General features: G+C 69.3%; 46 protein-coding genes, 2 tRNA genes, 1 pseudogene and 1 riboswitch (1 of these 50 running past the window's edge). Of the genes and pseudogenes, 19 read left to right on the plus strand and 30 right to left on the minus strand.

Annotated elements, in window-relative coordinates:
- The 5 genes from mutM to AB0H49_RS21450 form a co-directional block, all read right to left on the minus strand.
- Positions 1-499: the 5' portion of a bifunctional DNA-formamidopyrimidine glycosylase/DNA-(apurinic or apyrimidinic site) lyase gene (mutM, locus tag AB0H49_RS21430; RefSeq protein WP_357253785.1), read on the minus strand. It extends 362 nt beyond the left edge of the window; 499 of the gene's 861 nt are visible here — the first part of the coding sequence; its start codon is at positions 497-499; its stop codon lies beyond the left edge, outside the window.
- A gap of 1 nt (position 500) precedes the next feature.
- Positions 501-1,223 (minus strand): ribonuclease III, encoded by a 723-nt coding sequence (gene rnc / locus AB0H49_RS21435; protein ID WP_067782039.1) that lies wholly within the window; start codon positions 1,221-1,223, stop codon positions 501-503.
- A gap of 22 nt (positions 1,224-1,245) precedes the next feature.
- The gene (gene rpmF, locus AB0H49_RS21440; protein WP_014987105.1) at positions 1,246-1,428 is read right to left on the minus strand and encodes a 50S ribosomal protein L32; all 183 of its coding nucleotides are present in this window, start codon (positions 1,426-1,428) and stop codon (positions 1,246-1,248) included.
- 54 nt (positions 1,429-1,482) lie between these two features.
- Positions 1,483-2,109, minus strand: a complete 627-nt coding sequence (locus AB0H49_RS21445) for a DUF177 domain-containing protein (RefSeq protein WP_354999839.1) — start codon at positions 2,107-2,109, stop codon at positions 1,483-1,485.
- Positions 2,110-2,258: 149 nt separating this feature from the next.
- The gene (locus AB0H49_RS21450) at positions 2,259-3,005 is read right to left on the minus strand and encodes a DivIVA domain-containing protein (RefSeq protein ID WP_354999838.1); all 747 of its coding nucleotides are present in this window, start codon (positions 3,003-3,005) and stop codon (positions 2,259-2,261) included.
- Between the two features lie 382 nt (positions 3,006-3,387).
- Between AB0H49_RS21450 and AB0H49_RS21455 the strand changes: the two genes are divergently transcribed.
- Positions 3,388-3,900, plus strand: coding sequence for a GtrA family protein (locus tag AB0H49_RS21455; RefSeq protein ID WP_357253787.1), 513 nt, complete (start codon positions 3,388-3,390; stop codon positions 3,898-3,900).
- 72 nt (positions 3,901-3,972) lie between these two features.
- On the opposite strand, the gene coaD is transcribed toward AB0H49_RS21455, so the two are convergent.
- The 3 genes from coaD to AB0H49_RS21470 are packed head-to-tail and all read right to left on the minus strand — an operon-like array spanning position 3,973 to position 8,437.
- Positions 3,973-4,458 carry a pantetheine-phosphate adenylyltransferase gene (gene coaD, locus AB0H49_RS21460; protein ID WP_354999287.1) on the minus strand — a complete coding sequence of 162 codons (486 nt, stop codon included), beginning with the start codon at positions 4,456-4,458 and terminating at the stop codon, positions 3,973-3,975.
- Between the two features lie 20 nt (positions 4,459-4,478).
- Positions 4,479-5,036, minus strand: coding sequence for a 16S rRNA (guanine(966)-N(2))-methyltransferase RsmD (rsmD, locus tag AB0H49_RS21465; RefSeq protein ID WP_354999286.1), 558 nt, complete (start codon positions 5,034-5,036; stop codon positions 4,479-4,481).
- A complete protein-coding gene (locus AB0H49_RS21470) occupies positions 5,033-8,437 on the minus strand; it encodes a pyruvate carboxylase (protein ID WP_354999285.1) in 3,405 nt (1,134 codons plus the stop codon). Before AB0H49_RS21470 ends, rsmD begins: the two co-directional genes overlap by 4 nt.
- 248 nt (positions 8,438-8,685) lie before the next feature.
- Positions 8,686-8,896: riboswitch (cobalamin riboswitch) on the plus strand.
- Positions 8,897-9,049: 153 nt separating this feature from the next.
- Between AB0H49_RS21470 and metE the strand changes: the two genes are divergently transcribed.
- Positions 9,050-11,317 carry a 5-methyltetrahydropteroyltriglutamate--homocysteine S-methyltransferase gene (metE, locus tag AB0H49_RS21475; RefSeq protein WP_354999284.1) on the plus strand — a complete coding sequence of 756 codons (2,268 nt, stop codon included), beginning with the start codon at positions 9,050-9,052 and terminating at the stop codon, positions 11,315-11,317.
- A 538-nt stretch (positions 11,318-11,855) separates the two neighbouring features.
- On the opposite strand, the gene AB0H49_RS21480 is transcribed toward metE, so the two are convergent.
- A complete protein-coding gene (locus AB0H49_RS21480; RefSeq protein ID WP_357253791.1) occupies positions 11,856-14,102 on the minus strand; it encodes a WD40 repeat domain-containing protein in 2,247 nt (748 codons plus the stop codon).
- Positions 14,103-14,199: 97 nt separating this feature from the next.
- Positions 14,200-14,577, minus strand: a complete 378-nt coding sequence (locus tag AB0H49_RS21485) for a limonene-1,2-epoxide hydrolase family protein (RefSeq protein WP_354999282.1) — start codon at positions 14,575-14,577, stop codon at positions 14,200-14,202.
- A gap of 185 nt (positions 14,578-14,762) precedes the next feature.
- On the opposite strand from AB0H49_RS21485, the gene aat reads away from it, so the two are divergent.
- Positions 14,763-15,500: a leucyl/phenylalanyl-tRNA--protein transferase gene (aat, locus tag AB0H49_RS21490; RefSeq protein WP_357253793.1), complete on the plus strand. Its 738-nt coding sequence runs from the start codon at positions 14,763-14,765 to the stop codon at positions 15,498-15,500.
- A gap of 111 nt (positions 15,501-15,611) precedes the next feature.
- The gene (locus tag AB0H49_RS21495) at positions 15,612-16,010 is read left to right on the plus strand and encodes a DUF4870 domain-containing protein (protein ID WP_357253795.1); all 399 of its coding nucleotides are present in this window, start codon (positions 15,612-15,614) and stop codon (positions 16,008-16,010) included.
- Between the two features lie 205 nt (positions 16,011-16,215).
- On the opposite strand, the gene AB0H49_RS21500 is transcribed toward AB0H49_RS21495, so the two are convergent.
- Positions 16,216-16,521: a hypothetical protein gene (locus tag AB0H49_RS21500; RefSeq protein ID WP_357253797.1), complete on the minus strand. Its 306-nt coding sequence runs from the start codon at positions 16,519-16,521 to the stop codon at positions 16,216-16,218.
- A 98-nt stretch (positions 16,522-16,619) separates the two neighbouring features.
- Entirely contained in the window at positions 16,620-17,192 is a 573-nt protein-coding gene (locus AB0H49_RS21505) for a hypothetical protein (protein WP_357253799.1), read from the minus strand.
- Positions 17,193-17,571: 379 nt separating this feature from the next.
- On the opposite strand from AB0H49_RS21505, the gene AB0H49_RS21510 reads away from it, so the two are divergent.
- Entirely contained in the window at positions 17,572-18,252 is a 681-nt protein-coding gene (locus AB0H49_RS21510) for a TetR/AcrR family transcriptional regulator (protein ID WP_357253801.1), read from the plus strand.
- A 622-nt stretch (positions 18,253-18,874) separates the two neighbouring features.
- Positions 18,875-20,296, plus strand: a complete 1,422-nt coding sequence (locus AB0H49_RS21515) for a short-chain fatty acyl-CoA regulator family protein (RefSeq protein ID WP_354999276.1) — start codon at positions 18,875-18,877, stop codon at positions 20,294-20,296.
- Between the two features lie 3 nt (positions 20,297-20,299).
- Here the strand turns inward: AB0H49_RS21515 and sigJ are convergent, their stop codons facing one another.
- Positions 20,300-21,214, minus strand: coding sequence for an RNA polymerase sigma factor SigJ (gene sigJ, locus AB0H49_RS21520; RefSeq protein WP_354999275.1), 915 nt, complete (start codon positions 21,212-21,214; stop codon positions 20,300-20,302).
- Positions 21,215-21,397: 183 nt separating this feature from the next.
- Here sigJ and AB0H49_RS21525 point away from each other — a divergent pair, with 183 nt between their 5' ends.
- Positions 21,398-22,867, plus strand: a complete 1,470-nt coding sequence (locus AB0H49_RS21525) for an MFS transporter (RefSeq protein ID WP_357253803.1) — start codon at positions 21,398-21,400, stop codon at positions 22,865-22,867.
- A gap of 144 nt (positions 22,868-23,011) precedes the next feature.
- On the opposite strand, the gene recG is transcribed toward AB0H49_RS21525, so the two are convergent.
- Entirely contained in the window at positions 23,012-25,288 is a 2,277-nt protein-coding gene (gene recG, locus AB0H49_RS21530; RefSeq protein ID WP_354999273.1) for an ATP-dependent DNA helicase RecG, read from the minus strand.
- A 25-nt stretch (positions 25,289-25,313) separates the two neighbouring features.
- Complete coding sequence (locus tag AB0H49_RS21535; RefSeq protein WP_357253805.1) at positions 25,314-26,996, minus strand: DAK2 domain-containing protein; 1,683 nt, start codon at positions 26,994-26,996, stop codon at positions 25,314-25,316.
- A gap of 304 nt (positions 26,997-27,300) precedes the next feature.
- Here AB0H49_RS21535 and rpmB point away from each other — a divergent pair, with 304 nt between their 5' ends.
- The 3 genes from rpmB (at position 27,301) to AB0H49_RS21550 (ending at position 28,963) form a co-directional block, all read left to right on the plus strand.
- Positions 27,301-27,492: a 50S ribosomal protein L28 gene (rpmB, locus tag AB0H49_RS21540; RefSeq protein ID WP_011210730.1), complete on the plus strand. Its 192-nt coding sequence runs from the start codon at positions 27,301-27,303 to the stop codon at positions 27,490-27,492.
- A gap of 109 nt (positions 27,493-27,601) precedes the next feature.
- The gene (locus tag AB0H49_RS21545; RefSeq protein ID WP_357253807.1) at positions 27,602-28,126 is read left to right on the plus strand and encodes a GNAT family N-acetyltransferase; all 525 of its coding nucleotides are present in this window, start codon (positions 27,602-27,604) and stop codon (positions 28,124-28,126) included.
- A gap of 48 nt (positions 28,127-28,174) precedes the next feature.
- Positions 28,175-28,963 carry an enoyl-CoA hydratase-related protein gene (locus tag AB0H49_RS21550; RefSeq protein ID WP_357253809.1) on the plus strand — a complete coding sequence of 263 codons (789 nt, stop codon included), beginning with the start codon at positions 28,175-28,177 and terminating at the stop codon, positions 28,961-28,963.
- 1 nt (position 28,964) lies between these two features.
- Here AB0H49_RS21550 and AB0H49_RS21555 read toward each other — a convergent pair whose 3' ends face one another.
- The 4 genes from AB0H49_RS21555 to AB0H49_RS21570 form a co-directional block, all read right to left on the minus strand.
- The gene (locus tag AB0H49_RS21555; protein ID WP_357253811.1) at positions 28,965-29,846 is read right to left on the minus strand and encodes an alpha/beta hydrolase; all 882 of its coding nucleotides are present in this window, start codon (positions 29,844-29,846) and stop codon (positions 28,965-28,967) included.
- Between the two features lie 58 nt (positions 29,847-29,904).
- Positions 29,905-30,159, minus strand: coding sequence for a hypothetical protein (locus AB0H49_RS21560; protein ID WP_067781970.1), 255 nt, complete (start codon positions 30,157-30,159; stop codon positions 29,905-29,907).
- A 76-nt stretch (positions 30,160-30,235) separates the two neighbouring features.
- Positions 30,236-30,919 carry a uracil-DNA glycosylase gene (locus AB0H49_RS21565; protein ID WP_357253813.1) on the minus strand — a complete coding sequence of 228 codons (684 nt, stop codon included), beginning with the start codon at positions 30,917-30,919 and terminating at the stop codon, positions 30,236-30,238.
- Positions 30,920-30,930: 11 nt separating this feature from the next.
- The gene (locus AB0H49_RS21570) at positions 30,931-31,926 is read right to left on the minus strand and encodes a thiamine-phosphate kinase (RefSeq protein ID WP_357253852.1); all 996 of its coding nucleotides are present in this window, start codon (positions 31,924-31,926) and stop codon (positions 30,931-30,933) included.
- Between the two features lie 162 nt (positions 31,927-32,088).
- Here AB0H49_RS21570 and AB0H49_RS21575 point away from each other — a divergent pair, with 162 nt between their 5' ends.
- Positions 32,089-32,862: a DUF3515 domain-containing protein gene (locus AB0H49_RS21575; protein ID WP_357253815.1), complete on the plus strand. Its 774-nt coding sequence runs from the start codon at positions 32,089-32,091 to the stop codon at positions 32,860-32,862.
- Positions 32,863-33,175: 313 nt separating this feature from the next.
- Here AB0H49_RS21575 and AB0H49_RS21580 read toward each other — a convergent pair whose 3' ends face one another.
- Both AB0H49_RS21580 and AB0H49_RS21585 read right to left on the minus strand, forming a co-directional pair.
- Positions 33,176-34,267 (minus strand): D-alanine--D-alanine ligase family protein, encoded by a 1,092-nt coding sequence (locus AB0H49_RS21580; protein WP_354999266.1) that lies wholly within the window; start codon positions 34,265-34,267, stop codon positions 33,176-33,178.
- An 87-nt stretch (positions 34,268-34,354) separates the two neighbouring features.
- Positions 34,355-35,365: an NAD(P)H-dependent glycerol-3-phosphate dehydrogenase gene (locus tag AB0H49_RS21585; RefSeq protein WP_357253817.1), complete on the minus strand. Its 1,011-nt coding sequence runs from the start codon at positions 35,363-35,365 to the stop codon at positions 34,355-34,357.
- A gap of 31 nt (positions 35,366-35,396) precedes the next feature.
- Between AB0H49_RS21585 and cofC the strand changes: the two genes are divergently transcribed.
- From cofC to AB0H49_RS21600, 3 genes are all read left to right on the plus strand, one after another.
- Positions 35,397-36,080: a 2-phospho-L-lactate guanylyltransferase gene (gene cofC, locus AB0H49_RS21590; protein WP_354999264.1), complete on the plus strand. Its 684-nt coding sequence runs from the start codon at positions 35,397-35,399 to the stop codon at positions 36,078-36,080.
- 71 nt (positions 36,081-36,151) lie between these two features.
- Complete coding sequence (locus tag AB0H49_RS21595; RefSeq protein WP_354999263.1) at positions 36,152-38,326, plus strand: RNA degradosome polyphosphate kinase; 2,175 nt, start codon at positions 36,152-36,154, stop codon at positions 38,324-38,326.
- 20 nt (positions 38,327-38,346) lie between these two features.
- The gene (locus AB0H49_RS21600; protein WP_357253854.1) at positions 38,347-39,291 is read left to right on the plus strand and encodes a bifunctional NUDIX hydrolase/histidine phosphatase family protein; all 945 of its coding nucleotides are present in this window, start codon (positions 38,347-38,349) and stop codon (positions 39,289-39,291) included.
- Between the two features lie 121 nt (positions 39,292-39,412).
- On the opposite strand, the gene AB0H49_RS21605 is transcribed toward AB0H49_RS21600, so the two are convergent.
- From AB0H49_RS21605 to leuC, 3 genes are all read right to left on the minus strand, one after another.
- Positions 39,413-40,066 carry an HU family DNA-binding protein gene (locus tag AB0H49_RS21605; protein WP_354999262.1) on the minus strand — a complete coding sequence of 218 codons (654 nt, stop codon included), beginning with the start codon at positions 40,064-40,066 and terminating at the stop codon, positions 39,413-39,415.
- Between the two features lie 157 nt (positions 40,067-40,223).
- Positions 40,224-40,832 carry a 3-isopropylmalate dehydratase small subunit gene (gene leuD / locus AB0H49_RS21610; RefSeq protein ID WP_354999261.1) on the minus strand — a complete coding sequence of 203 codons (609 nt, stop codon included), beginning with the start codon at positions 40,830-40,832 and terminating at the stop codon, positions 40,224-40,226.
- Between the two features lie 37 nt (positions 40,833-40,869).
- Entirely contained in the window at positions 40,870-42,294 is a 1,425-nt protein-coding gene (gene leuC / locus AB0H49_RS21615; RefSeq protein ID WP_354999260.1) for a 3-isopropylmalate dehydratase large subunit, read from the minus strand.
- A 191-nt stretch (positions 42,295-42,485) separates the two neighbouring features.
- On the opposite strand from leuC, the gene AB0H49_RS21620 reads away from it, so the two are divergent.
- The 4 genes and pseudogenes from AB0H49_RS21620 to AB0H49_RS21635 form a co-directional block, all read left to right on the plus strand.
- On the plus strand, positions 42,486-43,187 hold the full coding sequence (locus AB0H49_RS21620; protein ID WP_067781941.1) for an IclR family transcriptional regulator: 702 nt from the start codon (positions 42,486-42,488) through the stop codon (positions 43,185-43,187).
- A 32-nt stretch (positions 43,188-43,219) separates the two neighbouring features.
- Positions 43,220-43,720 carry a PPOX class F420-dependent oxidoreductase gene (locus tag AB0H49_RS21625; RefSeq protein ID WP_357253821.1) on the plus strand — a complete coding sequence of 167 codons (501 nt, stop codon included), beginning with the start codon at positions 43,220-43,222 and terminating at the stop codon, positions 43,718-43,720.
- A 207-nt stretch (positions 43,721-43,927) separates the two neighbouring features.
- Positions 43,928-44,110, plus strand: a complete 183-nt coding sequence (locus AB0H49_RS21630; RefSeq protein ID WP_354999258.1) for a DUF5302 domain-containing protein — start codon at positions 43,928-43,930, stop codon at positions 44,108-44,110.
- A 794-nt stretch (positions 44,111-44,904) separates the two neighbouring features.
- Positions 44,905-45,012 (plus strand): annotated as a pseudogene (locus AB0H49_RS21635) (4-hydroxy-tetrahydrodipicolinate reductase); the annotation flags it as partial.
- Positions 45,013-45,342: 330 nt separating this feature from the next.
- Here AB0H49_RS21635 and AB0H49_RS21640 read toward each other — a convergent pair.
- The 4 genes from AB0H49_RS21640 to AB0H49_RS21655 form a co-directional block, all read right to left on the minus strand.
- Positions 45,343-45,415 (minus strand) — tRNA-Glu (locus AB0H49_RS21640).
- A 148-nt stretch (positions 45,416-45,563) separates the two neighbouring features.
- Positions 45,564-45,635 (minus strand) — tRNA-Gln (locus tag AB0H49_RS21645).
- Positions 45,636-45,887: 252 nt separating this feature from the next.
- The gene (gene gltX / locus AB0H49_RS21650; RefSeq protein WP_357253823.1) at positions 45,888-47,363 is read right to left on the minus strand and encodes a glutamate--tRNA ligase; all 1,476 of its coding nucleotides are present in this window, start codon (positions 47,361-47,363) and stop codon (positions 45,888-45,890) included.
- Positions 47,364-47,376: 13 nt separating this feature from the next.
- Positions 47,377-48,150, minus strand: a complete 774-nt coding sequence (locus AB0H49_RS21655; RefSeq protein WP_357253825.1) for a fumarylacetoacetate hydrolase family protein — start codon at positions 48,148-48,150, stop codon at positions 47,377-47,379.
- Positions 48,151-48,335: 185 nt separating this feature from the next.
- On the opposite strand from AB0H49_RS21655, the gene AB0H49_RS21660 reads away from it, so the two are divergent.
- Positions 48,336-49,517: an MFS transporter gene (locus AB0H49_RS21660; protein WP_357253827.1), complete on the plus strand. Its 1,182-nt coding sequence runs from the start codon at positions 48,336-48,338 to the stop codon at positions 49,515-49,517.
- A 357-nt stretch (positions 49,518-49,874) separates the two neighbouring features.
- Here AB0H49_RS21660 and AB0H49_RS21665 read toward each other — a convergent pair whose 3' ends face one another.
- A complete protein-coding gene (locus tag AB0H49_RS21665) occupies positions 49,875-50,471 on the minus strand; it encodes a Uma2 family endonuclease (protein WP_357253829.1) in 597 nt (198 codons plus the stop codon).
- 96 nt (positions 50,472-50,567) lie between these two features.
- On the minus strand, positions 50,568-51,575 hold the full coding sequence (locus AB0H49_RS21670; protein WP_354999253.1) for a 3-isopropylmalate dehydrogenase: 1,008 nt from the start codon (positions 51,573-51,575) through the stop codon (positions 50,568-50,570).
- Between the last annotated feature and the right edge of the window lie 180 nt (positions 51,576-51,755).

Consider the following 51,755-nt stretch of genomic DNA (forward strand, 5'->3'; position numbering starts at 1 on the left):
GCTTGATCTCGGACTGCTTGGCCCGGATCGCCGCCACCGCCGCCTCGCGATCGAAGCGCGGGTCCAGCGGATCCCTGGCGATATGGGCGACCGGCTCGGGCACCAGCGTCCCGTCGACCTCGACGAGCGGCGCGAGCGCCCAGCCGCCGAAGGTGCGCTGGTCGATGAAACGCAGCTGGGTGCCGTCGTGCAGGGTCGCCTGGATGTGCGCGTGCTTCTCCAGCGGCGCGTCGGCGGGCTGCACCAGCATCTGGCCGCTCATGCCGAGATGCACGACCAGCGCGTCGTCGCCGTCGTCGAAGGTGAGCCAGAGGTACTTGCCGCGGCGTTCAGCCGACGCCACCCGCTGCCCGGCCATGCGGGCGGCGAGATCGGCCGCGCCCTCGAGGTGGCGGCGCACCGAACGCGGGTGCGTGACGGTCACCGATTCGATGGTGCGGCCGACGACGTGCTCGGCGAGTCCGAGCCGGACCGTCTCGACCTCGGGGAGTTCGGGCACGTCAGGCTTCGGCGGTCAGCGCCTGGTAGGCGGCGCCCGCGGCCTTCTGCTCCGCTTCCTTCTTGGACCGGCCGATGCCCTGCCCGTAGGCACGGCCGCCGATCACCGTGGTCGCGGTGAACTCCTTGTCGTGGTCGGGCCCCGTCGAGGTGATCTCGTAGCTGGGCACGCCGAGTCCGCGTTCGGCCGTGAGTTCCTGCAGGCTGGTCTTCCAGTCGAGACCGGCGCCCATGCGGGGACCGCGCTCGAGCAATTCGGCGAACAGCCGCAGCACAACGCCGCGCGCCACGTCGATGCCGTGCTGCAGATGCACCGCGCCGAGCAGCGACTCCATGCCGTCGGCGAGGATGCTCGGCTTGTCCCGGCCGCCGGTGAGCTCTTCGCCCTTGCCCAAGAGCAGGTGGACGCCGAGCCCGCCCTCGCCGAGCCCGCGCGCCACCTCGGCGAGCGCGTGCATGTTGACCACGCTCGCCCGCAGCTTGGCCAGTTCGCCCTCGGACTTGTCCGGGTGCTCGTGGTACAGCCGCTCGGTGATGCTGAGGCCGAGGACGGAGTCGCCCAGGAATTCCAGGCGCTCGTTGGTCGGCAGCCCGCCGTTCTCGTAGGCGTACGACCGGTGCGTCAGCGCGAGGCGTAGCAGATCCGGTCGCACGTCGACGCCGAGAGCTTCGAGCAGGCTGGCATGTTCACCGGACGAGCCGGCTTCGTCCTTGCTGACGGTCACGTCGATACGACAGGTCGAACTGTCAGACGGCGGCGGTGACCTGGCGGCCCTTGTAGGTGCCGCAGGACGGGCACGCGATGTGCGGCAGGGTCTTCTCGCCGCAGGCGCGGTTCGGGCAGGTGATCAGGGTCGGCGCGGTGGCCTTCCACTGGCTGCGCCGCGACCTGGTGTTGGAACGGGACATCCGGCGCTTGGGAACGGCCACGACTAACTCTCCTCTGTGCTAATTGCTCTGCCGGTTCGGCTGACGGTCTTGCGTTTATCGGTCTGGGTCGGCGTCCGCGTCGGGACTGCCGTTGCCGGGCGATTCGGTGGCGAACTTCGCCAGCCCGGCCCAGCGAGGGTCAAGTATCTCATGCCCATGATCGGAACCCGCAATCGCCATCCGCACGCCACATTCCGGGCACAACCCGGCGCAGTCCGGCGTGCACAGCGGCTGCAGCGGCAGCTCGAGGCCGATGGCGTCGACGATCACCGGTTCCAGGTCGATGAGGTCGTCGTCCATCCGGTAGACCTCGTCGTCCTCGGTGGTCTGCTCGGTGGTGCTGTCGGGGTAGGCGAACAGCTCCGTGACCTGAAGGCGGACCTCGTCGGTGAACGGCTCGAGGCAGCGCGAGCACTCCCCCGCCGTCGGCGCCGTCACCGTCCCGGTGACCAGCACACCTTCGGACACCGCCTGCAGCTGCAGGTCGAGCTCGACCTCCGACCCCTCCGGGATGTAGATCAGGTCCAACCCGATCCGCGCGGCGGTGGTGACCGTGCGCTGCTGCTCCCGCATGGTGCCGGGGCGGCGCCCCAGGCTGCGGGTGTCCAGCACGAAACCCGCGTCCACCTTGCGGTGCGAGGCCGCACGGTGACGCGACGCGGAACCGGAACCGGCGGGCATCACGAACTCACTCACGATCGAAGGGAAATGGGCAACCACTCAACAATACGCGAGGGGTCGGCCGAACCTCAAAACGCCGACGGCCCTGGGGCGTCGGTTCCGCGGGCCATCCGCGGTGGCGTCGGCGCGGCGACGGGCCGCGGCCGGGGTCAGCGGCGGAATTCCGCCGCGTAGTCGGGCACGCCCGCACCGCTGCGCAGCTGCTGCCGTCCGCGACCGACGACGCGCAAGGTGCCGTTGAGCGTCTCCTCGAACTGCGCGAGCGTCGAGTCCACGTAGTGGTCGCACTCGTCGCGCATCCGGTCGACCTCCTCGTGCGCGCTGTCGATGAGCCGCGCCGATTCGGCGTGCGCGGCCCGCACCACCTCGGTCTGGGTCACCAGGCGTTCCTGTTCGGCGAGGCCCTCGGCCACCGAGCGCTCGTAGGACGCCTTGCCCGCCTCGATCATGCGCTCCGACTCGGTGCGCGCCCGGCCCGTCACCGCCTCGTACTCGGCATTGCCGTCGGCCACGATGCGCTCGGCCTCGGCCTGCGCGGTGGCGACCAGGTGATCGGCGTGCGCGCTCGCCTCGGCGACCATGCGGTCGGCGTGCGCCTTGGCGTCGGCGAGAATGCGATCGGCCTCCTCACGGGACGCGCCGATGGTCTGCTCGGCCTGTTCGTTGGCGGTGGTCACGGTGAACTCGGCGGCCGCGCGGGCGTCCGAGACGATCTTGTCGCGGTGGTCGAGCACGTCCTGGGCGTCGTCGAGTTCGCCGGGCAGCGCGTCGCGCACGTCGTCGAGCAGTTCGAGCACGTCACCGCGGGGCACGATGCAGCTGCGGGTCGGCGGGATCCCGCGCGCCTCTTCGACGATGGCCACCAGCTCGTCGAGTGCCTCGAATACGCGATACATGCTCACTACCCCGCTCTCCTGCTGACTCAGGCGAAACTCTCCGCCGACGCCCAGTGTGCCCCTCATCACGGCGGATGCCGAGTCCTCTTTCGGTGTGTCGTGACAGTGTCTCGCACACCACAAAATCAAGTGGAGGAAGACCCTCCACTTCGTGCTACATTTTTTCAGAAGAGGGTCGCGACAAGATCTTCTTAAGCAGACCGCAGGCCCGACGCCGGACTGTGGGAGCACAGGAGGCCAACGGAACGGACTCCTACCCGAGATGTTGACCAGTTTCAGTTGTTCAGCACATACTGAACATAAGGAACAGAGGCAGTCGGGAAGGAAGGCGGCGACCGCCGCGGTTGTCCATACCGAAGGCTCAGGTTGGATCGGAAGAACAATGACGGTTCTGGAAGTACCGCACTCGGCAGGAGTGCCGATCGGCATCTACTCGCCGTGGGCCTTCCCGTACCCCACGGTGCGCACGGTGTCGGCCGCCCGGTTCGGGCAGCTGCTGCAGTACCTGCGTGGTGATCGCGCCTTCGCCCAGCTCGTGCGTTTCGCGCTCGTCGGCGGTTCCAGCAATGTCGCCTACGTCCTGCTCTTCTTCGCCATGCACGGCGTCGGCCCGATCATGGCCAACATCGCCGGATCGGTCGTCAGCACGATCATCGCCAACGAGCTGCACCGCCAGCTCACCTTCCACGCCGCGGGCCGGGTCGGCTGGTTCACCGCGCAGTGGGAGGGCGGCGGACTCGCTCTCGTCGGCCTCGGCATCACCACCGCGGCGCTGGCGGGGCTGGAGATCTGGGCACCCGGCCTCGGCGACACCGCTCAGGCGGCGGCCGTCCTCGCCATCACCGCCGCAGTCGGCGGCATGCGCTTCCTCGCGCTGCGCGGCCTGGTCTTCTGACTTCGGGCCCCGAACGACATCCGCCCCGGTTCCGAAGGATTCGGAACCGGGGCGGCTTCTTTGTCCGTGGGCTCAGCCGCGCCGTTCGGCGAGGCGGTCGAGCAGGCGCTTGTGCACCGATGGCGGGAGCATGTCGCTGACGTCGCCGCCGTAGGTCGCCACCTCCTTGACCAGCGAGCTGGACAGGAAGCTGAAGGTCGGGTTGGTGGCGATGAAGAAGGTGTCGACGCCGGAGAGCTTCTTGTTCATCTGGGCCATCTGCAGCTCGTAGCCGAAGTCGGTGGCGTCGCGCAGGCCCTTGACGATGGCGGTGATGCCCTGCTCCTTGGCGAAGTCCACGGTCAGGCCCTGCCAGGAGGCGACCCGCAGGTTCGGCAGGTGCGCCGTCGCCTCGCGCAGCATCTCCATCCGCTCCTCGACGGTGAACATGCCCTGCTTCTTCGGGTTCACCATGACGGTCACCACGACCTCGTCGAATTGCGCCGCGGCGCGGGCGAATACGTCGAGATGCCCGTTGGTGACCGGATCGAACGACCCGGGACACAGTGCTCCAGCCATGAGGCGACGCTACCACCCGGTCACGGCCGGTAGTCGGCCAGTTCCAGACGGGTTTCGCCGTAGCGGCGCGGCTTGGCCGGGACGAAGGCTGCGGGCCAAGCGATTTCGGGGGAACGACTGGACCGCTCCACGACGATCAGCGCGTCGGGGTGCAGCCAGCCACCGTCGGCCAACGCGGTCAGGTCGGCGGTCACCGCCGCCGTGTCCACGTCGTAGGGCGGGTCGGAGAGCACCAGATCGAACCGGCCCGCGCCGCCTTGGGCGAGCACCGCGGCGACCGACCCGACGCGCAGTTCCGCGCCGGGCAGGCCCAAGTCGGCGATATTGCCGCGCACCACGGCCGCAGCCTTGCGATCCGACTCGACCAGCAGCGCGTAGGACGCGCCGCGGGACAGCGCCTCCAACCCGAGCGCGCCGGATCCCGCGTACAGGTCGAGCACCCGGACGCCGTCCAGATCCATCCTGGCGTCGAGCGCGCTGAACAGCGCCTCGCGCACCCGGTCGGAGGTCGGCCGGGTGCCCGCGGGCGGCACCCGAAGGCGCCGCCCGCCCGCCGCACCGGCGACGATCCGGGTCATTCCGCGGTGGACTCGCGCACGGCGAGTTCGACCAGCAGGTCACCGCCCTCGACCTGCTGCACCTTGCCGATCGCGACACGGGCGACGGTGCCCGCGCGCGGCGCGGTGATGGCGGCCTCCATCTTCATGGCCTCGATGGTGCCGATGGTGTCGCCGGTCTCGACGGTGTCGCCCTCGGCGACCGCCAGGGTGACGACACCGGCGAACGGCGCGGCGAGATGGCCGGGGTTGGTCTTGTCCGCCTTCTCCGCGACCGGGATCTCCGTGGCGATGGACCGGTCCCGCACCGCGATCGGCCGCAGCTGGCCGTTGAGGATGCACATCACCGTGCGCATACCGCGCTCGTCGGGCTCGGAGATGGCCTCCAGACCGATCAGCAGGGTGACGCCCTTCTCCAGCTGCACGCGGTGTTCCTCGCCGCGGCGCAAACCGTAGAAGAACTGGTTGGCGCTCAGACCCGAAGTGTCACCGTACTTTTCGCGATGGGTGAGGAATTCCGCCGTCGGGCCGGGGAACAGCAGCCGGTTCAGCGTCGCGCGCCGCTCCAGCGAATCGCCTTCCAGCCCGGCCTGATCCGTCGCCGAAAGCGGGGTCTCCGGCTTGGCCGCGCCGCGTCCGGCCAGCGCCTTGCTGCGGAACGGTTCGGGCCAGCCGCCCGCCGGGGTGCCGAGTTCGCCGCGCAGGAAGCCGATCACCGAGTCGGGGATGTCGTAGCGGCCGGGATCGGCGGCGAAGTCCTCGATGTCGACGCCGGTGCCGACCAGCGCGAGCGCGAGGTCGCCGACGACCTTCGACGACGGCGTCACCTTCACCAGGCGGCCGAGCAGCCGGTCGGCCGCCGCGTACTTGGCCTCGACCTCCTCGAAGCGATCGCCGAGGCCGAGCGCGATGGCCTGCTGGCGCAGGTTCGACAGCTGACCACCGGGGATCTCGTGGGTGTAGACGCGTCCGGTCGGCGCGGGCAGCCCGGATTCGAAGGGCGCGTACACCTTTCGCAGCGCCTCCCAGTACGGCTCCAGATCGCAGACGTTCTGCAGATCGAGTCCGGTGTCGTGCTCGCTGTTGGCCGCGGCCGCGACGATCGCCGAGAGCGCGGGCTGGCTGGTGGTGCCCGCCATCGCGGCGCTCGCGCCGTCCACCGCGTCGGCGCCCGCCTGCCAGGCCGCCAGGTAGGTGGCCAGCTGACCGCCGGGGGTGTCGTGGGTGTGCACGTGCACGGGCAGGTCGAAGTTGCTGCGCAGCGCGGTGACCAGGGTCGCGGCCGCCGGGGCGCGCAACAGACCCGCCATGTCCTTGATCGCGAGCACGTGCGCGCCCGCGTCCACGATCTGCTCGGCCAGCTTGAGGTAGTAGTCGAGCGTGTAGAGCGTCTCGTTCGGGTTCGACAGGTCGCCGGTGTAGCTCATCGCGACTTCGGCGATGGCGGTACCGGTTTCGCGCACCGCGTCGATGGCCGGACGCATCTGGTCGACGTTGTTGAGCGCGTCGAAGATACGGAAGATATCGATGCCGGTGGCCGTCGCCTCGGAGACGAAGGACCTGGTCACCTGCTCCGGGTACGGGGTGTAGCCGACGGTGTTGCGTCCGCGCAGCAGCATCTGCAAGCAGATGTTCGGAATCGCCTCACGCAGCGCGGCGAGCCGCTCCCAGGGGTCCTCGTAGAGGAAGCGCAGCGCCACGTCGTAGGTCGCGCCGCCCCAGCATTCGACCGAGAGCAGCTCGGGGGTCATCCGCGCGACGTGCCCGGCGACCTGCAACAGGCCGTTGGACCGCACGCGAGTGGCCAGCAGCGACTGGTGCGCGTCACGGAAGGTGGTGTCGGTGACGCCGACCGCCTTCTGCTCGCGCAGCGCCTGCGCGAAACCCTCCGGGCCCAGGCGCAGCAGCCGCTGGCGCGAACCGTCCGGCGGCGGCACGCTCAGGTCGATGGCGGGCAGCTTGTCGTGCGGATACACCGTGGTCGGGCGGTCACCGTGCGGCTTGTTGACGGTGACGTCGGCCAGGTACTCGAGGATCTTGGTACCGCGGTCGGCGGACTGGCGCAGCGTCAGCAGCTGCGGACGCTCATCGATGAACGAGGTGGTGACCCGGCCCGCCTTGAAGTCGGGGTCGTCTAGCACCGCCTGCAGGAACGGGATGTTCGTGGTGACGCCGCGGATGCGGAACTCGGCCAGCGCGCGCCGCGCACGGGCCGCCGCCGCGGGCAGGTCCCGGCCGCGGCAGGTCAGCTTCACCAGCATGGAGTCGAAGTAGGCGCCGATCTCCGCGCCGAGGTTCGCGCCGCCGTCCAGGCGGATGCCCGCGCCGCCGGGGGTGCGGTAGGCGGTGATGCGACCGGTGTCGGGACGGAAGCCGTTGGCCGGGTCCTCGGTGGTGATGCGGCACTGCAGCGCCGCGCCGCGAATGGCGACGGAGTCCTGGCTCAGGCCGAGGTCGGCGAGGGTCTCGCCCGCCGCGATGCGCAGCTGCGACTGCACGAGGTCGACGTCGGTGATCTCCTCGGTCACCGTGTGCTCGACCTGGATGCGCGGGTTCATCTCGATGAAGACGTGGTTGCCGCGCTCGTCGAGCAGGAACTCCACGGTGCCCGCGCAGCTGTAGCCGATCTGGCGGGCGAAGGCCACCGCGTCGGCGCAGATGCGTTCGCGCAGTTCGGGATCCAGGTTCGGTGCGGGCGCGAGCTCGATCACCTTCTGGTGGCGGCGCTGCACCGAACAGTCCCGCTCGAACAGGTGCATGACGTTGCCGTGCTGGTCGGCCAGGATCTGCACCTCGATGTGGCGCGGGTTCACCACCGCCTGCTCGAGGAACACCGTCGGGTCGCCGAACGCGGACTCGGCCTCACGCGAGGCCGCTTCGATGGATTCGCGCAGCTGCTCCGGCGCGGCGACCCGGCGCATGCCGCGCCCACCGCCGCCCGCGACCGCCTTGACGAAGATCGGGTATTCGAGTTCGTTTGCGGCGGTGAGCAATTCGTCCACGTCCGCCGACGGCGCGCTGGACTTCAGCACCGGAAGGCCCGCCGCCCTGGCGGCCTCGATGGCGCGTGCCTTGTTGCCCGCCAGCTCCAGCACCTCGGCCGAGGGGCCGATGAAGGTGATGCCCTCGCGCGCACAGGCCGCCGCCAGGTCCGGATTCTCGGAGAGGAATCCGTAACCCGGGTAGATGGCGTCGGCGCCCGCGGTCTTGGCCGCGTCGATGATCGCCTCGATGGAGAGGTAAGCCCGGACCGGGTGGCCCTGCTCCCCGATCTGATAGGACTCCGCGGCCTTCAACCGATGGACCGAGTTGCGATCCTCGTGCGGAAAGACGGCGACCGTCCCGATGCCGAGTTCGTAGGCCGCGCGGAAGGCGCGGATAGCGATCTCGCCGCGATTGGCAACCAAGACTTTCGAGAACATTGCCCCAAGGTACCCGGCTCTCGGTACAGCACCGACAGGGAAGTCCCCTTCGCAGCAATCTTCACAACCAGACCTAGCAGGCTTGCGAAGTTGCGTTCATCAGGGCGTCACATCTCACCACCTGCCCAGCGGGTCTGTGCGGGGCTTGCCGGGGGCGCGCACGGAATATCCCGTCGTCCGTTTATGCTGGACAACGCAGCTGGTTCTCCAGTGCGCCCGACGAGATGGAGCCCCGACGTCGAGCGCCGGAGTCGAAGTCCGCTCCCGGTTTGCCGGGCGGCGGGCGAGAGGGAACCCGGTGGGAATCCGGGACTGTCCCGCAGCGGTATGCAGGAACGAACACCGTCATCACGCACTGGGTGCAGACCTGGGAAGCGACGGTCAGTAGGTCGGCGGGAGGAAATTCTCCCCAGCCGGTGCCCGCGAGTCCGAAGACCTGCCAGCCGTGCCGGATACGCCGTATCCGGCGGCCACCGCCTCGTGGATTGGGCGCGCGGACCATCAGCGCCGACTTTTTGGGCTCCGTGTCTCTTCGGTTGCCCAACGACGTCCGCTGGTCGCCGCGTGCTCGCATGGCGATGGCTCACGTCCTGAAAAGCACTGGAGCACACCGTGACTGTTTCCGAACACACACCATTCACCGCGACGGTTCTCGGGCTACCGCGCGTGGGGCCGCGACGCGAGCTCAAGCGCGCCACCGAGTCGTACTGGGCCGGGCGCATCGACGCCGAGCAGCTGCACACCGTTGCCCGCGACCTGCGCCGCGCCCAGCTGACCGAGCTGCAGGCGGCCGGACTGGACTCGATCCCGGTCGGCACCTTCTCCTACTACGACCAGGTGCTCGACACCGCCGTGCTGCTCGGCGCGCTGCCCGAGCGGGTGGCCGGGATCGCCGATCCGCTGGACCGGTACTTCGCCGCCGCCCGCGGCACCGACTCCGTGGAACCGCTGGAGATGACCAAGTGGTTCGACACCAACTATCACTACCTGGTTCCCGAGATCGGCTCGGAGACGACCTTCGCGCTGCACCCGGAGAAGCTGCTCGCCGAACTCGCCGAGGCGATCGAGCTCGGCGTGCCCGCGCGTCCGGTGGTGGTCGGGCCGGTCACCTTCCTGAAGCTGGCCAAGGCCACCGGCGGCGCGGCGCTCGACCGGCTCGGCGAGCTGGTGCCGCTCTACCGCGAACTGCTGCGGCAGCTGGCCGCCGCGGGTGCGGCGTGGGTGCAGATCGATGAGCCGGTGCTGGTCACCGACCTCACCGAGGACGAGATCGAGCTGGTCCGGCGCACCTACACCGAGCTGACCGAGGCGAGCGAGCGGCCCGCGATCCTGGTCGCCACCTACTTCGGCACGCCGGGCGACGCGCTTCCGGCTTTGGCGGGCACCGCCGTCGAAGGCATCGCACTGGACTTCACCTCGGCGCTGGAGCTGTCCGCGGTGGCCTCGCTGCCGTCGCTGGCGAACAAGCTGCTGGTGGCGGGCGTGGTCGACGGGCGCAACGTGTGGCGCACCGACCTGGATCGCGCGCTGACCACCCTCGGGACGCTGCTCGGCAGCGCGTCGTCGGTGGCGGTGTCGAGCTCCTGCTCGCTGCTGCACGTGCCGTACTCGCTGGCGCCCGAGACCGGGCTGGACGACCGACTGCGCTCCTGGCTCGCCTTCGGCGCCGAGAAGGTAGCCGAAGTACGGCTGCTGGCAACGGCTTTGGCGCAGGGCACCGGGGCCATCGCCGACGAGCTCGCCGCCGCGCGCGCCGCGGCGGAGTCGCGAACCACCGACCCGCGGCTCTCCGACGCGCAAGTTCGGGCCCGCCTCGACTCGCTCGGGCCAGACGCCACCAAGCGCGCGCCCGCCGACGAACGCCGCGCGCTGCAGGCGCAGCGACTGGGTCTGCCCGCGCTGCCCACCACCACGATCGGCTCCTACCCGCAGACCCCGGAGATCCGGCTGGCCAGGGCGGCGCTGCGCAAGGGCGATATCGACCAGGCCGAGTACGTGCGGCGGATGCGTTCCGAGATCGCCGATGTCGTTGCGCTGCAAGAAAAGCTGGACATCGACGTGCTCGTGCACGGCGAGCCCGAGCGCAACGACATGGTGCAGTACTTCGCCGAGCAGCTCGACGGCTTCGCGGCCACCGAGAACGGCTGGGTGCAGTCCTACGGCACCCGCTGCGTGCGGCCGCCGATCCTGTTCGGCGACGTCACCCGGCGCGCGCCGATGACCGTCGACTGGATCACTTACGCCCAGTCGCTGACCGACAAGCCGGTCAAGGGCATGCTGACCGGCCCGGTCACCATCCTCGCCTGGTCGTTCGTGCGCGACGACCAGCCGCTGGCCGACTCGGCGCGCCAGGTGGCGCTGGCCATCCGGGACGAGACGGTGGATCTGCAGGCCGCGGGCATCCGCATCATCCAGGTCGACGAACCCGCGCTGCGCGAGCTGCTCCCGCTGCGCGCCGCCGACCAGCCCGCGTACCTGGACTGGTCGGTCGGCTCGTTCCGCCTGGCGACCTCCGGCGTCTCCGACGCCACCCAGATCCACACCCACCTGTGCTACTCGGAGTTCGGTGAGGTCATCGACGCGATCGCGGGCCTGGACGCCGACGTGACCTCCATCGAGGCGGCCCGCTCCCGCATGGAGGTGCTCGACGACCTCAACGCCGCGGGCTTCGACCTCGGCGTCGGCCCGGGTGTCTACGACATCCACTCCCCGCGCGTCCCCAGCGTCGAGGAGATCACCGCCTCGCTCCGCGCCGCCCTGAAAGCCGTTCCCGCCGAACGGCTCTGGGTCAACCCGGACTGCGGTCTGAAGACCCGCGGCCCGGTCGAGGTGGAAGCCTCGCTGCGCAACATGGTCGCGGCGGCCAAGGCCGTGCGCTAGAACTCCGGCCGGGCCGCGCTCCCCGCGCGGCCCGGCCGCTGTGCTCTCGACCTTCGCCTGTCCACCTCCGGCGGAAGTGTTCTCAGTAGCTCTCCGCCAGAAGCGATCTCAGCCGTCCTCCGGCGGACGCCTTTGCCGCCGCCTTCGCGACGCATATCCCTCGCACGCCTCCCCCGCCTGCCGCACCGGACGACTCCGCGCTTTCGGACTCACCCCCTGCCGCCACGACGGCACACACCTCGAACGCTCCATGCCACCCCTCCTCATACGTCGACGAACAATTTCTCCCCTGCTGCTTGTTCGACGCGCGCCAGTGCCATTCGGTTCCCCCGGGCCAATGCCATTCGTCGATCGAACGGTGTCGGCCGCCACATGCCGCACCGAGTTCGGCCCGCCCGTGCTCTGATTCGAGGCCGAGGCTGCGGCCGACGAACCGCTGCCCGAGGGTGACATCCTCGATGATGACTGGCTCTCGGGACAATTCCCGATCGTTCGCTGATCGAGCCGTGGCTGCCGAGGCGGTGCGAAAGGGCTGCGGTCAGCGAAAGGCCAGAATGGCCAGCTCCGTGCCGAATCCGACTGCCAGGCGCCCATCCGGCGTCACCGCGACCGCGTTCACCATGGCGGGGAACACCAGCTTCTCGCCGATCTGTTCGCCCGTCGTGATGTCCCACACGCGCACCGTGGCATCCCAGCTTCCGGTGACGGCGACCGGGCGTCCGTCCACCGTGCCCGCGGCCACCGTGCACACCACGTCGGTGTGGCCGCGCAACGGTTCGCCGATCGGCTGGCCTGTGGTCAGGTCTGCTGTCCGCGCTGTCTTGTCGTCGCTGCCGATGACCACGATCGGGCGGCCTTCTACCGAAGCCGTGGCAACTGCCCGCACCGAGCAGTCATGGTCGATCAGGGGCTCACCGATCTGCTTCCCAGTTGTCGCGTCCCACAACCGAACTGTCCGGTCGTCGGCGCCCGTGACGGCGACAGGCCGCCCGTCCAACTGTCCCAACGTCACCGCGATCACCTTGTCGGCGTAACCGCGGCGGCGGCCGGCGGGAAATCCGCCGATCGGCGCGCGGGTGGCCAGGTCCCATACCCGCATGGGTCTGCCGCTGCGATGTCCGCCGCTGGTGACGGCCAGTAGGCGGCCGTCCACCATTGCCATGGCCCGCGCGAGGGTGGGTCCGTCGGGGTCGGTCAGCGGTTCGCCGATGGGATCACCCGTGGTCAGGTCCCACAGCCGGAGTGCGTCGTAGCCGCCGGTGACGGCGACCGGGCGGCCGTCCACCGTCCCGGCTGCCACCTTGTGCACCTCACCGGTGTGGCCGTCGAGGGAGACGCCGATGCGCTTACCTGCGGCGAGATCCCAGATGCGGGCCGTGCCATCGCCGCTGCCGGTGACGGCGACCGACCGCCCGTCCACCATCGCCGCCGCCACCGCGACGACGGCGCCGCTGTGCCCATCCGAGGGTTCGGCGTTCCGGCGACGCGCCGTCAGGCTCCACGTGCGGACCGTGTGATCGGTACCGGTGACCGCACCGGCGGTGACGGCAACGGGGACACCGCCGACGTGCGCCACCGCCACGGCGCCCACCTCGTCGGAGTGCCCGGTCAGCGGATCGCCGAGCTGCTCGCCGGTCATCAGGTCCCACATCCGGGCTGTGCCGTCCCCGCCGCCGGTGAGGGCTACCGGGCGGCCGTCCACGGTGGTTGTCGCGACGGCCCCCACTTTGTGGGAGTGGCCGATCAGCGGATCACCAGCCGGTTCACCGGTGGTGAGATCCCATATCATCGCCGTCTTGTCATTGCTTCCGGTGACGGCGACCGGCCGACCGTCCACCACGGCCGTCGCCACCGCAAGCACCTGATCGGTGTGGCCGGTCAGTGGATCGCAGACCTGTACGCCTGTACCGAGATCCCACAGCCGGATCGTGGCATCCCAGCTGCCGGTGACGGCGACGGGACGATCGTTCACCACGGCTGTCGCCACCGCCACCACCCACCGACTGTGGCCGGTCAAGGGAACACCGATCTGTTTTCCGGTGCCGAGGTCCCACACACGCGCCGTGTGGTCGGTACCGCCGGTGACCGCGACGAGGCGGCCATCCACCACGGCCGTCGACACGGAGAGCACCCAGCCGTCGTGGCCAGCCATGGGTTCGCCGATCTGCTCATGGTCGACCAGGTCCCACACACGCGCCGTGCCGTCCTCGCTTCCGGTGACGGCGACCGGGCGCTCGTTCATCACTCCCGTCGCCACCGCTCGAACCGAACCGTCGTGGCCGACCAGGGGCTCGCCGACCTGCTCGCCGGTCATCAAGTCCCACATCCGAATTGCCCTGACGTTGCCGCCGCTCCACGACGGGCCCACGGCGACGGCACGGCCGTCCACCACCGCTGTCGCCACGGACGGCGCCTTCCACCCGGTCAGGGCGTATCGAAAACGGGAATCGACCTGGCTGGCAGTCGCCCACTCCACGCCCCACCGCGCGTGTCCGCCCCCGTCCACAGGCACGGCGGTGATCCGGCCGGCCAGCCCCCGGTGTCCGTACCGGGCGGCGTCCAGCGCCAGCAGTTGCCGACGAACTACCGGCGAGGCGTCGCGGTACAGATGTGCCGAGGCCCGAAACACCGCCGCCACCAAACGAGCCTGAGCGTCCGGCGCGGAATCCAGCATTCCCCACACACGCTCGAACTCCCCGCGCACCAGCAACGCCGGATCCATCCACCAGGCACCCTGTCCGACCGGCTCGGCACCCGAATCACCGTCGCGCACATCGAAAGACACGATCAGCATCGTAGGTGCGCCGCACCTTTGACACCCACGATCCACTTCCCGGTCGTCCGCTGATCGAACCGTGGCGGCCACGAGCGGACGGATCGGCTCAGCTGGGGAGGCCGAAGGCGCGGTTGATGGCGGCCATGTCGAAGTAGTCGCGCCAGGCGGTGATGGCGCCGTCGCCGACTTCGAAGACGCCCATGACGGGGAGCGGGGTGTCGCGGCCGTTGCCGCGCAAGGTGTCGGTGCGTTCGTTCATGACGACGTTGCCGGAGGTCACCTGGTGGTGGATGTCGAAATCGATGGCGTCGAAGGTGGTGAGGAACCCGGCGATGAAATCGCGGATGGCAGTGCGGCCGACGATCGGTTCCATCGGAATGTTGTGGTAGACAGCGTCTTCGGCGAAGTACGAGGCGATTCGATCGGGGTCGGGATCGGACCAGCTTCGGCACATCGCGCGGACGAGTTCGTCGGGACCGGTCATTGGCGCGCTCGTTTCCTAGGGCGGGGCATCGGGTCGCACCGATTCAACCAAACAATTGCTTGGTAGAACAGGGGTGACGCTCGGCAGCAGGTAGGGTTGCCGACTCCGCGGACCGATCCCCGTGCGACGGTTCGTCCCGTCGTCGCGGCCCGAGGCTGTTCGCTCAGGTCGGTAATGTCTGTCCGGTGACCGACGCCAGCGACCTGATGCGGATGTATCTGGTCGATCCAGACCAGCCTTTCCCACCTGTCGAGCTCGCGGATCCGACCGGACTGGTCGCTTTCGGCGGGGATCTGTCGTCAGAGCGGCTGTTGAGCGCCTATTCCGCGGGCATCTTTCCCTGGTACAACCCCGGCGAAACGATCCACTGGTACTGCCCGGACCCGCGGAGCATTCTGGTGCCGACCGACCTGCGGGTGACCAAGTCCTATCGTCGATCTGTCGCCAAAGCCGACTACGGGGTGACCATGGATCGCGCCTTCGCCGATGTGATGTCGAATTGCGCCGGACCGCGCGACAAGGAGGACGGAACCTGGATCGGCTCCGACATGATGGCGGCCTACCTGCGGCTGCACCACCTCGGTCATGCGCACTCGGTCGAGGTATGGCGCGACGGCGACCTTGTCGGCGGCCTCTACGGCGTCGCATGCGGCCGCTCCTTCGCCGGCGAGTCCATGTTCTCCCGCGCCCGTGACACCTCCAAGATCGCGCTGTATTGGCTCTGCGCCCAACTGGCCGCCTGGGATTTCGCCCTCGTCGACTGCCAGGTCACCTCCAGCCACCTCACCTCCCTCGGCGCCATCGACCTCTCCCGTGTGGACTACCTGCGCCTACACACCCAGGCCGCCGCCCGCCCCGGCCTCTCGGGTCCCTGGCAGTTCGAAATCCCGGTCCCCAACTCCCCCAACCACCTACCGGCGTGAACGATCAAGGGAGAACCACGTCCACGATCCCGGTCGCCGGCTGACCCGCGACCTGGGGGTTCGGGCGAAACTTGGGATCGGTAGGTGGCGCGCGCAGCGTCTACTTACCTCATGACAACTTCTCAACCTCCCACGAACCAACCGCAGTCCGCCGGCTTGGACAAGAAGACCAGCGCGATCCTGTCCTACGCACTGGGGTGGCTCACCGGAGTCATCTTCCTGTTCGTCGGCAAGAACGACCCCGACGTGAAATTCCATGCCTCGCAATCGATCGTCTTCTTCGGAGCGGTCTCGGTGGTCAATATCGTTCTGAGCATCGTCGGCTCGCTCCTCGGAGTCGCGGGGATCATCTTCAGCCTCGCCGGACTCGCGGTCGCGGTCTTCGCGGTCGTCGTCTGGGTCATGGCCATGGTCCAGGCCAACAACACCGGCGGTGTCCGCGCAGAACTTCCCCTGGTCGGAAAACTCACCGCCCCATATGCCGATCGGCTGGCCAACTCGGTCGAGTAGCGGCATATTCGAAGTCCGCAACGAGATTCGCAACCCTGCGGGCAACCAGCTGCGACAGTCCGAAGACCGACGGCCCGAGTTGTCTCGGGCCGTCGGCGTCCGCGCGGAACGTCCGATATCGCCGCGATCCGGGCGGTCTTCGGGGCAGCCGCGGGCCGCGAATGCCGCCTCCCGTGCTGACCGAAACGGTCCGGGCCGTCCGTGCTCACCCCGCTCGGCTGGCGGTCCCATCACCTCCGCGATGCCGAGCCTTCGGATTGACGTAGAGCCGAACACCCTTGTACATCACCGTGTTCGGCACATCGTCGTCGTTATCCGGGTCGCCGGTGCCCCCCGGATCCGGCAGTTCCGCCCTCTCCTCGATGACGATCTGCGCCCGCGCCGCACCAGGATCGAACATCTCCTGAAACGGCCCGGCGAACGACCACCCGAGCCCGCGGCGCTTCGCCCGAACAGCCGCCCACCCGAACAACCCCAATGGGCCGCCGATGGTGGCGATCAGCAGCAACAAGTCCCCACCCATGCCCACGAGCGTACCGATGCCTTCGAATATGGACCTGGCCTGCGGCACTCGTGGCGCCGTCCAGACCGCACCGCCCGTTGTGCCTACTACTGCTTGCCGGGGTGCACCCCATCCCCGTCGGACCCAGTGGAAGCGCTGTCGTTTCGCCGGGCATGTCGGATGCCCGCCCACCCCAGCGGGAATTGGACACGACCGGTTCTGATGTCGCCGATGAGTTGCGCGTAGCCGTCGCGGACCTCGCCGAGATGGACCCATGCGGAGTGCCGAAGCTCCTCGCAGTCGGTGTGCAGCACCGTCCACCATGCCTCGGCGTAGGACTTCGCGACGTGACTGATCACCTCACCGAAGGTGTGGGTGTGGCGCCGGGCGCACCGGCTGTGCCGGACGTAGAACGCCGCCCACGAGTTGATCTTGTCGACGACCTTCGCGATTTCCGCGTGCAGGGCCGCCTCGGTGACGTCGGGCCGCGGCGGATTCAGAACCGTCGAGATCAGAGCGGCGTGTAGATCGCCCAGTTCCCGTGCCCACGCGACGAGCGGCAACGGCTCGGCGAGACGACCACCGATCGCGGCCAATAGTTGTTCCGGCGACAGCAGAGCTCCCGCGTCCGTCGCGGGATCCTCCGGCGCCTCCGCCGTACCCGCGTCCAGGGGACTCACTTGTTCTCCATCGCGGGCCGACGCTTCGAGCAGGCCGGACTATCCGACCATGTGGTGGACTTCGCGGACGTTACGTGCTCGGACTCACGGGCCGCGAGGCGGTGGATGGTGACCATCTGACAGCGAGGGCTCATGGCGCGGGGTGACCACAGGTTATGGCTGATGACGACGTCGTGGTCACCGCCTTGGCGGGATAAGCGCATGGTTGATTGCCCGAAGGTAGATGAACTATTGATACCGGCGAGTACACCGCTGTGACTCGGCGCATAATGCTAATACTGACTGCACACTCAGTCAACGCCGGGGTAACGCCGTCACTGGGCGCTAGAGTGTGCGGGAAAATTTGGACCGAAGAGGGGTGGTATCGGTGGGTAGGCGTGTGGCTGAGCCGGGCAAGTCGGGTGCGATCCTCGATATCTTCACGCGCCATGTTGCCGAGAAGGGCTATGACGGGACCAGCTTCAGTGGCGTCGCGAGCGAGTTGGGCATCTCGCAGGGCTTGATCGTGCACCACTACGGTACGAAGGCGCGGTTGCTGGAAGCCTTGCACATTTCCTATATGCGGCAGCGGATCGATGAGGCAGAGCGCATCGTAGCGGAGTTTCCTGCGCCTGCCGAACGGATGGCCGCGCTGTTGTTCGCGTCCATGCTCTATCAGGTGCATGATCGAAATCGGACCGTCGCTTTCCAGCGCGAGGTCGCGCGGTTCGCCCAGCAAGAGGAGACCTCCGAGGGGCGTAAACTGCGACGGCGCTACATCGAAATGCTGCGCAATGTGCTCGAGTCGGGCGTTGTTTCGGGTGAGTTCCGGCCTGTCGATGGAAGTATCCGGACCCTGCTCATCTTCGGTGCCGCGCAATGGGCGTGGACGTGGTTCGAGCCGGAAGGGCGTAGGTCCGCCGAACAGGTCGGTGCCGAACTGGTCGATTTCACTCTTGGCTCTTTACTGGTGGATCGGAGTTCGTTGCCGCGTCTCAGCGATCCCGACGGCCCGATTGTCGCCGCGGTAATCGAAATCATCACCGCAGAAGGGACGCCGAAGGAACTGCCGGACATCTGACCACGCACTCGGCTCGCCGGGCCACAACCACCGCGCCGGAGACGTGCACCGCTCTCGAAGCCCAGTTGCCGGATCAGCGTGGCCACCGCCGGATCGAACGCGGCGGGCAGGCGCTGGACGCGACCGGAGTTCAGTCCAGCGCGGAAGCCCGACCACTTGTCGGCGTGGCGGTGGCGGCCGTCGGGCCGGAACGGAGTCGGTCGGGCAACAGAAGATCCCCTCACGAACCTCCGGTGCCCGGCCGAGGACCTCGGGCGCCGCGGTGAATGTCAGCTGATCGAGTTCGCCCGCACCGTGTTTCGCGGTGCCTCGCGCCGCGTCGAGGAAACGGTCCTGCTCCGCACGATCTACTACCCCGTCGGCCCGCGTCCGAAACTTCTCGATGTCGTGGGCGCGGGGAACGGGCGCGCGCCGCGCGGAAACGCCTCGTCGGCGACGCGAGCGCGTACGATATGGGTCTTCATGCACCCTTCGGGTTCCAGACGGCTACCGGCCCAAGGGCCTCTCTTCGCACGCTACGCAGCGGACGCCGAAGCAAGAATCCCGTGCAAATGCCGATTTCTGTGGGCGAGAAGTACCGGTTCTGCGATGTTTGCGAAGACGAAGCCGCTAGGATTCGCCCGTGCGCAAGATGTATGCGGGCGCCCGGCTGCGGCGACTGCGCGAGGAACGACGGATGACGCAGGCGGCACTGGCGAAATCCCTCGATCTCTCGCCCAGTTATCTCAACCAGCTGGAACGCGACCAGCGACCGCTCACCATTCCGGTGCTGTTGAAGCTCAACTCCACCTTCGACCTGGACGTTCAGTTCTTCGCCGCCGACTCCGACGCCCGTCTGGTCTCCGACCTGCACGAGGTGCTCGTGGACGCGGCGGGCGGCGACAGCGCCCCGCTGACCGAGGTCGAGGAGCTGGCCACCCGCCAGCCTGAGGTGGCCCGCATCCTGGTCGCCATGCACCGACGGTTGCGCGCCGCCACCGACCAGCTCGATCTGCTCTCCTCCCGGGTGGCCGCGCCCACCGGCGGGCCCGGCGTCCCGATGCCCTACGAGGACGTCCGCGACTTCTTCTACGACCACCACAACCACATCCCACACCTGGACCACCTCGCCGAACAGCTCTTCGAGGAGTGCGGTCTCACCATCGGCTCGCTGGACCGCCAGCTCGCCAGGATCGCCGAGGAGCGAGCAGGGGTGACCGTTCTGGTGCGCGGCGACGGCGCCGATCCGTCGATCCCGAAGCGCCACTACGACCCCGAGAGCCGCACGCTGACCCTGGCCCGCAGGCTGCGCCCCGGGCAGCGCGCCTTCCAGATCGCGACGACCCTGGGCTTCCTGCTCTTCGGCCCCGAGCTCGACGCGGTGCTCAGCGAAACCCCCTCGCTCACCGGCGAATCCCGCGCGCTGGCCCGAATTGGACTGGCCAACTACTTCGCGGGCGCGCTGATCCTGCCCTACGGCCGGTTCCTGCGCTCGGCCGAGGAACTGCGTTACGACATCGACCTGCTGAGCCTGCGTTTCGAGGTCGGCTTCGAGACCATCTGCCACCGCCTGAGCACCCTGCAACGGCAGGGCCAGCGCGGGGTTCCGTTCTTCCTCGTCCGCACCGACCGCGCGGGCAATATCTCGAAACGCCAGTCCGCCACGGCTTTCCACTTCTCTCGTGTCGGCGGCAGCTGCCCGCTGTGGGTGGTGCACGAGGCGTTCGCCCACCCGGGCCGCATCCTCACCCAGATCTCCGCCATGCCGGACGGCAGGCGCTACCTGTGGATCGCCCGGACGGCGTTCATCGCGCCGCACGGATTCGGCACGGCGACGAAGAATTTCGCCATCGGGCTCGGCTGCGACATCGAATACGCCGACCGCCTGGTGTATTCGACCGGGCTGCACTTGGACGACCCCGGCGCCGCGGTGCCCATCGGCGCGGGATGCAAGGTGTGCGAGCGGCCCGCTTGCCCGCAGCGGGCGTTCCCGCAGATCGGCAGTCCGCTGGCGGTGGCGGAGAACACCAGCACCGATCTGCCTTATCCGCGGATGCTGCGCTGACCCTCACCCGCGCAGGTGGGTCAGCTTCTCCGGATTGCGAATCGCGTAGACCGTGCGCACCTTTCCGGTGTCGGCGTCGACGTCCAGCAGCAGGACGGCCGCAGGCGCACCGCCGGAATAGACCACCGCGGACGGCTCGCCGTTGGTCCACCCGTACCGGATCGTCATGTCGGGGACCGAGGTCAACACCATAGGACTGGTGAGCAGGCGCGCGACCTTGTCCGGTCCGTGCACCGGCCGCAGCGCCGCGCGAAGCAGGCCGCCGCCGTCGGACAGGAACGTGACGTCCGGCGCGAGCAGTTCCAACAAACCCGTCACGTCCCCGCTGAGCTGGGCGGCGAGGAAGCGCTCGGTCACCGCCCGCTGGGTGCGCGCGTCGGCCTGGTAGCGCGGACGCTTGGCGCGCACGTGGTCCCTGGCTCGGTGCGCGAGCTGGCGGATCGCCGGGGTCTCCCTGCCCAGCATCGCGCCGATCTCGGCGTGCGGATAGCCGAACACCTCGTGCAGCACGAACACCGCGCGCTCGAGCGGGGTGAGCGTCTCCAGGACGACGAGCATCGCCAGCGACACCGACTCGCCGCGCAACGCGATCTCGGCGGCGTCCGCGCTGTCCCTGACCTCCGGGGTGTCGGCGACCAGCGGCTCGGGCAGCCAGGGCCCGACGTAGGTCTCGCGCCGGCGGGCCAGCGTCTCCCGGCGCGAGAGCGCGTTGTTCACCGCGATCCGCACCAGGTACGCGCGCGGGCTGGTGATCTCGCCGAGGTCCGAGCGGTGGCGCGACTCCCAGGCCAGCCAGGTGTCCTGCAGGACGTCCTCGGTGTCGGTGACGGTGCCCAGCATGTTGTACACGATCGAGAAGAGCAGTTCGCGATGCTCGGCGAAGACGTCCGTCGCCTGTTCGTCCATGGTCTCGATCATCGTTCCTCCTGTGCCGGAAAGCTCGCGCGGCTGTCGTACCCCGAGAGTGGTTCGAGGCGCGGAACGTGACAGCCGGGCCGCGGAATGTGATCTGACTCTCGCCACGTCACCTCCCCTCGGCGCCTCCGCTCTTGGTTGGCGACAGGACGAAAACCGTCCGGATTCGCAGAGAAGGACCCGACAGTGCGATCACCGACCGAAACACCCTCGTATCTGGCGACCCGTCGCGGCAAGCTCACGCTGGCGCTGCTGTGCACGGTCGCCTTCCTCGACTTCGTCGACGGCTCGATCGTCAACGTCGCGCTGCCGACCATTCAGCGCGAACTCGGCATGGACGTGGCGACGCTGCAGTGGGTCACCAGCGGCTACCTGCTGACCTACGGCGGGTTGATGCTGCTCGGCGGCCGTCTCGCCGACCTGCTCGGCCGCCGCCGCGTGCTCGTGGCGGGCACGCTGCTCATCGCCGTGGCCTCGGCGGTCGGCGGTCTCGCCGACGACAGCGGGCTGTTGATCGGCGCGCGGCTGGCCCAGGGCGTCGGCGCGGCGCTGATGCTGCCCGCCGCGCTGTCCATCCTCACCACGACCTTCCGCGAGGGCTCCGACCGCACGACGGCGCTGAGCGTGTGGGGCGGAGCCGCGGGCCTGGCGTCGGCGGCGGGCGTCTTCCTCGGCGGCGTGCTGGCCGAGGGACCCGGCTGGCGCTGGGTGTTCTACGTCAACACTCCGGTCTGCCTGCTGGTGCTCGCTGCCATCCCGGCGCTGGTTCCCAACGATCGGCGCAACGAGATCCGTGGTGGCTTCGACCTTTTCGGCACCGCGCTGGGCACCGGCGGCCTGATGCTGCTGGTGTACGGCCTGGTCAAGGCGCCGGAGCACGGCTGGGGCGACGCGACGACGCTGGCGCTGCTCGGCGGCGCGGCGGCGCTGCTCATCGCGTTCGTGGTCAACGAGCACCGCTCGGCCGATCCGCTGGTGCCGCTGTCGATCTTCCGTATCCGCGGTCTGGCCGCGGCGAACGTCACCCACCTGATCGTCGCGGCGGGCATGCTCGCGATGTTCTTCTTCGTGACGCTGTACATGCAGTCGGTGCTCGGCTACGGCGAATTCAAGGCCGGTGTGGCGTACCTGCCGGTGAGCCTGACCATCGGTGTGGCGGCGGGACTCTCGGCGAAGCTGTTCACCAGGGTGGGCACCCGGCCGGTCATCGTGGGCGGCGCGGCGATCACCGGGCTCGGCATCGTGTGGCTGTCGTTCATTCCGACCGACGGGTCCTACCTGGCGCACCTGCTGCCCGGCATGCTGGTCATGTCGGTGGGCGCGGGCGCGGTGTTCGTCGCGAACACCACCGCCGCCAACGCGGGCGTGCCCGGCGAGCAGGCCGGACTGGCCGCCGCCCTGCTCAACACGGCCCAGCAGATCGGCGGCGCGCTCGGCATCGCCGTGCTGACCGCGATCGCCACCTCCCGCACCACCGCGCAGTTGGCGGCGGGCGAGCCGCAACTGGACGCGATGACCGACGGCTTCCAGCGCGCGCTGCTGGTCGGCGGACTGATCGCGGTCGCCGGGGCGATCATCGGGCTGTGGACCGCGGACTCGCGCGGTGAGAACGACGCCGACTCAGCCGAGGACGAGCCGAAAGTCTTTGCGGCATAACAGCATCGAACGCCAGGGACGGACCAGGGAGGTCCGTCCCTCGGTCGTGTCATGACTTGGCCAGGTACGCCAGTCGCTCACGGCGGCGTGCATCACGCCAGCCGCGCCCGGGTGCTCGCGGGACGGGGCCGTCCCGCGGTGGCGTCACGACTTCGCCAGATACTCCAGCCGCGCACCGTCGACGGCGGCGCGCATCATGCTCGCCAAGCCGGGGTGCTCACGCAATCCGGGATCGGCCTCGACCAGTTGCCTGGCCAGATCCTGCGCCGTGGTGATGACTTCCAGGTCGTCGAGCAGGGACAGCAGCTTGAGCGAACTCGCCGTCCCGGACTGCGCCGCGCCGAGCACATCGCCCTCGCGGCGCTGGCGCAGATCGAGCACGGAGAGTTCGAAACCGTCGGTCGTCGCGGCCACCGCTTCCAGCCGGGTCATCGCCGAACCGCCGGGCGCGGCGTCGGTGATCAGCAGACACAGGCCCGGGTGCTTGCCGCGACCGATCCGGCCACGCAACTGGTGCAGCTGGCTGACGCCGAACCGGTCGGCGTCCACGATCACCATCACCGTCGCGTTCGGCACGTCGACGCCGACCTCGACGACCGTGGTGCACACCAGCACATCGATCTGCGCGTCGTTGAAGGCGCGCATGACCTGGTCCTTCTCGTCCGCGGGCAGCCTGCCGTGCAGCAGGCCGACCCGGACGCCCGCCATCGGCCCGGCGCGCAGCATGTCGAAGACATCGACCACGGCCTGGGTGGTCGGGGCCTCCTTCTCCTCGGCCGCCTTGGCCTTACCGCGGCCTTTGCCGGAGCCGCCGTTCTCCTCGTCGTCGCCGATGCGCGAGCACACGACGTAGGCTTGGCGGCCCTCTTTCACCTCTTCGAGAATGCGTTCCCACGCCCGGTCCACCCAGTTCGGATGTAGTTTGCGCGGAACGACTTTCGACGTGATGGGCGAGCGGCCGCGGGGCAGCTCGGTGAGGGTGGAGGTCTCCAGATCGCCGAGGGTGGTCATCGCGATGGTGCGCGGAATCGGGGTCGCGGTCATCACCAGCAGGTGCGGGCTCGTCCCCGCTTTCGCCTTGGCGCGCAACGCGTCCCGCTGTTCGACGCCGAAGCGGTGTTGTTCGTCGACCACCACCATGCCGAGGTCGAAGAACTCGACGTTGTCCTGGATCAGCGCGTGCGTGCCGATGACGATGCCCGCCTCACCGGTGACGGCCTCGAGCAGCGCGGCCTTCTTCGCCGCGGCCGACATCGAACCGGTCACCAGCACCACCCGGGTGGACTGCTCGGCAGCGCCCAGCTCGCCCGCCGTACCGAGCTCGCCGAGCATCGCGCGCAGCGACCGATAGTGCTGGGCGGCAAGCACTTCCGTCGGCGCTAGCAACGCGCACTGCTGACCGGCGTCGACCACCTGGAGCATGGCGTGCAGCGCGACGATCGTCTTGCCCGAGCCGACCTCACCCTGTAGCAGCCGGTGCATCGGCTGGGTTCGGCCGAGATCGGCGGAGATCTCCGCGACCACCTGCCGCTGACCGGCGGTGAGCTCGAAGGGCAGCTGCCGGTCGAAGGCCGCGGCGATGCCGTCGGTGCGCGGCGGGCACGGCCGCGCGACCCGGCCCGCGACCTCGTGCCGCCGCTCGGCGAGCACCAGTTGCAGCGCGAGTGCCTCGTCGAAGCGCAGCCGGTCCTTGGCGCGGTCGATATCGGTTTTGCGCTCCGGCAGATGGATCAGCCGCAGCGCGTCGGAGACCGGCATGAGGGCGCGGTCCTCGCGAATGTCCTCCGGCAGCGGATCGTCGATCGGGTCGAGCTGTTCGAGCACCTGGCGCACGCAGGCCAGCAGATCCCAGCTCTGCACCTTCGCGGTGGCCGGGTACACCGGGATGAACTCGCGCTCCATGAACGAGACGTCCACTCCCCCTGCGCCTTTCGCGCTCTGCGCCAGACCGCGTAGATCGCCGCCGCCGCGCACCTTGGTGAAGGTGCCGACCGAATCGTCCTCGGTCTCGGGCAGGATCAGGTAGCCGGGATGGCTGAGGTTCCAGCTGCCGGGCCGCCAGTAGCTGACCGTGCCGGACATCATGGCCCGAAGTCCTTCTTTGACAACGTATTTCACCTTGTCGCCGTTGAAGAACGTGACGTCGACCGGGCGTCCCGACCCGGTGTCGAGCAGAACCTTGAGCAGCGATCCGCGCCGGTTGCGCATCGGTTTGAGCTCGGTCTTGGTGATCCGGCCGATGACGGTGATGTGCGAACCGTCCTCGGGCGCTTCCTCCGTGAGCGGCTGGCCCTGGGTGGCGTAACGCAAGGGGTAGTGCCGCAGCAGATCCTCGACGGTGTTCATGTCGAAGGCCTCGGACAGCGAATCCGCGGCCTTCGCACCAAGGATGTGGTCCAGCCGATCGCTCAGTGTCGCCATGTCTCCACCCTCGTACTGATGCCTCTCATTCCACCCCGATCTGCGCCAGATCCCCTTGCTGGCCACCGGAATACACCGTGACCTCGACGCCGGGAAAACCTTGGGCGATGTGCGCGCTCAACTCCTCGGCCAGCCCGGCGGGCGCGTCCGCGCCCATCAGCAGGGTGACCAATTCGCCGCCGAGGCCGAGCATCCGGTCCAGCAGCGTCAGCGCCGCGCCGCGCACGTCGCGGTCGATCACCACCACGTCGTGGCCGACCAAGCCGAGCCCGTCGCCCGGCTCGCAGGTGCCGACCATGGTCAGCGCGCGCTCGGTGGCCGCGCGCAGCGAACCCCACCGGGTCGCCGCGGCGGCCTCCGACATCGCGAACGCGTCGTCCACGGCGATCCGGCCGCGATCGTGCACCGCCAGCGCCGCCAGGCCCTGGACCATGGAACCGCTCGGCAGCAGCAGCACGTCGCGGTGCGCGTCGCGCGCGGCGACACCGACGGCGACCAGTTCGTGCGCGGGCAGCGCGCCGTTCGGAAGCACGAGCACCTCGCGGTGCGGCATCCGCCGGATCGCGGTGAGCAGTGCGGTCGAGGTCACCGGGTGCGCACCGAGCACGACCGCGCCCGCCGCCTCGAACAGCGCGGCGGCTCCCGAGCCCGCGGCGACGGCGAGCACACCGCGATCGGCGGGGCCCTCGGCACGGTCTCGATCTACGCCGGTTTCGCCGACGCGCGCCCGGCTCTCTCCGGAAGACCGCTGCGGCTCGAGGTGGTCGCGGCCGACCGGGGCCGTGATGGCGAAGCTCTCGATGCGGATATCGCGCACGACGCCCGCCGCGAGCCCGGCCTCCACCGCCGCGCCGGCGTCGGCGCAGTGCACGTGCGCGGACCAGCTCCCGCTGCCGTCGCCCACCACCACTACCGAATCGCCGAGTTCGGCGAGGCGCTCACGCAGTCGGGCGACGCGCGCCAGGTCGGTTTCGGTCAGCAGGTACATGACCTCGAAGTGCGCGCCGTCGAGCTCGGTGCCATCGGCCGAAACGTCTGCCGCTGCGGCGAATTCACCCGGCAGGTAGTCGGGTCTCGTCGGAGTCTCGCCGAGGGCGACGGCGACCAGCGCGTCCAGCAGCACCACCAACCCGCGCGCGCCCGCGTCCACCACACCGGCCGCCCGCAGCACCCCGAGCTGGGACGGGGTGTCGCCGAGCGCCTTGGCCGCGCCGTCGGCGGCCGCGACGGCGACCTCGGCGAGTGTGTCCTCCGGGCAGGTCACCGCGCAGTCGGCGGCGCACTCCAGCACGGTGAGCAGGGTGCCTTCGACCGGATCGCTCAGCGATTCGCGGACCAGCGCGGCGGCGCGGCGCAGGGCGGAACGCAGGGTCTCGGCGGTGAGCGGTCCGTCCGTCGTCGCTTCGGCGATGCCGCGCAGCACCTGCGAGAGGAGGATGCCGCTGTTCCCTCGCGCGCCCGCGGTGGCGCCGCGCGCCAGGGCCGCGGCGACTCGGTTCGCGCTCGTTTCGTCCGGCGCGGCGTCGGCCGCTCGGACCGCCGCGCGCATGGTGGCGAGCAGGTTGGTTCCGGTGTCGGCGTCGGCGATGGGGAAGACATTGAGCGCGTTGATCTCCGCGCGCCGCTCTTCGAGACCGTCCAGACAGAGGCGGCTCCAGTCCCGCAGCGCCGCGCCGTCGATCTCCTCCCGCTGCCCCGGCACCGTCACCTCGCTCCCTTCGCACCGCCCGCACAACACCGCCGTCCGCCAGGTTAGCTGGCGATACCGACAGCGGCCGCGTGACACCGAATCGGTATGCTGTCGGGGTGTTCGACGGCTGGGACGGCCCGTCCGACCGGGTCCCGGTTTGGCGGATCGGCGTGGCATTGGCTACCCTTGCTGGGTTGCTCGTGCGGCCTGAAGCTGGCCTGCGCTGGTCGACGTCAGTCGGCAGGGCACATCACGACATTGTTTCCGGACATGCCGCATCATTGTGCGGCGGTCCCCATATGACATGAAGGAGTTCGCGACTATGGCTGCCGTCTGCGACGTCTGCGCCAAGGGCCCCGGCTTCGGGAAGTCGGTCTCGCACTCGCACCGGCGCACCAACCGTCGCTGGAACCCGAACATCCAGACCGTGCGCGCGCAGGTTGCCCCGGGCAACACCCGCCGTATGAACGTGTGCACCTCCTGCCTGAAGGCGGGCAAGGTGGTTCGCGGCTGATTCGGCCCCCGGTCGATCAGCATCAAGACAAACGCCCCGGCGCCCGACAAGGGTGTTCCGGGGCGTCGTCGTCGGTAGGTGTTCCGAGATACCGATCCGAGGGCAGCGCATGGCCGAGGTGAGCACGCGAGCATGGCGGGTCACGCCGCTCGCCGCCGAACACGTCCAGGGCCTGGCCGAATGCCATATCGCCTGCTGGCGTGAAGCCTACCGCGGCCTGGTCCCCGATCGCGTCCTCGACGCCTTCGACGTGGACCGGCGCGCCGAAGCGTGGGACCGCGTCCGCCGCGCGCATCCCGGCAGCACGCACGTGGCTGTCGTCGGCGACAGCGTCGTCGGCTTCGCCAGTTCCGGCCCGCCCAGGGACCGGGCGCCGGTCGCACCGCTCGAACTCAACGCGTTGTACGTGCGCGCCGACTGGTACGGCACCGGTCTGGCGCGCGAGTTGCTCGACACCGTTGTGGCCCCCGGCCAGCCGTGCTCGCTGTGGGTGTTCGAGGACAATCCGCGCGCCCAGGCCTTCTACCGCAAGCACGGTTTCGCGCTGGAGGGCGCGCGCAAGGTCGAGGATTTCACCATCGCCATGCAGGTGCGGATGGTGCGTCCGGCGCGCACGACCGAAACCGCCCGGTAGCGGGAACGAGCGTCGAGGCGAGCCCGAGCAAACGATAGGGTTCCCCTCATGACCTCCACCGCGCAGACCGAGTACGTCACGACCACCGACGGCGTCCTCCAGATCACGATCGCCACCGCCGCCAATGGCACCTCGATGGATTTCGCCGGAATCAACGCGGGCACCGCAGCGCTGACGGACCTCGGCCCGGAGATCGGCGCGGTCGTGCTCACCGGGTCGGGCGCGAACTTCTGCGCGGGCGGCAACGTGCGCGGCTTCGCCGCCGCCGAGGACCGCGCCGCCCACATCCACGGACTCGCGACGGATCTGCACGCCTTCGTGCGCGCGCTGGACGAGACCCGCGTCCCGGTGCTCGCCGCGGTGCAGGGCTGGGCGGCGGGCGCGGGCATGAGCCTGGTCTGCGCCTCCGACATCGCACTCGGCGGCCCGTCCACCAAGCTGCGGCCCGCCTACCCGGGCATCGGCCTGAGCCCCGACGGCGGCATGTCGTGGACGCTGCCGCGCGTCGTCGGCGCGGGGCGCGCCGCCGAGATCCTGCTCACCGACGCCGTCCTGGACGCGGACGAGGCCGTCCGGCTCGGCATCCTCAGCCGCCTCGTGGCCGACGCCGACGTGCGCGCCGAGACGCTCGCGCTCGCACAGGAACTGGCGCGCGGCCCCCGCTCCACCTATGCCAGCATCAAATCACTGCTGGCGCAGTCGAATTCGGCGTCGCTGAGCGAACAGCTGGACTTGGAGCGCGATTTCATCGCCGCAGCGGCGAACAGCCGTACCGGCCGGGAAGGCGTGGACGCTTTCGTGGCGAAGCGCAAGCCGGACTACGACAACCCGGCCTGACCTACTTCAGGTTCTCCACCACGAACTTCGCGACCGCATCGGTGAACGAGTCGTTGTCGTCACCGGCCGCGGTGTGCGCCGCACCGCCGATCTCGACGAGTTCGGCGTGCGGCACCAGCGCCTGGAACGCCGCCGCGCCCTCGGCGCTCACCACGTCGGACTGCGCGCCGCGCACCAGCAGCACCGGGACGCGCAGGGCGCTGGCCGCAGTCTCCATCTGCTCGACCATCGCGCTCGGATCCTCGACGCGGTCGCGCAGCATGTCCGGGTCCCAGTGCCAGTACCAGCGGCCGTCCCGCTGGCGCAGATTGCGCCGCAGGCCGTCGGTGTTCTCCGGCCGCGGCCGGTGCGGCAGGTACTCGGCGACCGCGTCGGCGACCTGGTCGAGGGTGTCGAAGCCGTCGCGGTGCTTGCTGAGGAAGTCGATGACCCTGGCGACGCCCTCGGGCTCGGGCCGGGTCACGATGTCGACGAGGACGAGGGCGCGAATCGACGCACCGCCCGGCGTCGCCGTGGTCAGCAGGCCGGTGATGCCGCCCATGCTGGCGCCGACCACGACCGCGCCTCCGCCCGGTGCGCTCGCGGCGTCCAGCTGTTCCAGCACGAGCGTCAGGTCCGCGACCATCGTCTCGCGCGTGTAGTCGCGGTCCGGCGACCACTGGCTGTCGCCGTGGCCGCGCGCGTCCAGGGTGACCACCCGCATCCCGGCCGCGGCAAGCTTCGCGCCGGTCTGCTTCCACGAGTGCCTGGTCTGTCCGCCGCCGTGCAAGAAGACGACGAGCGGGCCGCCGACCGGGCCGAATTGGTCGGCAGCGAGCTCGAGCCCACCCGAACCGCGCAAGCGCAGCCGAGTGGGCTCGAGAAGATTGTTCGCATTACTCACGATCTGAGCATCGCACAGGGCGCCTACGCCTCGTCGTGAGCCTCGGTGAACGCGGTGCTCAGCAGTCCAGGCGCATGGCGCTGAAGGTGCGCTGGAACAGGCACGCGACCTTCGCGTTCACCGACGCGGAGATGGTGGAGGAGCCGGTCGAGGTGAACTCCTCGGCCACCGGCGCGGTCTCGCTGGTCGCCGTGGCGGGCTCCAAGGGAAGCGGCGCGGCGGTCGCCGCCGACGTCGCGCCCGCGATAGCGGCGGCCATGGCCAGCGTGGCGGTGGTGCCGCGCAGGGCCCCGCGAACGGTGTTGTGCTGCATTGCAGTGCTCCTCATCTGGTTTTCGTGCGGTGATGCGGGTGGTGCTCGTTCCCGGCGGGCCGGGAGGAAAGAAGGATCAGGGCAGGCGCCAGTCGACGGGTTCGGCGCCCAGTTCGTCGAGCAGCTCGTTGACCCGCGAGAACGGCCGCGAGCCGAAGAAGCCGCGAGACGCGGACAGCGGCGAGGGATGCGCGGACTCGATGTAGGGCACCTCGGCCTCGCTCAGCAGCGGCTTCAGCGTCGAGGCGTCGCGGCCCCAGAGAATCGCCACCAGCGGCTCGTCCCGCGCGACGAGCGCGCGAATGGCTTGCTCGGTGACCGCCTCCCAGCCCTTGCCGCGGTGCGAGGCGGGCTTGCCCGGCGAGACGGTGAGCACGCGGTTGAGCAGCAGCACGCCCTGGTCCGACCACGGGCTCAGATCGCCGCAGGAGGGCGTCGGGTGGCCGAGGTCCTTGTGCAGCTCGGCGAAGATATTGGCGAGGCTGCGCGGCACCGGCGAAACGTCCGGCGCCACAGAGAAACTCAGGCCCATGGGGTGACCGGGCGTCGGGTACGGATCCTGGCCGACGATCAGCACGCGAACTTTGTCGAACGGTCGCTGGAAGGCGCGTAGCACGTTCTCGCCCGCGGGCAGGTAGCCGCGTCCCTCGGCGTTCTCGATCCGCAGGAATTCGCCCATCTCCCTGATCCGGTCCGCGACCGGTTCCAAGGCCTGTGCCCAGCCAGGATCCATGATTTCCGACAGTGGTTTCGCACCCATGACCGCACAACCTATCGTGGGTCGGGGCCGGACGCAGAGTCCGCCCCACGGAACGATTCCCAACCGTTGCCGCCCTCGTGCCGCGCGCCGTCCACGGTGACCCCGGACCCGGACGTCACCCGGCCGATCGCGCGCCAGCCTTCGGGCAGCTCAGCGCCACACGGCCAGGTTCCGGCGAAGGCGTGATCCTCGCCTCCGGCCAGAATCCATTGCGCCGCATCGGCATCCAGTCGGCGGGCCAGCGCGTCGAGGGCGGGGTCGCGCAGCGCGGCCGCGTCGAGATCGATCCCGACTCCCGAGGACTCGGCGATGTGGCCGAGATCGGCGAGTAGTCCGTCGGAGACATCGGTGAGCGAGCGTCCCGCCCGCCAAGCCGATCCGAGCACCGCCTCGTACGGTGGTTGCGGGACCCGGTGGGCGGCAAGCGCTTCGGCGAACTCCTCGGCGTCGGCGCCCGCGGTGAGCGCGGCGAGCCCCGCGGCCGACCAACCCAGCCGACCGGCGACCGCCACCGTGTCGTCCACGCGCGCACCGGCTCTGGTGACCGGCGCGTGGCCGCGCAGATCGCCGAACGCGGTGACCGAGACGACCAGTTCGGGACTGCGCACCAGGTCGCCGCCCGCGATCGAGCCGCCCGCGCGCGCCGCTTCCGCCCACATGCCGTCGGACAGTTCGTCGATCACGTCGACGGGCGTCTCCGCGGGGCAGCCAAGCGCCACCACGAAAGCCGTCGGCGCCGCGCCCATGGCGACCACGTCGGCGGCGTTCTGCGCGATCGCCTTGCGGCCGATCTCGCGCGGGCTCGACCAGTCGCGCCGGAAGTGCCGCCCCTCGACCAGCATGTCGGTAGTCACCACGAAGCGACCGTCGGGCGCGGCCACCAGCGCCGCGTCGTCGCCGGGACCGAGCAGCACGGCGGGCGCCTGCACCCTGCGGGCGTTGATGCGCTCGATCAGCGCGAACTCGCCCAGCTCACGCACCGTCCGCGGCGCCGCGCTCTCGCTGATGACCGGTCCCTTCCCGAGGTAGTGCCAGCTGGAATCGGCTCGACGGTACCCTGTGCTGGGCAATCGAGACCACCGAGCCGGTCCGCGGCACCCGCCGCGACGCAGCCCGCGCGACCCGCGCCAACCGGCTCCAGCGAGCGCGAAGAGGAAGGACCGGTACGCATGGCGGCGGACTCGTCGGACAGCGACTCGGCGAAGGGGCAGGAACCCACCGAAGGCGAGAAGCCGACCGACCTCGGCAAGGGCGAGGCCGCCTCGGGTCCCGCGGAGAAGATCAGCGCCACCGAGCAGTCCAAGACAGCCGAGACGTCCGACACCGACGGCACCCCCGGGGCCAGCGGTGAGACCGAACCGGCGGAAAAGCCCAGCGCCGCCGAGGAACCCGAGAGCGGAAGCGACGAATCCCGCTATCCCCCGGCATTGATCGCGACCGCGGTCGCGCTGCCGGTCGTCCTCGTGGTCGCCGTCTTGGTCGCCGCCGTCCTCGCCCGCCGCCTGCCGGTGGAACGCGAGCCGCTGGTGCTGGGCCCCGTGCCCGCGCCCGCCGCTACCGGCGAGGCCTGCACCAAGCTGCTGCCCGCGTTGCCCGCCGACCTCGGCGAGTTCACCAAGTCGACCCTGGTCGAACCCGCTCCGCCCGCCGCCCGCGCCTGGCAGCGCCCGGAGGGCGGAGACGCCATCGTGCTGCGCTGCGGCCTGGACCGGCCGCTGGAATTCCACCGCGCCTCACCGTTGCAGATCGTCAACGACGTGCAGTGGTTCGAAGCGCGCGACGACGCCGCCAAGGCGAGCACCTGGTTCGCCGTCGACCGCGAGACCTACATCGCGCTGACGGTGCCGGACGGTTCGGGACCGACCCCGCTGCAAGAGGTCTCCGACACCATCACCGCGAACCTGCCCGCCAAGCCGCTGGACCCCGGTCCGCTGCCGAACTGATCCGCACGCCCGGGATCGGCGCCGTCGCGACCACGGACTTCGGCGCCGATCGAGACTGTGCTGAAGCACCAGCCGCGTCGGCCCGCCGCTCGGATACCCGCCGATAGCAGCGGCATTCGCACCCACCGAGACAACCGACCGCAGCCACGCCGAAGCGGGCAGTCTCGTTCCGCCTGCCCGCTCGGAATCGCGCCGCCGTCAACGGCCCTCGCACCGGCCCGGAACGGTCGACCTCAGCCACGCCGAAGCAGCCAGCCGCCTTCGACCCGCCCGCGCGATCCCGACGCACGCGCAGCGGACCAGGGCTTACCGTTCAGCGCAGGCCGGTCCCGCGAGCCAGCGCGGTCTCGATCAACGTCGAGACCAGCGCGCCGTACTCGACCCCGGTCGCCTCCCACATGCGGGGGTACATGGAGATCGCCGTGAACCCCGGCATGGTGTTGATCTCGTTGATCACCGGCCCCTGGTCGGTGACGAAGAAGTCCACGCGGGCCAGACCCTGGCAGTCGAGCGCGCGGAAGGCGCGGACCGCCAGTTCCCTGATCTGCTCGGCCACCTCGTCGTCCAGCTTCGCCGGAACGTCGAACTCGCAGACGTCGTCGAGGTACTTGGTGTCGAAGTCGTAGAACTCCGGAGCGTCGTCGTCGGGCATCCGGATCTCGGCGATCACGCTGGCCTCGATCCGGCCGTCCGGGAATTCCAGCACGCCGCACTCCACCTCGCGACCGACGATGCCCGACTCCACGATCACCTTCGGATCGTGCGCGCGCGCCGTCGCGATGGCGGTGTCCAGCTCGCTCCAGTCGTCCACCTTCGTGATGCCGAGCGAGGAACCGGCCCGCGCGGGCTTGACGAACACCGGAAGTCCGAGCCGCTCCCGCTCGGCGGCGGACAGCGTCGCGACACCGGGACGCAGCACCACCTGCGTGCCGATCGGCAGGCCGTCGGCCGCGAGCAGTTTCTTCGTGAACTCCTTGTCCATGCCCGCCGCGCTGGCCAGCACGCCGGGGCCCACGTAGGGGATGCCCGCGAGCTCGAGCATGCCTTGCAAGGTGCCGTCCTCGCCGAACGGGCCGTGCAGGATCGGGAAGACCACGTCGACCGAGCCCAGGGCGGCGGAAGGATCGTCGAGGGCGACCAGCGACCCCGCGCGCTGCGGGTCCGCGGTCAGCGTCAGTGCGGTGCCGGAGGCGTCCACGGCGGGCAGTTCGTCGTCCTTGCGGCGCAGCGCGGCGACGTCGGCTCCGCCGAGCACCCAGGCACCCTCGGCGGTGATACCGATCGGCACGGCCTCGTACTTCTCCGGATCGAGGTTGCGCAGCACACTACCGGCCGACAGACACGAGACGGCGTGCTCACTGCTGCGCCCGCCGAACACCACGGCCACCCTGATCCGGTTCGTCATGCACCGAACCGTACCCGCACCGAGCACCGCCGCGAGCGCGGACCGGCCCGCCGCGCGGTGGTCATAGCGACCGTTACCCTGCGGCGATCACTCCGGCTTGACCCGCCGCCCGAGCAGATTGCCGACGGCTTCGCGCACCGAGAGGCCCTCGTGACACACCTGGTGCACCGCGTTGGTGAGCGGCATTTCCACGTCGTGCGCGGCGGCCAGCGCGCGCACCGATGTGCACGATTTCACACCCTCGGCGACCTGTCCCTGGGTGGCCTCCTGCGCCGCCTCCATCGATCCGCCCGCGCCGAGCACGTGCCCGAAGGACCGGTTGCGCGACAGCGGCGAGGTGCACGTGGCGACCAGGTCGCCGACACCGGCCAGGCCCGCGAGCGTCACGGGTTCGGCGCCGAGCGCGACGCCGAGCCGGATGATCTCGGCCAGACCGCGGGTGATCAGGCTGGCGATGGAGTTGTCGCCGAGACCCATGCCGGAGGCGATGCCGCAAGCCAGCGCGATGACGTTCTTGCAGGCGCCGCCGATCTCGCAGCCGATCACGTCGGTGTTGGTGTACGGCCGGAAATAGCCGGTGTAGCTGGCCTGCTGAACGGCCTCGGCGCGCGCGGCGTCGGAACAGGCGATCACGGTGGCGGCGGGCTGCCCCGCGGCGATCTCCTTGGCCAGGTTCGGTCCGGACAGCACCGCGATGCGGCTGGACTCCGTGCCGGTCACCTCCGCGATGACCTGGCTCATCCGCAACAGTGTGCCGGTCTCGATGCCCTTGGCCAGGCTCAGCAGCGTCGCATCGTGCTCGGTGATCGCCGTGTGCAGCGCGGGTTTCCACGTCTCGAGATTCGCCCGCAAGGACTGGGACGGCACGGCCAGCACCACGAGCTGCGCCCCCGCGAGCGCCTGTTCGGGATCGTTGGTGGCGGCCACCTCGGGCAGCTGCACGTCCGGCAGATAGAAGGGGTTGCGGTGCTCGGTGGCGAGAGCCTCGGCCACCTCGGCCCGGCGCGCCCAGATGGTGACCTCGGTTCCGGCGTCTGCCAACACCTTCGCGAACGCCGTCCCCCACGATCCCGCACCAAGTACTGCCGCCCTCGTCATCTGCCCAATATGCCATGGAAGGATTGGTGCCATGCGCCCGCACGCCGTGCACGCCGTGATCGCGGTGAAGAGCCTCGATCTGGCCAAGAGCCGACTGGCCGAGCGGCTGCGCCCGGAGCACCGGGCGCGGCTGGTGCTCGCCATGCTCGCCGATACCGTGTCGGCCGCCGCGGCGGTCCCGCAGGTGCGTTCGGTCACCGTCGTCACCCCGGATCCCGCGGTCGCCGAGCTGGCGGACGGGCTCGGCGCGCACGTCCATCCGGAACCGCGCATCACCGACTCCGACGGACTGAACACCGCGCTGTCGGACGCGGCGGCCGCGTTGCGCCGTCGCCACGGGGCGGTCGAACTGCTGGCGCTGCAAGCGGATCTGCCCGCGCTGCGCACGGAAGAACTCGCCGACATGCTGACGGTCGCGCCCGTCGGGCGGCGCGCGGTGGTCATCGATCATGCGGGGACCGGCACGGCCGCGCTCGTCGTCCGCGACCGCGCCGCGCCGCTGGATCCGCGATTCGGCGCCGACTCCGCGCGGCGGCATATCGCGGCGGGCGCAGCCGAGCTGACCGGCCACTGGCCCGGGCTGCGCCTGGATGTCGACACCGCCGCGGATCTCGACCTGGCCGTCGAACTCGGCGCGGGCGACGCCACCCGCGCTGTCCTGCGCGACATCGGCTGGTCCTGCCGTGTTCACGAACCTGTTCGCCGCGTGTGCTAGCCGGTCGCCGAAACGGCGTGATCCGTCCGGCAATCCCGATGTCGACCTGCACACCGCGCGATTCGTAGGGGATGATCGGTGACGTGAGCGATACGGAAACCGTCAAGCAACAGCAGCTGCTTCCCACGCCTCCGCCCGCCGTGACTCCGCTGCGGGCCGAGCAGGCGACGCAGCAGTTGCCACGTGATCGCTACTTGAACAGGGAGCTGAGCTGGCTCGACTTCAACGCCAGGGTGCTGGCGCTGGCCGAGGACGCGTCGCTGCCGTTGCTCGAACGCGCGAAATTCCTGGCGATCTTCGCCTCCAACCTCGACGAGTTCTACATGGTCCGGGTCGCCGGGCTGAAGCGCCGCGCCGAGACCGGATTGTCGGTGCGCTCGGCCGATGGTCGCTCGCCGAGCGAGCAATTGGAACTGATCGCCGTCCGCACCCAGGAGATCGCGGACCGGCACGCGCGGGCCTTCCTGGATTCGGTGCTGCCCGCGCTCACCGCCGAGGGCATCGCCATCATCGAGTGGCGCGACCTGAACGAGGATGAGCGCCAGCGTCTCTCGGCCTACTTCCAGGATCAGGTCTTCCCGGTGCTGACCCCGCTCGCGGTGGATCCGGCGCATCCGTTCCCCTACATCAGCGGGTTGAGCCTCAACCTCGCCGTGACGGTGAAGGACTCCGCCACCGGCGGCGAGCACTTCGCCAGGGTCAAGGTCCCCGACAACGTGGACCGGTTCGTGCGGGTCCGGCGCAATTCGTCGGGCAACCCGGTGGCCGCCTTCCTGCCGATGGAAGAGCTCATCGCCGCACACCTGGATCAGCTGTTCCCCGGCATGGACGTGGTGGAGCACCACTCCTTCCGCATCACCCGCAACGCCGATTTCGAGGTCGACGAGGACCGCGACGAGGACCTGCTGCAGGCGCTCGAGCGCGAACTGGCCCGCCGCCGCTTCGGATCACCGGTGCGGCTGGAGGTCTCCGACGACATGACCGAGCACATGCTCGATCTGCTGTTGCGCGAACTCGACGTCGATCCCGGCGACGTGATCCAGGTGCCCGGCCTGCTGGACCTGTCCTGCCTCTGGCAGGTGTACGGCGTCGACCGGCCGAACCTGAAGGACGCGCCGTACGTTCCGGCCACTCCGCCCGCCTTCGGCGAGCGCGAGACCCCACGCAACGTCTTCCAGGCGCTGCGCGAGGGCGACGTGCTGGTGCACCACCCGTACGACTCGTTCTCCACCAGCGTGCAGCGTTTCATCGAGCAGGCCGCGGCCGACCCGCAGGTGCTCGCGATCAAGCAGACCCTCTACCGCACCTCCGGCGACTCCCCCATCGTCAACGCGCTCATCGACGCCGCCGAGGCGGGCAAGCAGGTGGTCGCGCTGGTGGAGATCAAGGCCCGCTTCGACGAGCAGGCCAACATCAAATGGGCACGGGCGCTGGAGCAGGCGGGCGTGCACGTGGTGTACGGCCTCATCGGTCTGAAGACGCACTGCAAGACGTGTCTGGTGGTGCGGCGCGAGGGTTCGACCATCCGCCGCTACTGCCACATCGGCACCGGCAACTACAACCCGAAGACGGCCCGACTATACGAGGACGTCGGATTACTCACGGCGGCACCGGAAATCGGCGCCGACCTCACGGATCTGTTCAACTCGCTGACCGGCTACTCGCGAAAAGCCAACTACCGCAACCTGCTTGTCGCACCACAGGGCGTACGCGCGGGCATCATCGATCGCATCCAGCGCGAGACCGAACTGGCGCTGCAGGGCGCCGAGGCGCGAATCCGCTTGAAGGCCAACGCGATCGTGGACGAGCAGGTGATCGACGCGCTCTACCGCGCCTCGCAAGCCGGCGTGCCGGTGCAGATCGTGGTGCGCGGCATCTGCGGGCTGCGCCCCGGTGTGCCGGGCATGAGCGACAACATCGAGGTGCGCTCCATCCTCGGCCGCTTCCTCGAGCATTCGCGGATCATGCACTTCCAGGCCCAGGACGAGTACTGGATCGGCAGCGCCGACATGATGCACCGCAACCTGGACCGCCGCGTCGAGGTGATGGCCCAGGTGAAGGATCCGAGAATCTGCGAGCAGTTGGGCGGTGTCTTCGACTCGGCCCTGTATCCGACCACCCGCTGCTGGGTACTCCAAGCGGACGGCAGCTGGCATGCCGCACCGGCACGCACCGGAGTGGACGGTGAGCAGGTCCGCGACCACCAAGAATTCCTCATGCGACTGCGGAGACCGGAACAGCAGTGAAAGCGACGACGGGATACGAGATGGACGGGGGACCGTTCTGGGATCCCCGAGTGACGGCCAATATTCACGCCGCTGGCGCCGTGCTCTGGCGCCGCGCCCCCGGGAAGCCCGGCGGTGTGGAGATCGCGGTCGTGCACCGGCCCAAGTACCAGGACTGGTCGCTGCCCAAGGGCAAGATCGATCCGGGTGAGACCCCGGTGCTCGCCGCCGTACGCGAGGTGCGCGAGGAGACCGGCCTGGATTCGCGCCTCGGCCGGTACCTCGGGCACGTCACCTACCCCATTCCGGGGCACCGCAAACTCAAACGCGTCGATTATTGGGCGGCGGAAGTGGCGGGCGGCGAATTCACCGCCAATACCGAAGTGGATGTGCTGACCTGGTATCCGCTGGACCGGGTGATGGACGAGCTGTCCTATCCGATGGATCGGCAGGTCGTGCGGGCCTTCAGCCGAGTCCCCGCCGCCACCGAGACCCTGTTGCTGGTGCGGCACGCGAAAGCCGGCCACCGCTCTCGTTTCGAGGGCCCGGACGACGAACGGCCGCTGGAGCGGGCCGGGCGCGACCAAGCGCAGGCGTTGGTCCCGCATCTGCTGGCCTTCGGCGCGAGCGAGATCTATTCGGCCGATCCGGTGCGCTGCGTGCAGACGATGCAGCCGCTGGCCGAGAAACTCGGCGCGGAGATCCATCTGGAGCCGCTGCTGTCCGAAACCGGTTACGCGGCAGCGTCGGACGAGGCCCGCGAACGCGCCGTCGAGCTGGAGCCACAAGGCGCGGTGCGGGTTCTGTGCAGCCAGGGCAAGGTGATTCCCGATCTGCTGAATTGGTGGGCGGGCCGGTCCGGGCTCACCGTTCCGCCTGCCCGCAATCGCAAGGGCAGCGTCTGGGTGCTGTCCTTCGCCGACGGTCGGATGGTGGCCGCGGACCACCTGGACCGGTCGCTGTCGACAGGCTTGGTGAAGCCGTAGAACGGGGGTTTCCGGCCCCCGAAAACCGGACGCGGACAGACCGAAACGGCCCCGGGATCGAACACCGGGGCCGTTTCCGGTCCGTATGGGTGGGGTAGTCGGCCGGGCCGCCGACTACGCCTCAGCGCGCGCGGCGGGCCGGAGCCTTCTTGGCCGCGGTCTTCTTGGCCGGAGCCTTCTTGGCCGCCGTGGTCTTCTTCGCGGCGGTGGCCTTGGTGGCCGTCTTCTTGGCCGCCGTGGTCTTCTTCGCGGCGGTGGCCTTGGCGGCCGTCTTCTTGGCAGGTGCCTTCTTCGCGGCGGTGGTGGTCTTCCGGGCGGTGGTCTTCGCCGGAGCCTTGGCCGCGGCCTTCTTGGCCGTCGTCTTGGCGGGCGCCTTGGTGGCGGTCGCCTTCTTGGCGGCGGCCTTCTTCGCCGCCGTCTTCTTGGCGGCCGCCTTCTTCGCCGCCACAGGGGCATTCACGCCACGCTTGACCGCAGGACCGGTCGCCGCGAGCTTCTGCTTGCCCGCGATGACCGCCTTGAATTGGGCGCCGGGACGGAACGCGGGCACCGAAGTCGGCTTCACCTTGACGGTTTCGCCGGTGCGCGGGTTCCGAGCCACACGGGCGGCACGCTTACGCTGTTCGAACACACCGAATCCGGTGATCGTGACGCTCTGGCCTTTGTGCACCGCGCGCACGATGGTGTCCACAACATGCTCGACTGCCGCGGTAGCCGTGCGCCTGTCCGTACCCAACTTTTCGGTCAGAACGTCGATCAGTTCCGCCTTGTTCATTGAATCCTCCGCAGACTAATGGCCCGTCGTCGGACCGACTAGGTACCACGGTAAACCCACTTTGAGCAAGAGTCTATGTGCCACGCCAAAATTCATGGTGGTTTAGCACACGTCTAGCTACCGCTCGCCATGACGTCCAGCTATCGCACCTGATTGATTACGCCTGCGAAATATGGGCGGGCAGGGTGGTGGGCTTCCAAGTCGGCCTTGCCTTTTCGAACTCGGCGATGACGTCGCTACGCCGCAGTGTCAGACCGATGTCGTCCAATCCCTCGAGCAGGCGCCACCTGGTGTAGTCATCAATATCGAACGGCAACACGACGGTTCCCGCCGTCACGGTGCGCGCCTGGAGATCCACTACCAATTCGAGACCCGGCTGTTCCTCGATCATCTTCCAGAGCAATTCGACATCGTTCTGTGACATCTGCGCCGCCAACAGGCCGCCCTTGCCCGCATTGCCACGGAAGATGTCGGCGAATCGAGGCGAGATGACCACCCGAAAGCCGTAGTCCGACAGCGCCCATACGGCATGCTCGCGTGAGGAACCGGTACCGAAATCCGGGCCCGCAACCAGCACACTACCCCGGTTGTACGGCTCGGTGTTCAAAATGAAGTCGGGCTCTGTTCGCCAGCCCGCGAACAGGCCGTCCTCGAATCCGGTTCGAGTGACCCGCTTCAGATAGACCGCCGGGATGATCTGGTCGGTGTCGACGTTGGAGCGACGCAGCGGCACGCCGATCCCCTTGTGCACGGTGAAGGCTTCCATCAGATTCTCCTGGATACGTAGTGGGTGTCGCGCGGCGTCAGTTCAGATCCGCGGGCGAGGACAGAGTTCCGCGGACCGCCGTCGCGGCGGCCACCAGCGGGGAAACCAGATGGGTACGCCCGCCTTTGCCCTGCCTGCCTTCGAAGTTGCGGTTCGAGGTGGAGGCGCAGCGCTGGCCCGGCGAAAGCTGATCCGGGTTCATTCCCAGGCACATCGAACAACCGGCCTGCCGCCATTCGGCGCCCGCCGCGGTGAAAATCTCGCCCAATCCTTCTTTTTCCGCCTGCGCGCGAACCCGCATCGAGCCCGGTACAACCAGCATTCGCACGCCGTCGGCGACGCGCCGTCCCTTCAAAATCCCGGCCACAGCGCGCAAATCCTCGATGCGTCCGTTGGTGCACGATCCGACGAATACGGTGTCGATCGGGATCTCCCGAAGCGGAGTTCCCGGCTCCAAATCCATGTACCGCAGCGCTTTCTCCGCGGCCTCGCGCACCGTCTCGTCGGCAATCTCGGCGGGGTTGGGCACGGTCTCGCCCAGCGGCAGACCCTGACCCGGGTTGGTGCCCCAGGTGACGAACGGCGTCAGCTTGCTCGCGTCGATGTGCACCTCGGCGTCGAAAACGGCGCCCTCGTCCGTCTTCAGCGCGTCCCAGGCGGCCACCGCGGCATCCCAGTCGGCGCCCTCGGGCGCGTGCGGGCGGCCCTTCAGGAACTCGTAGGTGACCTCGTCCGGCGCGATCATGCCGGCGCGAGCGCCCGCCTCGATGGACATGTTGCACATCGTCATCCGCGCCTCCATGGACATGGCGCGCACGGCCTCGCCGCGGTACTCCAGGACATAGCCCTGGCCGCCGCCGGTGCCGATCTGGGCGATGACCGCGAGGATCACGTCCTTACTGGTGACCCCGTGCGGCAGCTGACCGTCGATGTTGATGGCCATCGTCTTGAACGGGCGCAGCGACAAAGTCTGTGTCGCCAGCACGTGTTCGACCTCGCTGGTGCCGATGCCCATCGCCAGCGCGCCGAACGCGCCGTGCGTGGAGGTGTGGCTGTCGCCGCACACCACGGTCGTGCCGGGCTGGGTCAGGCCGAGCTGCGGACCGACCACGTGCACGATGCCCTGATCCAGATCGCCCATCGGGTGCAGCCGGACACCGAATTCCGCGCAGTTGCGCCGCAGCGTCTCGACCTGGGTGCGGGAAATGGGGTCGGCGATCGGCTTATCGATATCGATGGTGGGGACGTTGTGGTCCTCGGTCGCGATGGTCAGGTCGGGGCGGCGCACCGGCCTGCCCGCGGCCCGCAGTCCGTCGAAGGCCTGCGGACTCGTCACTTCGTGCACCAGGTGCAGATCGATGTAGATCAGATCGGGCTCGCGCGAGGCGCCTTCACCCTCGCCGCGGGCTACGACGTGCTGATCCCACACCTTCTCGGCCAGGGTGCGTGGGCGGTCGGCCATTCTCGATCACCTTTCGGACGAGCAGCGGGGCCGCGCGATTCGGGCTGAGTGCGCGGCGCCTGCTGCACAGAGTTGTGGATTCGGGTCGACGGACATCTCGACCGTGCCGCCCCGCCCTGGCCGCTCGCCTCGGCGGCGGCTTTCTCGGCGGAGTTTGACTATCTCAATATCCGAGACGCTAATATCGTTCTATGAGACAGCATAGCGGTATCGGCGTCCTCGACAAAGCAGTGGCAGTCCTCTATGCCGTCGCGGAGCACCCCTGCGGTCTCAACGAGCTGTGCACCCGTACCGGCCTGCCGAGGGCCACCGCGCACCGGTTGGCCGTCGGGCTCGAGGTGCACCGTCTGCTCGCTCGCGACAACAACGGGACCTGGCGACCGGGTCCGGCCCTCGCCGAACTCGCGGCGGGCGCCACCGATCCGCTCCAGGAGGCCGCGGCGGCCATTCTGCCCCGGCTGCGCGAGATCACCGGCGAGAGCGTCCAGCTGTATTGCCGCGACGGCGGCGCCAGGGTCTGCATCGCCGCCATGGAACCGCCCGTCGGCCTGCGCGACACCGTGCCGATCGGCGCGCGGCTACCGCTGACCGCGGGCTCAGCCGCCAAGGTCTTGCTCGCCTGGGCGGATCCGGAGTTGCAGCGCACCATTCTCGCCGACGCGGTATTCGGTGAGCGCGCACTCGCCGAAGTGCGCAAGCGCGGCTGGGCGCAGAGCGCGGCCGAGCGAGCCGCGGGCGTGGCCAGCGTCTCGGCGCCGGTGCGCGATACGGCGGGCAACGTGATCGCCGCGGTCTCGGTCTCCGGCCCGATCGACCGAATGGGCCGCAGGCCCGGCGCACGCTGGGCGGCCGATCTGGTCGCCGCCGCGGACGCGCTGCACAAGCGCCTGTAACACGTTTCAGATTCGTTCTCTAGAGTTGGCCCATGGGAGTCAACCAACGGGCGCAGATCGTCATGTCGGACGCCGAGATCGCCGAGTTCCTGGAGCGCAGCCGCATCGCGACGCTGGCCACCCTCGGTCCGCAGGGCAGGCCGCACCTGACCGCCATGTGGTACGCGCTGATCGACGGCGAGATCTGGTTCGAGACCAAGGCCAAATCGCAGAAAGCGGTGAACCTGCGCCGCGATCCGCGCGTCACCTGCATGATCGAGGGGGGGCAGACCTACGACCAGCTGCGCGGGGTGTCCATCGAGGGCCGCGCCGAGATCATCGACGACCCGGAGCGGCTGTTCGCGGTCGGCGTGAGCGTCTGGGAGCGCTACACCGGCCCCTACAGCGAAGAGGTTCGGCCGCTGGTGGAGAACATGCTCAACAAGCGGGTCGCGGTGCGCGTGGTGCCCGAGCGGGTACGCAGCTGGGATCACCGCAAGCTCGGCCTGCCCGCGCTGCCGCTCGGCGGCACCACCGCCAACGCCTTGGACTAGGGCATACCTCCGCGCTCGCTCCGGCCACGCGCGGGCTACTGGCGGCGTTCGTCCGGCTGTGTCGCCCGGATCGCGCGCTCCGCATCGAAAATCGAGCTGACATCGGCGCTGTCGCGCGTTAGCGTCGAGTCGTTCGACACGATTCGGCCGGGCAGCGCCGCCCAGCGGGTGGCGCTGCGCCGCGGCCGCGACGACGAGGAGCAGGCGATGACGGAATCGGGTAGTTCCAACGGCAGTGCCGAAGATGTGAAGCGCAAGTTCCGCGAGGCGCTGGAGAAGAAGAACGCCCAGCACGCCAAGTCGACCGACCACTTGGACGGCCACTCGAAGGCGACCGCCGCGCACGGCAACGCCAGCCACAAGCGGGAGTTCCGCCGCAAGAGCGGATAACCACCCATCCGGAACGGGGCGCCAGGGATCGCGAACGGCACATCATCCGCGACTCCCTCGAAGGCGCCCCGTCCTTTATTTCCTCGCTCCGAATCGTCTCCGAATACATCGCACGTAGTTCGGCGCGCCGACGAGTTACAGCGCCCACCCGCACCGCCGACTTCACCCCCACCGAGCTGATCGCCCAGCTCCGCGAATCGTCACCCTCCGCCCGCCGCGCCCCAGGCGCTGGCCCCTCGACCCGCTGGTCGACATCATCGTGCACGGCCAAGACATCGCCCGCCCCTAGGGCCGCCTCCGGCACACCCCCACCAACCGCGTGACGACCTCCTTGGACCACGTCCTCCCGGCCGCTTCTACGACGCCCAGAAACGCCTCCGTGACGCACGCCTGCCCGCGACGGACACCGTTTGGACCACCAAGCGAGGGCAAAGGGAAGTCGAGCCCACAGCGATCGGCCTACTGCTCCTCGCCACAGCCCGCCAAGCTGCGCGCACCTAATGCCGCGTCCAGAATGGTCGGCACGGCAAACCGCCTGAAGGCCCCTTCCATCCGGCCAGACCGACTGCCTGTGACCCTCATCCACCCGACATGCGCGCCCGGTGATCCGACCGGGGGTGGCAGGCGGGCGGACTGGGGTGACAGGTGGGCCGACTGGGGTGGCAGGTGGGCCGACTGGGGTGGCTAACGATCGAATCGCGTGGCCAACCTTCGTGACGGGACACCAGCAGCCCCCGTCTAGCCCGTGAACACACCGCAGGCTGCGAACGCCACCCAGGGGCCGCCCCCTGCGCCGGCACGACTCGATCGACCGCTCCTCCTTCGCCCCGGGCGTGCTGCTCGGTGTCCGGGAGATCGGCGGTCGGCCGGGCCTGACCGTCGGGCTCGATCCGTTCTTGGACACGCCGCGAACCGAGAAAGCCCCCACGAACACACCAACCGCTCGTCACAGACGACCCGCCCGGCCGCTTCCTTCCCACACCGCAGAGAGGACCGGCGAACGCCGAACAACCGAATCCGGCCACGCTCACCCAAAAGCCGCCCAAGCACAGAACACGTCCGAGAACCCAAGCAAAGACTCGAAGCGACGACCCACACCAAACGGGACCACCCGCCAAGGGGGTCCGGGGGGCAAAGCCCCTCCGGGCGGGGCGTGGGGGTCGCACCCCCACAAAACACCTGCGAAGCAAGAAAGGCCCATGCTCTCCATGAGCATGGGCCTTCCACTTGCGTAGCCCCGACGGGATTCGAACCCGCGCTACCGCCTTGAGAGGGCGGCGTCCTAGGCCGCTAGACGACGGGGCCAGGACTGATCATTCACTTTCGTGATGATCTCCGTTGATCTTTCGATCTTTGGAAGCTCGGTTAGTTTAGCTGACCGAAGCTCGGCGACCAAATCGCCGGATGCTGAACCACTTTCGGTCGCGAACCGAGAGACGAACAACATTCTCCGCTGGGGTACCAGGACTCGAACCTAGAATGGCTGAACCAGAATCAGCTGTGTTGCCAATTACACCATACCCCAGTGACCAGTCTTTCGACCCCGCCGTCTGGCTGACTTCGGGGCCGCGTTCCGGCCGAGAAAGAGATTACCAAACCCCTACCGGTAAACTACAAATCGGCTGGTCAGAGCCATGTTTTCGGCCGAAATCGCGGTCCGGGGCCAGCCTGCGCACGTCGAGCGAACCGGTCCCGGCGACCCGCTCGGACCCGGGCGCACCGCCGGACGGTCATCCGTCCACGGCACGCTCGGGTCCGAGCGGGCGTGAGGTAGATCTCAGTCGGCGGGAGCGGTCCACTGCCGCGCGGCAGCCAGCCGAGCCATCGTCGTCTCGCGGCCGAGCAGTTCCAGCGACTCGTACAGCGGCGGGCTGATGTGCGATCCGGTCACCGCGACCCGCACCGGCGCGAAAGCCTTGCGCGGTTTGAGCCCCAAATCGTCGATCAGCGCGGTTTTCAGCGCCTCTTCGATAGCCGGGGTGGTCCAGGACGCCAAAGGCTCCAGCGCGGCGAGCGCGGCGTCGAGTACCGGCACGGCGTCCGCGCCCAGATTCTTCGCGCCCGCCGCGGGATCGATGGCGAACTCTTCGGCAGGCGCGAACAGGAATCGCAAGAGTTCCCAGGCGTCGGTCAGAACCACGATTCTGGTTTGCACCAATTCCGCCGCCGCGGCGAACACCTTCTCGTCCACCTCGGCGCCGATGTGGTTGTGTTCGGTGAGGAACTCGCGCAGCCTGCCGGCGAAATCACCGGGTTCCAGCAATCGGATGTGCTCGGCGTTCAGCGCGTCGGCCTTCTTCTGATCGAAACGCGCCGGATTCGAATTCACTTTCGATATGTCGAAGGCGGCAACCATCTCGGCCATCGAGAACACGTCGTGATCGTCGGCGATGCCCCAACCGAGTAATGCCAGGTAATTCAGCAAACCCTCGGGGATGAATCCGCGGTCGCGGTGGGCGAACAGATTCGACTCTGGATCACGCTTGGACAACTTCTTGTTGCCCTGCCCCATGACGAACGGCAGGTGGCCGAACTCCGGGGTGAACTCCGCCACCCCGATCCGGCGCAGCGCGGCGTACAGCGCCAGCTGGCGGGGCGTGGAGGAGAGCAGATCCTCGCCGCGCAGCACGTGGGTGATCCTCATCAGCGCGTCGTCGACCGGGTTGACCAGCGTGTAGAGCGGGTCGCCGTTGCCGCGGGTGAGCGCGAAGTCGGGCACGGAGCCCGCCTTGAAGGTGGTCTCGCCGCGTACCAGGTCGTGCCAGGTGAGGTCCTCGTCGGGCATACGAAGCCGGATCACCGGGGCCCTGCCGTCGGCGCGGAAGGCGGCGACGGCCTCGGCGCTCAGGTCGCGGTCGAAGTTGTCGTAGCCGAGCTTGGGATCCCGGCCGGCGGCGAGATGGCGCGCCTCGACTTCGTCTGGCGTGGAATAGGATTCGTAGGCCTCGCCCGCCTCGAGCAGCTTGCGAACAACGTCGAGGTGCAGTTCGCGGCGCTGCGACTGGCGGTAAGGGCCGTAGGGCCCGCCGACCTCGGGACCCTCGTCCCAGGTCAGGCCGAGCCAGCGCAGCGCGTCGAGGATGGCGCGGTAGGACTCCTCGGAATCGCGTGCCGCGTCGGTGTCCTCGATGCGGAAGACGAAGGTGCCGCCGGTGTGGCGGGCGTACGCCCAGTTGAACAGCGCCGTCCGGATCAGGCCGACATGCGGTGTACCGGTGGGTGACGGGCAGAAACGGACCCGTACTTCAGTCATGGCTCTCTTTCGATCAGCGTTTGGCGGCAACGGGATTGGTGAGGGTTCCGAGACCCTCGACGGTGACGGACACCTGCTGCCCGTTCTGGACGGGGCCGACGCCCTCCGGTGTTCCGGTCAGGATCACGTCGCCGGGAAGCAGCGTCATGACCGTGCTCACCCATTCGACCAGCTTCGGAATGTCGTGCAGCAGTAGCGAAGTGCGGCTGCGCTGGCGGACCTCGCCGTCGAGCTCGGTGACGATCTCCAGATCCGAAGGGTCCAGCGAGGTTTCGATCCACGGGCCGAGCGGGCAGAAGGTGTCATACCCTTTGGCGCGTGTCCACTGGCCGTCCTGGCGCTGCTGATCGCGGGCGGTGACGTCGTTGGCGACGGTGTAGCCGAGGATCACGTCCTTGGCGCGGGCGGCGGGCACGTCCTTGCACGGGCGGCCGATGACGACGGCGAGTTCGCCCTCGTAGTCGACCTGAGAGGAGCTGGGCGGCAAGATGATCGGGGCGTTGGGCCCGACGATCGCGGTGCTCGGCTTCATGAAGATCACCGGCTCCTCCGGCGCGGGACCGCCCATCTCCGCGGCGTGCGCGGCGTAGTTCTTGCCGACGCACACCACCTTGCTGGCCAGGATCGGCGCGAGCAGGCGCACGTCGGCCAGCGGCCAGCTCCGTCCGGTGAACGTCGGCGTACCGAACGGGTGTTCCGCGATCTCTTTGGCGATGCTGTCGCTGTCCTCCCCCTCGATGCTGACGAACGCGACCCCATCGGGACTGGCAACTCGACCTAGACGCATGCCCCGAAGTCTATCGACCGGCATCGACCTGCCCGAACGCACCCGACCGAGCGGTCCGATCGGCGCGGCGGCGGGCCCCGGAATGCCGTCCGGCGAGAAATCGGGTCGCGCACGGGTGTAGCGTAAGCATCGGTGTTCACTCAGTGAGATCTGAGTTCCATATTATGAGATTCGAGGTGTGGCCCATGGCGACCGTGACAGAAGTACGCGCGGGACGACGGTGGTCCATGCTCGGTCTCGGCGTCTTCGCGCAGGCCGCCAGCGCGGTGTTCGTGCACGGCACCCCGTTCCTGCTGCCCGCGCTCACCGCGCGCAAAATGTCTTTGCCCGCCGCGGGTCTGCTGGTGGCGATGCCCACCGTCGGGTTGGTCTGCACGCTGATCGCGTGGGGTTACGTGGTGGACCGGATCGGTGAGCGGAAAGTGTTGGTCGGCGGACCGCTGGTGATGTTCGCCGCGGGCGCCGCGGCGGCGGTCACCACCAACGACATCGCCCTCGGTGCGCTGCTGTTCCTCGGCGGGGCGGGTGCGGCCAGCACCAACGGCGCCAGCGGTCGCGTCATCGTCGGCTGGTTCCCGCCGGAGCGGCGGGGGCTGGCGATGGGCATCCGGCAGACCGCGCAACCCCTGGGTGTCGGCGTCGGCGCGCTCGCCGTGCCCGCGGTCGCTGCGGCGCAAGGCATTTCGACCGCGATCCTGGTGCCGGCGATCATGGCGGGCCTCGCCGCGGCGGGCTGCTACCTGGGCATCGTGGATCCGCCGCGCCCGGAGGGCAAGGGCGTCGACCGGGCCAATCCGTATCGCGGCGACACCACCCTGTGGCGCATCCACGCCGTGTCCGTGCTGCTGTGTGTGCCGCAGGGCGTGGTGTGGACCTTCGCGCTGCTGTGGCTGCACCGCGACATCGGCTGGTCGCTGCCCGCCGCGGGGGCGCTGGTGACCGTGACCCAAATCCTCGGTGCGTTCGGCCGAATCGGCGCGGGCGCGTGGTCGGACCGGGTCGGCAGTCGGCTCGGTCCGCTGCGGACGGTGGCCATCGCCGCCGTGTTGTCCATGGCCGCACTGGGTCTGAGCGCGTGGACGCAGTGGTGGTGGGCCGCCATCCCGCTGCTTATCGCCGCCTCGGTGATCACGGTGTCCGACAACGGCCTCGCCTTCACGGCCGTCGCCGAGATCGCGGGACCATACTGGAGCGGGCGCGGACTCGGCATCCAGAACACCGGCCAGAACCTCGCGATCGCCGCCATCCCACCGGTTTTCGGCGCTCTGATCACCGTCGGCGGTTTCCCCGCCGCCTACTTGGCCGCCGCAGCCCTGGCCACCGCCGCCATCCCGCTGGTCCCCACCGACAGCCGCACCCCGCGCTGATCGGCTGCTTCCGGGGGGCGTCCCCGTCGGCAACGACCGGGACGCCCTCCGCACCGCGCCGTGGCCCTCGACTGACAGGGTCACGCGGACACATAACGAATCCCGCTGCGGCGCACCGACCTCGCGCACACGCGGTAGCCGATCATCGATGCCAACCATGGCCCTCTTCGCGAGACTGTCCCGCCCGCGCTCTGCGGGGCGCGGCCTCCCCTGCGAACGGCCGACCGAAATCCGCCGCGCCGAAGCACATCGCACGCCTCGACGGCATTCTCCGTACCTATGACGGGCTCGATTGGAGTACGCGCCGGGTCGGACCGAAGAACGGCTCGAGCGTAAACCGCTGCGGGCGAACGCTACTCACACCTCGAGCAACGCCGCCGGGTCCACCTCGACGCGAAAGTGGTTGTGGTGGCCGATGTTCGCACGCAGTGTCGAACCGGGGCCGACGGGCGGGTGGGCGCGGTAGATATCGCCGTCGAGGACGAGTGGGTGGATGCGCACGTGCGGATGGTGTTCGACGATCCAGTACTGCCGGATGCCGACGGCCGCGTATTCCCTGACCTTTCGCACCCGGTCGGTGCGCTCGCTGCCGGTCCCCGGCGCGATCACCTCCACGGCCAGCTGCACCTCGGAGCCGGGCAGCAACCGCGGCGGGTCGGCGACGATGGCGGAGCGCACCACTTCGCGTGGCACCACGACGATGTCGGGTTTCCGGATACCGCCCGGCGTGCTCACTTCCCAACCACCGCCGAGGCAGACGTGCACCTCGACGTCGGCGGCGACGTCGAGGAAACGCGCCAGCCGCTGCGCCACGTGATTGTGCCGAGCGCCGCGGTCGACCTCGACGAGCCAGCCGTCCTCCAGCTCGAAACTCTTGCCATTCGGCAGCGCGTGCAGGTCCCGAATCGTGTAGGGACCCGGCTCCGGCTTACGGCTCGTCCGTCGCTTGGCCACCTGGTCTCCCTGTTCCGCACTCGACCCGAGGGTAACCGGTTCGAGCGCGACGAATCCCCGCGCCACGGGCGGGCGCGGGGATCCGCGGTCGATCGCTCAGACCGAAGCGGCGATGCGGTCGCCGACCTCGACGGTGGACGACGCGCCGGACCGCGCGGCCAGGTCCTTGGCGACGGCGGCCTCGATGCGGGCGGCGGCCTCGGCGTTGCCGAGGTGCTCGAGCAGCAGCGCGACCGACAGAATCGCGGCGGTCGGGTCGGCCTTCGACTGGCCCGCGATGTCGGGGGCGCTGCCGTGCACCGGCTCGAACATGCTCGGGTTGGTGCCCGAGGCGTCGATGTTGCCGCTGGCCGCCAGGCCGATACCGCCGCTGACCGCGGCCGCGAGATCGGTGATGATGTCGCCGAACAGGTTGTCGGTGACGATCACGTCGAAGCGGCCGGGATCGTTGACCATGTGGATGGTCGCCGCGTCGATGTGCTGGTAGGCGGTGGTGACCTCGGGGAACTCCGCGGCGACCTCGTCGACGGTGCGCTGCCACAGCGACCCGGCGAAGGTCAGCACGTTGTTCTTGTGCACAAGGGTGAGGTGCTTGCGGCGCGCCTGCGCCTTGGCGAAGGCGTAGCGGACGACGCGCTCGATGCCGAAACGGGTGTTGGTGCTCACCTCGGTGGCGACCTCGTGCGGCGTCTCGACGCGGATCGCGCCGCCGGTGCCGGTGTACGGCCCCTCGGTGCCTTCGCGCACAACGACGAAGTCGATGTCGGGGTTGCCCGCCAGCGGGCTGGTGACGCCGGGGAACAGCTTCGAGGGGCGCAGGTTCACGTGGTGGTCCAGCGCGAATCGGGTGCGCAGCAGCAGGCCGCGCTCGAGCACGCCGCTGGGCACCGACGGGTCGCCGATGGCGCCGAGCAGAATGGCGTCGTGCTGCTTCAGCTCGGGCAGCACCGACTCGGGCAGGATCTCGCCGGTCGCGTGGTAGCGCTTCGCGCCGAGGTCGTACTCGGTCTTCTCGACGCCGGGCACGACGACGTCCAGCACCTTGAGCGCCTCGGCGATGACCTCGGGCCCGATACCGTCACCGGGGATGACAGCAAGCTTCATGACAACTCCGTTCATTTTCGACCGGACCTGGCCGGACGCTCGGCGAGCAACGCCACGGTACTAGGCGACTCGCCGCGTCCGGCCACCCGGGCGGGACGCTCGCGACCTCCCGGCACACCGCCGGGAACATGCCGCGGGGGGGCCCCCCGCCGGGGCGGGGGGGGGGCCGCGGGGGGGTCC

The sequence above is a fragment of the Nocardia sp. NPDC050713 genome (genome assembly GCF_040654315.1).
In the GTDB taxonomy this organism is placed as follows: Bacteria; Actinomycetota; Actinomycetes; order Mycobacteriales; family Mycobacteriaceae; genus Nocardia.

Coding starts and splice junctions, on each gene's coding strand:
- AB0H49_RS21445 (WP_354999839.1), bottom strand. CDS start 2,109: ATGCCCGCCGGTTCCGGTTCCGCGTCGCGTCACCGTGCGGCCTCGCAC.
- AB0H49_RS21450 (WP_354999838.1), bottom strand. CDS start 3,005: ATGTATCGCGTATTCGAGGCACTCGACGAGCTGGTGGCCATCGTCGAA.
- AB0H49_RS21455 (WP_357253787.1), top strand. CDS start 3,388: ATGACGGTTCTGGAAGTACCGCACTCGGCAGGAGTGCCGATCGGCATC.
- coaD (WP_354999287.1), bottom strand. CDS start 4,458: ATGGCTGGAGCACTGTGTCCCGGGTCGTTCGATCCGGTCACCAACGGG.
- rsmD (WP_354999286.1), bottom strand. CDS start 5,036: ATGACCCGGATCGTCGCCGGTGCGGCGGGCGGGCGGCGCCTTCGGGTG.
- AB0H49_RS21470 (WP_354999285.1), bottom strand. CDS start 8,437: ATGTTCTCGAAAGTCTTGGTTGCCAATCGCGGCGAGATCGCTATCCGC.
- AB0H49_RS21485 (WP_354999282.1), bottom strand. CDS start 14,577: ATGACCGGTCCCGACGAACTCGTCCGCGCGATGTGCCGAAGCTGGTCC.
- AB0H49_RS21495 (WP_357253795.1), top strand. CDS start 15,612: ATGACAACTTCTCAACCTCCCACGAACCAACCGCAGTCCGCCGGCTTG.
- sigJ (WP_354999275.1), bottom strand. CDS start 21,214: ATGATCGAGACCATGGACGAACAGGCGACGGACGTCTTCGCCGAGCAT.
- recG (WP_354999273.1), bottom strand. CDS start 25,288: ATGGCGACACTGAGCGATCGGCTGGACCACATCCTTGGTGCGAAGGCC.
- rpmB (WP_011210730.1), top strand. CDS start 27,301: ATGGCTGCCGTCTGCGACGTCTGCGCCAAGGGCCCCGGCTTCGGGAAG.
- AB0H49_RS21545 (WP_357253807.1), top strand. CDS start 27,602: ATGGCCGAGGTGAGCACGCGAGCATGGCGGGTCACGCCGCTCGCCGCC.
- AB0H49_RS21550 (WP_357253809.1), top strand. CDS start 28,175: ATGACCTCCACCGCGCAGACCGAGTACGTCACGACCACCGACGGCGTC.
- AB0H49_RS21560 (WP_067781970.1), bottom strand. CDS start 30,159: ATGCAGCACAACACCGTTCGCGGGGCCCTGCGCGGCACCACCGCCACG.
- AB0H49_RS21565 (WP_357253813.1), bottom strand. CDS start 30,919: ATGGGTGCGAAACCACTGTCGGAAATCATGGATCCTGGCTGGGCACAG.
- AB0H49_RS21575 (WP_357253815.1), top strand. CDS start 32,089: ATGGCGGCGGACTCGTCGGACAGCGACTCGGCGAAGGGGCAGGAACCC.
- AB0H49_RS21580 (WP_354999266.1), bottom strand. CDS start 34,267: ATGACGAACCGGATCAGGGTGGCCGTGGTGTTCGGCGGGCGCAGCAGT.
- AB0H49_RS21585 (WP_357253817.1), bottom strand. CDS start 35,365: ATGACGAGGGCGGCAGTACTTGGTGCGGGATCGTGGGGGACGGCGTTC.
- cofC (WP_354999264.1), top strand. CDS start 35,397: ATGCGCCCGCACGCCGTGCACGCCGTGATCGCGGTGAAGAGCCTCGAT.
- AB0H49_RS21595 (WP_354999263.1), top strand. CDS start 36,152: ATGATCGGTGACGTGAGCGATACGGAAACCGTCAAGCAACAGCAGCTG.
- AB0H49_RS21600 (WP_357253854.1), top strand. CDS start 38,347: ATGGACGGGGGACCGTTCTGGGATCCCCGAGTGACGGCCAATATTCAC.
- AB0H49_RS21605 (WP_354999262.1), bottom strand. CDS start 40,066: ATGAACAAGGCGGAACTGATCGACGTTCTGACCGAAAAGTTGGGTACG.
- leuD (WP_354999261.1), bottom strand. CDS start 40,832: ATGGAAGCCTTCACCGTGCACAAGGGGATCGGCGTGCCGCTGCGTCGC.
- leuC (WP_354999260.1), bottom strand. CDS start 42,294: ATGGCCGACCGCCCACGCACCCTGGCCGAGAAGGTGTGGGATCAGCAC.
- AB0H49_RS21620 (WP_067781941.1), top strand. CDS start 42,486: ATGAGACAGCATAGCGGTATCGGCGTCCTCGACAAAGCAGTGGCAGTC.
- AB0H49_RS21625 (WP_357253821.1), top strand. CDS start 43,220: ATGGGAGTCAACCAACGGGCGCAGATCGTCATGTCGGACGCCGAGATC.
- AB0H49_RS21630 (WP_354999258.1), top strand. CDS start 43,928: ATGACGGAATCGGGTAGTTCCAACGGCAGTGCCGAAGATGTGAAGCGC.
- gltX (WP_357253823.1), bottom strand. CDS start 47,363: ATGACTGAAGTACGGGTCCGTTTCTGCCCGTCACCCACCGGTACACCG.
- AB0H49_RS21655 (WP_357253825.1), bottom strand. CDS start 48,150: ATGCGTCTAGGTCGAGTTGCCAGTCCCGATGGGGTCGCGTTCGTCAGC.
- AB0H49_RS21660 (WP_357253827.1), top strand. CDS start 48,336: ATGGCGACCGTGACAGAAGTACGCGCGGGACGACGGTGGTCCATGCTC.
- AB0H49_RS21670 (WP_354999253.1), bottom strand. CDS start 51,575: ATGAAGCTTGCTGTCATCCCCGGTGACGGTATCGGGCCCGAGGTCATC.